We start from the raw sequence: 57,671 nt of genomic DNA on the forward strand, positions 1-57,671 counted from the left end.
AAGCGGAAAGGCTGACGGTGGCGGCGACCATTGTTACTGGCATCTGCTTTTGAAGCAGCTCGGCCCGGTTTGTGAACGTCAGCAGAAACCTGTTCCAGCTCAGTCCAAGGGAAAAGCTCAAAAGCAAAGAGGGGAGAACATACAACATCGACTATCATCTCTTCAGGCATCCGGGATGACAGACGCAATCCATATGCCAACATCGGAAGCGGCAATGTGTGAGGGCAAGCCGACGTGAAGGAATTAAACAATGCCGGTTTGACGGGCGGATTGCTGTTTTGTTCGGCAATTCGCTCGATGATCTCGAACGCGAATGCAGCCTTGCAGATGCAGAGGATAGAAGTGGGGGACAGCGTTGCGATCAATGATCTCAAGCAGATCGCCCGATACCAGGCCCGATACCAGGAAAGGCTGGGCCACCTTGGATCTTTGCTGGCCGGCGGATCGCGGTGGTCCGCCGGGAGAGTATTTGGAGACGGCTACTCGGCCACCTCCAACCGCCCGCGCATATTTGGATGGAAGCGGCAGTAATACTCGATCGCACCCGCCTTGGTTACCACGGTCGAGGCCGACTGATGCGGGGGAATGACGACATCGAATTTCCCGTCGGCAGTAGCCGTATGCGCCATGACGTCCTTGTTGACCCATTTGATCGTGTCGCCGACCCTCGCGTTGACCGCCGCCGGCTTGAATACGAGCTTTTCAATCGTGACCTCAATCGTCGCGGCCTCGGCGGGAAGGACAGATAGCAACAGCCCCAGGCCGGCCACTCCCAGCCGGCCGCCACATGCAATTCGCATAGTTTGGCTTCCCTATTTCAGCATCGCCGCGACATGCTCGGCATGTTGTTCATGGCCTTGGAAAACCTTCAGGCCGGTCTCCAAGAGATCCTTGAGTTCGGCATTCTGAGCCGACGGGATCAACACGGTCTCAAGTGCGCCATTGACCTGCTTGTGATAGGCGACCTCATTTTCGATATAGGCCTTGTCGAATTTAGCCCCTTTCAGTTTTGCCAGCTTATCGCGCTCAGCAGCCGCAGCCTTCGTGAGCTCGCGACTTGTGTTGTTGTCTTCAGGCGTGACCTTTAGCTTCTTCACGAGAGCGAGCGCCTGCTGATTGACGGCTTCATGATCACGCAGCATGTCCTTTGCGAAGTCGACGACCTCCTTATTCTTCGAGATTTTGACGGCCTGCTTGGCGGCCTCGATATCGATCACACCGGCCGTATAGGCGATATGGGCGATCTGCGGATCGGTCGGGGCCGCGCCTGCCGCGTAAGCGGTGGGGCTGAGAAGGCAGATTGCGGCAACGGCCGCGCTCAATCGAACGAACATTTCAGAACTCCTCTTTCCGACGACGAAATATGCGCCGGGTGTGTGTTGGTGACGCTCTTTTGATGCCGCCCAACGCCAAACGTTCCGGAAAAGCTATTCTTCGATGCCAAGTCGTTTCATCACCTTTGTCGTCAGCCGCTCGCAGCGCCATCCGGCAAAGGGAAAGGCGTTGAGGAGTACCGGACCAATTCGGTCGTCGATGTGCTTTCGCAGCAGGTCCCTAGCCCGGTGAAGTCTGGATCGCACCGTCGCGGGCTTGATGCCTAAGAGTTCTGCCGTTTCTTCGACGCTCATGCCTTCGATTACCCTGGCAATGAAAACGAGGCGAAAATTATCCGGCAACTCATCGGTCGCCTCTTCTACGAGCTGCAATATCTGCCTTTGTGCCATCGTCTTTTCCGGATCGTCTGTTGCTACACCGTTTGGAAATGGGACGACGTCAGCGCTTGCCGCATGGGTTGGCAAGGCGATCTCCAGACTGCGCGAAGACCGACGAAGTCGGCCGAGCGCCTCGTTCATGACGATCCGGTACAGCCAAGTGGATAGTGATGATTCCGCCCGAAAACTGCCAATATGCTCAAAGGCACGGACGTAGGCTTCTTGAACAACGTCCTCGGCGATACCGTCGTCGCGCACTATGCCGCGCGCAATGCGAAAAAGACGCTGATTATAGCGGCGCATGATGGTTCGAAACGCCCCAGGATCTCTGTCGGTGGCGCGCTTGATCAGCATGGCCTCACTCGCGCGATCGTCCAAAAGGGGCCGCCCGGCCACTGCCAAAAGAGTTACTGCTTTCATTTTTCATCTCCAATCGTGGATTGGATGTCCGGCCTTGGCAAATGTTCCCGAGGTTCTCAAGATTCCGAGGTTGGCAGACCTTTCACAGTCCTCCGGCGCCACATCGGTTCGAGCCGACGCAGGAATTCATCGGTATCGTACCCCAGTGTCTGTCACGATCACATCCATCGGAATGTCGTGCGCGAGGGGGTGGATGGTGTTGATCTTCTGCGATTCGAAGCCAACGCCGATAATAAGCGGCTTGCGGGCGAGATAAGCGAGAGTCCTGTCGAAATAGCCACCGCCGTAGCCAAGCCGGAAGCAATTGTTATCGAAGCCAACGAGCGGCGCTATAACGACATCGGGGATAGCCTGCCTGCCCTCTGCCGGCACCGGGATATTCCAGATGCCACGTTCCAGCCGCTCTCCTATTTTCCACGATCGGAAGATCAGGGGCGTGTTTTTGGCGATGACCACAGGCAATAGACACGTAGCGCCACGGGCGGTCGCGGTGGCCATCCATCCACGAAGATCGGGCTCTCCCAGAAACGGCCAGAACATGCTGACATGTTGGCCGGCCACATCGGCAATCACGTGATCAAGGTAGGTCGCAATCAAGCGGGTAAATTCCTCACGCTGTGCCGACAGCAAGGATTTCCGCTCATCGATCAATCTTTGACGCTCTGTCTGCCGCCATGCCGGAATGTTTGAGGGGGCAGCCTCGCTGGCCTTAGAGCCGTCGCAGGCTGGATCGGCTTCATGCATCAGGCCGGTCGGCGATGCGAATTCAGAAGGCCTAGCGTCCGCATCGTGCTGATCCGATATGGTCATCTGCATTCCTCAAATCGCGTGTGCGGTCCGCTATCGAAACCTGCTTGAGCTCAGACAATGATTTTTGTATAGAGAACTATATGTGAACTTCATTCTGGAATCGAGATCTTTCCGTTGGACCTTTCGTCGATCGAGATATTCCTCGCGGTTGCCAGCGACCGTAGCGTTACAAAGGCCGCCAAGGCGGTCGGGCGCGTGCCGTCGAATGTGACAACCCGAATCCAACAGCTTGAGGAAGACCTTGGTGTTCCCCTTTTTAGCCGCGACGGCAAGAAGATGACGTTGACGCGGGAAGGCGAAACGTTTCTCGCCTACGCCAACCGGCTGACGGCGCTTGCGCTCGAAGCGCGACAAGCAGTCCGACCCGTTGCGCCATCGGGGACATTGCGTGTGGGCGCGATGGAAAGTACGGCGGCGAGCCGGCTGCCGGCGGCGCTGTCGCAGTTCAACCAAATGTGGCCGGATGTTTCTCTGCGTCTGACGTTGGGGGCGTCCCGCGATCTCGGTCGGGACGTTCTGGCCGGCACTCTGGATTGCGCGTTGATCGCCCGCCCACCCAAGGCGATGCTGGACGAGGAACCGGATTTTGACGCCGAACTCAAGAGGCTCGAGATAGAGCCCGTCTTTGTCGAGGACCTGTTGATTGTGCTGCCGTCCGGCCATCCATCGATCAAATCCGCTGCCGACCTCCGTGTTGGTTCGCTTGCCGCGTTGGAGCCCGGCTGCACCTATCGCAGGATTGCCGAAAACTGGGCGCGAAAATCAAGCGCCCTGCAAACGACCGAACTTGGCTCCTACCACGCGATCCTGGCGAGCGTTGCGACCGGAAACGCGGCTGGAGTGATGCCGAAATCGGTCCTTGATCTTATGCATTGGCCGACGAGCATCCAGACCCATCAACTCGGACCCGTCGATACGCTCCTTGTCTACCGCAAGAACGATTGCCCAAGCGCTTTCAATGCATTCCACGAAGTCCTCAACGCGACAAAGGGCAGAGATCCTCGGCTCGTCACAAACTAGCCGGCGTCCTTTCCGTCCGTTCGCAATAATACCCTCTCATAACCGGTCTTATCATGCATAATCCCTATTCCCGGAACATGGAACCGAGCCATTCGCGCCGCTTGCGGTTGTTTTCTCCGATCCTGGCTGGCGCAACCTTGCGCGAACGATTGATCGCATGCCTTGGCGCCTTGCTTGGCATTGGTCTCACGGGGGTTATCAGCGGCTATCTGTTCGGGCAGGGGCCGCATCTTCCGCTCATCGTCGCGCCAATGGGGGCATCGGCGGTGCTGCTTTTCGCAGTGCCTTCGAGTCCGCTTGCGCAGCCGTGGTCGATCATCGGTGGCAACACGATCTCCGCACTGATGGGCATTGTCGCCGCCTATCTCATTCATGATCCGATCATCGCAATCGGTGTCGGCGTTTCGCTTGCCATCGGCGCGATGTCTTTCACCAGATGCCTCCACCCGCCTGGAGGTGCTGCTGCCTTGACCGCCGTTCTCGGCGGCCCGGTCGTTGCCGGCTGGGGTTTTCTTTTTCCTTTTGTCCCCGTGGCATTGAACTCCTGCATTCTTGTCGGGCTGGGCTTGCTCTTCCACAAGCTTTCCAGGCGCAACTATCCGCATGTCGCCCCTAGACCTGCGGAGAATACTCATCAGACAATCGACTTACCTTCATCTGAACGGGTCGGCTTTCGAGAGGAAGACGTCGATGCGGCTCTCGAAGCGCTTGACGAGACCTTTGACATCGACAGGGCAGACCTCAGCCGCCTGCTGCAGCAGGTCGAACTGCAGGCGACGTTGCGGTCGCACGGAACCATAAGCTGCGCCGACATCATGTCGCGTGACGTGATCGCGGTCGGCGACGACGTCGAACCGGATCACGCAAGGCACTTGCTGCTGAAGCACAATATCCGCACTTTGCCGGTGAAAGACCGCGAAGGCCGGCTAATCGGCACAGTCGGCCTGCGGGAATTGTCGGAGAGTACCAGCACGATCGCGCGCGCCATATCGAAACCCGCAGTCGCTGCCATTTCGGACTCAGCTCTATCACTGCTATCCGTTCTGACGGATGGGCGCACGCATGCGGTTATCGTTGTCGATGCCGATAGCCGGATCCTTGGTCTGATATCGCAGACAGATCTCTTGAGCGCAGTGGCAAGGCTGCTGCTGACCGATCGCGTCGCGGTCCCGGCTGTCGCCTGAGGGGCGGACATGCAGAAGTCGCAATGCCAGTCATGAAAAAGGCCGGGAAGTCCCGACCTTCTTCGCTCAACATCGACAGCTGCCAGTACATCCGTGGTCAGCCGCCGACATTGATCTATGAAGATATGCTACTCTTTAATTGCAAAGAGTCGATTGAAATTGATCGTCAGCTTGATCAAGGCAGGGCTATCCGCTCTACCGTCAATGCAGCCCTCGTCCAAGGTGGATCGGTCGGGCTGCCTTCGAGCTGGCTAATGTCCCCACCACGCCCGCATGTCAGCCGGGGTGCCTTTGAATTGATTTCGGTCGCATAAGCCTATGCCATCGACGGAATGAGGATCTGGTCCGCTCCCCCCATCGGTGTATTGCCATAGCGTCCACTCGCTCCAGTTCGGAGGGACCACCGCCGTGGATGCATATTGCGCAAGCCAAAACCAGCAGGCTCCAAGAACAGGATCGGTTGTTGTGCCGAGGGCCCTTTTGATCGTGTGCCCACTGTAAAAGCCTGGATGGCGGCCAGTCTTCGTTTTGACATGCGTTACGAAGGCTCGCGCTTCTTCCAACGTCATAGACGGGCCGGTCGGATTGTCCTCAAAATCCAGAACCAGGATTGTGTTTTCATCCGGCTGCACGATATCGAGGAAGTGTTGGGCCTGTGAAATCCCGTTCGATCCGGTCCCAAAATGGTATGCCCCAAAAAGCAGCCCTGCCCTTTTGATAGCGTCGCGATTTCGCCTAAACATCGGATCGACATATGCTTCACCCTGCGTAGCCTTGTGAATAACGCCGAGAACGCCAGCCTGCTTCGCCTTGTCGAAGCGTAGCCGATTGCCGTTGTGATGGGAGATATCGATAACACAGTTGGAAGCCATGTTCCCCTCCGTGACATACAAGGAGTGTCCCACTCCTTCGCCACAACCATGATCCGATATGCACGATAAAATTGCAAACCCCTCTTATAGCTACGTCAAAAGGTATTGTGTGCCACTCTTTTACGGAAAAATGGACTATGTCGAACTGTGAATTCTTTGCGCGGCCACACGATGCCCGGAGCCTCCTTCGCCAGGACCTCATTGATCGCGAAGCGCGATTTGGTCCTGATCTCTTCCGCAAGCGCGCTGCGATCAGGGGCTTAAACGCGTCGTCAAAGCCCTTGGATGCGCAAGGTGACTTCAATCAACCCGGCAAACCCGGCGGAACAGCGATATAAATGACGTCATGATTTAGCTTCGAAGTCGTATGGGCCAGTTTGCAGCCCAGCTAATTGTGGAGCGACCGATGACGATCAGCGTTCAATTCCAGTTTCGCAGTGGTTTTTCGTCCCTCGACTTCGACAATTTTCGCTTGTGGGGTAGCTGGGACGGGGAGGGGCGCAGCGCCGAGGAATGGACGTCCGCCAATATGCAAGCTGGCATCGATGCGAACGGATATGAAGTCTTTCGCACGCAGATCGAATTTCCGGACACCGAGGTCGGCACGATGTTCCGGTGGGGAATTGAAGTGGATCGACCGGGCTCTCCCGGGATGTGGGCGATTGCGGCCGAACTCGATGACGAGGCCTCACAGCGTCGCGAGCGCTTCTTCATGCTCCAGCCGGATACATCAACGCAGACCTATCATTTAACCTGGCAGGGTCTGCTTGGCGCAAACCGTATCCGCAGGGGAGACGCGTCCGCCGGCATTCGCTTTTCGGTTTGGGCACCGAACGCCGAAGCGGTTTCGCTTGTTCTGGCCGATCCAACAATCGGATATGTCGCCGATGATGGAACCGGGGCGATCAAGTCCGTCGAAATGCGCAAAACCGGTGATGGAATTTGGGTCGTCCAGACGGGAGACGACGCGTGCCTCACCGATTTCGAGAGCATGGTCGGCACAGCCTATATGTATCATGTCACGAAAGACGACGGCTCTCTGGCATACCGGACCGACATCTGGTCGCTGATGCAAATCGGGGCAGGCGATCTGGACCCGGACGGCGCGCCCTATCATGGAAAACCCGAAGCGCTCGACGGACCACAGAGTTGCTCGGTCGTCTGCGATCCGAGACTGGTCTTGCTTGCATCTGGAGAAGAAGTCACTGCGGACGATTTCTGGGCCGATGAGTTTGTCGCCAACCGGCCGTTGCCGAAACGGATCGAGGATCTGGTAATTTACGAGCTCCATGTCGGTGCGCTGGGTTTCGGAAAGGACGCTCCAGGCACGCTGGACGATGCCATCGCCTTCATCGCGCATCTTGTGGCATTGGGCATCAACGCTGTGGAATTGCTGCCGATCGCTGAGTTCGAGACGCGGGCGAACTGGGGGTACGGTACCTCGCATTTCTTTGCCACCGACCAGGGCGCTGGCGGCACCGACCGGCTCAAGATGTTCGTCAAGGCCTGTCACCAGCAGGGTATCGTTGTCATTCTGGACGTCTGCTACAACCACTTCGACCCGGACGGCGAGCGGGCCGAATGGGCTTACGATTCAAATGATCACACCCGCAATATCTATTATTGGTACGAGGGGAAGCCCAGCGACTACCCTGAGCCGACCGGCGGCTATATCGACAATATTTCCACGGGTTGGGCGCCACGTTTCCACGAAGAGGCGGTGCGCCAGCTGTTCGTTTCAAGCGCTGCGTTCTTTGTCTCCATTTGCCATATAGATGGCTTTCGGCTCGATCAGACGAGTTCCATCCATCAATATCCCGTCCTGCATGCCAACGGACACCCGGCCGGCAGGGCTGCGGCGTTTGGCGTGAAATTCCTGAAACAATGGACCCGCACGATGCGGCTCATCAAGCCGGGCCTGTTTCTCACCGCCGAAGACTATTCCGACTGGCCCGCTATGACGGAGCCGAGCCTAAACGGGGATGGTCTCGGGTTCGATGCGACATGGTATGGGGATTTCCACCACAATCTCATCGAGTACCATGGCGGATCCCAGGCACAGCTCGTCAAATTTGCCGGCTACGGCGATCGTCGGGAACTTGCCCTGTCATCGTTTGCCGGAGCTTTCGATGCGAGTGCCCATTCGAAAGTGGTCTACAATCAATCGCATGATGATTGTGGCAACCGGGAGGGTTCAGCCCGGACGGTAGTCGTGGCGGTCAACTTCGCGCCGTTGGTTGGTGAAACGCGGGTATGGGCTGAGGCTAGGAGCCGCTTTGCCGCCGCGATGACCTTGCTGTCGGCGGGCACGCCCATGTTCTTCATGGGCGAGGAGGTCGGCGCCCAGCAGCCATACCGCTACAATGATTTTCTCGATAACCGGGAGGATATTCTCGGAGAGGCGGCTGGCAGCGGCGCGAGATTGATGGCCTGTTATCGTGACCTGATATCCCTAAGTATCAACGAGGATGCCGTCCGCTCGCACAACATCGCAGTTTCCACCGTCCACAATGCCAATCGCGTCATTGCGTTTCACCGTTGGAATGGCATGGAAGAATTCCTTATCGTCGGCTCGCTCAATGACGCTCCATTCAACCACGGCTATTGGTTGCACAGCGATCGGTTGGGTGACTTTCATTGGCAGGAGATTTTCAATACCGACGCTGCCGAATATGGCGGCTGGAACATCGGGAATGGCGGCAACAGGATGGAAGCCGTAGGAGGTGCGCTCAATGTGGTTCTCCCTGCCTGCGGCGTGCTGGTCTTTCGGAAGTTGTGACAGTCTGAGACCGCGGTGGCCTATATGAGGTTGCTTCTCGGTGGAAGGCAGGCTGACGATTTGGCGCAATATGCTCCGTCGTCGGGGCGCGACGGAGGCGCTAGGCGTCACTGACCATGACTAATGACTTTTGAATTTTAGCACAAGCTGATACTATCGCGCTGCGGGTACTATACGACGAGGCTCAACATGCGGCGCGGCCTGATATCTGGTGTCTGTTTGGCATGGACCGCGTTTTGTGTTCTGGCGGGCTTTGTTGTTGCTGACGAAGATGACATGCTCACAGGTGAACGGCTCGCTGCATTGTTGCGCGCCAGCCGGACCGTCATCTCAAGTCATCAGAAACTGATCAACGATGAATCCCTCGGGAAAAAGGATCTCACCGGTCAACGTGTCGTCAACGAAGCGCTGCAGATCTTTGCGCAGCGCAAGGGCGATTCCGTATCGGATCAAAATTTCAGCCCCTTCGACAAACAATTGTTCGATGCGCAGGTCGCCGCGATAAAGGAAGTTGTCGACGAACATCAAAGCATGATCGATATGAAAGGTGTGGGTTTCAAGGGCTTCATTCCCTCGACCTTCGCCCGGTTGGTCAATGAACGTTTTGAGGAAAAGGTCGGCGATAAGGCAAAGATGAAGGTGACGGCGCCTGAGGAGCTGATCCGCAATCGCAAAGCGCGTCCGGACGACTGGGAGCAGCACGTCATAGAGAGCGATTTTCTGTCTCCCGATTGGCCGAAAGGCAAATCCTTTACCGAGGAGGTGGAGGTGAGCGGTCGCCCGTCTTTTCGCATGCTGATCCCCGAATATTACTCGGCATCCTGCCTGACGTGTCACGGTGGACCCAAAGGCGAGGTCGATGTAACGGGCTACCCGAAGGAGGGTAAAGCTGAAGGCGATTTGGCCGGTGCGATCAGCATTACGCTGTTCAAATGAGTGCCTTTGCCACCATTCCGATGCGGATTGGCCGTTTGACGGATCGAAAGATACCGCTTCGCCTTATCTGTCTTTCGGCCGCGCTTTTGGGCGCGCTGCTGCTCAGCGTCGCCTTCATGGCGCATGATCTGCGTGAAAATCAGCGGCGTGTGGAGGAGGCGAATGCGCGCTTTCATATGTTCGACGATGCCGCCAAGGCGCATCGCCATTTTGGCGAGGTCCGCTATTGGCTGACGGATCTATCGGTCAGCCTGCTGACCCTCTCGGAACGGCGCGCGCAAGAAGCCCGCAAAGCGCTGGAGCAAGATCTGGCCCGCATCAAGGTGTTCGCCCCCGATGAAGCGAACACGATCCTACAGGGTTCGAACGCCTACTATGAAAAGGCAATGGAGGCCGTTGATGCCTATACCAATGACAACAGGGTCATAGGCAACACCCGGCTGGCGGCTGCCAGAAGCTACAGCGACCAAATCGATTCCGTGCTCATGTCGCTCGAACAGCGTCTCGAGAACGAAGCCGATCTGGCGCGCGACGCTGCCGATGCGACGGCGCGCAACACCTATCTGCGCGCACTGATCGCAGCCGGCGTGACGACATTGGCCTGTATTCTGATGACCTGGCTGGTGTTGCGCTCCATCCTGGTGCCGCTCGGCCGGATCGACAGGGCGATGACGCAGTTGACGAGGGGGCAGGAGGATGTCGAACTGCCGCCGGAAGGCAGCGATGAATTCGGAAAACTTTCAAAGACGTTGCGATTGCTGCGTGACAGCCAGGCGGAGCGTCGCGAGCTTGAAGCGGTTGCCGAGCGCCAGCGCAATACGGTGATGACGGCGATCGAGACCATTCCCGACGGCTTCGCGTTCTTCGACGCCGACGACCGGCTGGTTTTGGTCAACCAACGCTATCTTCAACTGTTTCCGGAGACTGCAGATCTCATGACGCCGGGAAGAGCCTTCGAAGACATCATTCGTGCGCAGGCAGAACGCGGCACGACCGATACCGGAAGCGGCGGCATAGAGAGTTGGGTCGCTGAGGCCATGCGGCGTCACCGCGAGCCGCAGGGCATGATCGAGCGGCAATTCGCCAATGGAACATGGCTGCGCATCGCCAAGCGAAAGACGCCGGAGGGCGGCACCGTCGCGGTCTATACCGACATATCGGATTTGAAGAACCGGCAGGAGGAACTGGAGGAGGCAAGGCGTGGCGCTGAGGTCGCCAGCGAAGAAAAGAGCCGTTTCCTCGCCTCCATGAGCCACGAGCTGCGCACGCCTTTGAATGCGATCATCGGTTATAGCGAAATGCTCATCGAGGATGCGAGCGATCTTGGGCAGGCTGGATTCATTGCGGACCTCAATAAGATAATGGGCTCGGGACGCCATCTCCTGGCGCTCATCAACGACGTTCTCGATCTCTCCAAGATCGAGGCGGGCAAGATGGAGCTTTACGTCGAGCGCCTTAGTCTGAAGCAGCTTCTTGCCGACGTTCAAAATACCGTAGCGCCGCTGATCGCCAAGAAAGGCAACCGTCTGATGGTGAGTGCCTCTGTCGAAAAGGACGAGATCGAGACCGACAAGACAAAGTTGCGGCAGAATCTGTTCAATCTTCTCTCGAACGCTGCGAAATTTACCGAGAACGGCAAGATCAAGCTTTCGGTGCGGCGTTACGCGGATGGAGCTGGCGAATGGCTCGAATTTGCCGTCAGTGACAGTGGCATCGGCATGACGAAAGAGCAGCAGCAAAAGCTGTTCCAAGCATTCGTACAGGTGGATTCGTCGACGACGAGGAATTATGGCGGGACCGGCCTCGGCCTGACGATCACGCAACATTTCGTCAAGATGATGGGTGGCGCCATTACCGTCGAGAGCGAATTCGGCAAGGGCTCGACCTTCCGTTTCACCATCCCTGCGATCACCAGAACGGATACCGTCCAGGAAAATGCGCCGCAAAGCGATATGGTCGAAGGCGCGGACGCGCATCCGACAGTTCTCATCATCGATGATGAGGCGAGGGCTCGCAAATTCGTCTCCGACGCCGTTCGTGGAGCAGGCTTTACCGTGATCGAGGCGGCGGGTGGAGAGGAGGGCTTGGCAAAAATCCGTAAATTGCATCCGGACGCAATCGTCCTTGACGTGATCATGCCAGGGCAAGACGGTTGGTCCGTCCTGCGTGAAATCAAGTCGGACAAGGCGATCTGCGATATTCCCGTCATCCTGGCCACGGTGGTTGCGGATCGCGAGATGGGCCTGGCCTTCGGTGCCGTCGACCATCTGATCAAGCCGATCGACCCCCAGCAACTCATCGATACCCTGAATGCAGTCGCTGGCGAAGCGCGCCATGATGTGCTGGTCGTCGACGATGATCCCGCAACCCGCGATCTTTTCCGCAGGGTGCTCGTCCGCGAGGGTTGGCGGGTCCGGGAGGCGGCCGACGGTCGCCATGGTCTTGACCAGCTCGAGGCCGGACGGCCAACGATTATGGTTCTCGACCTGATGATGCCGAATATGGACGGTTTCACGCTGCTTCAGGCGATCAAGGACAGGCAGGACTTGGCAGATATCCCCGTCGTTATCGTCACGTCGAAAGATTTGACGCGCGAGGAGCTGGATTGGCTGGGCGTTCGCGCAAATGAGGTGATCAGAAAAGGAACCAAGGGTCGTGCCGATCTGATCGCGGCTTTAAAGCGGCATCTTCCGCTCAAGGAAGAGGCGTGAGGAGAGGGCTTCGGATGGTCAAGATTCTGCTCGTCGAGGACAATGAGATGAACCGCGATATGCTCTCCCGCCGCTTGGAGAAACGGGGTTACGAAGTTGTCAGCGCCACGGACGGGCTTGCCGGGGTCGAGGCGGCCGTGACAGCAAAGCCGGATTTGGTTCTGATGGATATGAGCCTGCCCGTCATCGACGGCTGGGAAGCAACGAAGCGAATCAAAGGAAATCCCATCACTGCTGGCATACCGGTGATCGCACTTACCGCCCATGCCATGGCCGGCGATCGGGAAAAGGCAATCGAGGCCGGTTGCGACGACTACGACACCAAACCGATTGAACTGCCGGGTCTGCTCGACAAGATCGCCCGTTTGACGGGAGGGTAACGATCGTGGCTCAGTCTCGGGATATCGGGCATCGCATGTATATCGCCAGAATCGCCCAAAATATCGTCGATCCGGCCCAGGCCATTCTGGGCTATCAGGAACTGATCACGGAAGAGGTGCGTGAAGCAGGACCCAGCGATGCTTTGCCGGACCTTGAAAAAATATTGAGCGCCGCGCGGGAGCTGAATGCAATGATCAAGCGGCTTCTCGACGTCGAGACGCCGGAAAGCGGGAGTACTCCCTCGCTCGATAGGCTTTTGCGACACGATCTCAGAACGCCCATGAATGCCATACTCGGCTATTCCGAGATGCTGATCGAGGACTTCGCCGATACCTTGCCGGCGCGTCTGCTGGAGGATGTCTCGAAGGTCATTCGTGAAAGCCGCAATCTGCTTGCGCAGATTGACGAAACACTTGATCGATCGGCCGCCGATGCGGATCAGGACTTTCAGCCCAAATTCGACAACACGATCGCCGCGGATCTTGCCAGGACAATGGCGACCCGTTCTTCGGCCGTCACCGAACGTGCTGGACGTATCCTTATTGTTGACGACACGGCCTCAAATCGCGAGCTCCTGTCCAGGCGCCTGCGCCGTGACGGACACACCGTCGTTGCGGCAAGCTCCGGCGAGGAGGCGCTTCGTATCTTCGACCGGCAGGAATTCGACCTCGTATTGGCCGATGTCCTGATGCCGGACATGAACGGCATAGAGCTTCTCGGCCAGCTTAAATCGGATCGACGCTTTCGCGAGATCCCAGTCGTGATGATTTCCGGGCTGAAGGATGACGATGCCGTCGCCCGCTGTATCGAGGCGGGGGCCGAGGACTACCTGCGTAAGCCGATCAATCCCGTTCTGCTTAAAGCGCGCATTGCCGCGTGCCTCGAGCGTCGTCGCTGGCGAGCGCGCGAAAAACAATATCTGGCGCAGATAGAATTCGAGAAGGAGCGGGCAAACGCGCTACTCCATGCCGTTCTTCCGAAGCAAGTGATAAAGCGGCTTGCAGATGGAGAGGAAGTCATCGCCGATCGTATCGATATGGTGACCATCATTTTCGCCGATATCGTCAACTTCACGGAATTTGCAGCACGAACGCCGGCTGCGGCGCTCGTCCGGAGACTGGGAAATCTGTTTACCCGTTTCGACGAACTTGCTGATCAATATGGCATCGAAAAGATCAAGACGATCGGCGATGCCTATATGGCGGCGGCTGGACTGCCGGACTCGCGCCCGGATCACGCAGTTGCGGGCGTTGCGTTCGCTAGGGCATTGCTGGCCGAAATGTCTGGAGGCGCCGATTATGGATCGGCGCTCACCTTGCGGATCGGCATTCATAGCGGGCCGGTCATCGCCGGCCTAATCGGTCGGAAACGCTTTGTCTATGATATCTGGGGACATACGGTAAACCTCGCCAGTCGTATGGAGTCTTGCGGCGTACCGGGACGAATTCAGATATCGCAATCGACGTTCGATGCACTTGGCGACGGCCGTATGATCGCCCACCGGGAAATCATGGATATTCGCGGCATCGGCAAATGCACGACCTACCTATTGGAATAGTTGCTCATGCCGCCGTGCTCCGTGCCAGCGTCCCGGTATGGGTGATGCTGCAGGGTCCTGCTTACGTGAGCGTTTTTGGCGAACGGCGACGATCCGCTATGTCAAAGTTAATTGGCGAGCCGGATTTTTTGGCTAGGGTCCTCAAAAAGGGAATTCGTGTCACAGGAGGACGGGATGTTTCAGGCATTTCGCGGTGCGAGTCCGCCGCTCTATCCGGAAGACGTTGCGATGATGCAAACGCTGCTGAAAGATTATTGCAAGGATCGGGGTTGTGAGAACACAAGCACGGAAGCGGAGGAGGCGGCCAGAGAACTTGTCCATTGGTTTCAGATTGGGGTGACAAAGCAAAGCCAGTTGCGAGAGTTGCTGCACTCGCGCGCGTGGAGCTAGTCGGGAAAGGACGTATGACGGATATCTTGGCCGACATGTATGATAGTCGCAATCCACGTTTTGAGTATTCTCCCCTGTCTCGGCCGTTTATTGCCAACGGGACAAGCGTGATCGTCGAAATTTTCCGGCCGTTTGGCCAGGAGCACGGATGGAATCTTCAGGTGGTCGACGAGGGACTCGATGTTACGGTGTGGATCGATGTGTTCGACACCGACAGAGAGGCATTTGAACAATTCCTCCTGACGGTGGAGGCTGAAGGTATCGGCTCGTTTGCGGCGATGCCCATCAAACCATTGAACTGAAATGAGATTCAAGACCTCGCCGTTTCCCGAATCAAACGTTGATTGGCCGTTCGTTCAACTGTTCTACGTCTGAAGCGCGGGTTCGCAGACATAGATCCCGGGCTCACACCGCAATGGTCTTGCGGGCAACGATATATGGCTCGAGCATTGCGGCATTGAGCTCTATTCCAAGCCCTGGCCCTTCGGGAACCGAAACCGTACCGTCGGCATTGACCCTAGGCCTGCCGGCCAGTTCCAACAGCGGGTTCGGCCCGACATCGTATTCCAGGTAGGGAAACGGCTGTTGTCCGCCGGCCCTATGGTTTGGCAAAGTCGAGAGCAGATGGAGCGCCGCATGGAAATTGACGGTGCTTCCCCAGACGTGCGGTATCACAGGCCGATTAAACATCTGGGCCAAAGCGACGACCTGGCCGACACCCGTAAGGCCGCCGCAAATGGCGATATCCGGTTGAAGAATGTCCATGCAGCCATCCGCCAAAAACGGCAGGAAACCCGCAGGGTTCATGATCGCTTCGCCTCCGGCAATGGCTGCCTTGATCTGGCGTGCTGCCAACCGGTAGCCCGGCAAGTCGGTCGGGGTCACCGGTTCCTCGATCCAGAGAAGGCGGGCCTCTTCCATCAGGGAGGCTGTGGTGATCGAACGTCGCGGCGTGCATGACTGATTGAAGTCGATCATCAGATCTGCCTCTTTGCCGATCTGCCGACGGGCGGCAAATGCTGCAGCCACATCGTCCGCTGGATTGAAGCCGCTTCGCAGCTTCAATGCGCGAAAACCCTCGCTGAGATAACCGTCGATCTCCCGTTCGAAATCCCGGTATGGGTGGCCGCCCGGCTTGAAGAACGGACCGCTGGCATAGGCGAGAATCTTGTCGCGACGGGCACCGCCGAGAAGACTGGACAACGGTATCTCATAGGCGCGTGCCGTCAGATCGTGCAGGGCCATGTCGACCGCGGAAACAGCGGTCATGATGCCGTCGCCTTCATTGGCCTCGCGCATCGCCTGCCACAGCGCTCGAATATGCCTCGGGTCCCGCCCGATCAAATGGCGAGCGAGCTGCCCTTCGATCATGGCTGCGGCAGTCGCGGGAACAACCCACGCCTCGCCCCATCCGGAAAGCCCGCCAGCGACGATCTCCACCAGAAGCGTTTGCCGATTGGGGAAGAAAATGAGTGCATTTCCGATCGGCTCCTCCAAGGCAGCCGAGAGATGGTAGAGGCGGATTTCCGATATTTTCATGATTGCGTCCTTGCGGAGAGGGCGGCTGAAGCCTTCGCGCGCATCAGGTCCCTCATGCTGTAGCCAAGAATAAAGATCGCAGCCGCCGTGACGGCCATGGCCGCCGCCAGAAAAAGCAGTGCACCCTGGAAGCCGCCGGTCGCGTCGCGGACCCATCCGATAATCGTCGGGCCAAAGAAGCCGCCCGTGCTGCCGACCGAATTGATCAGCGCGATGCCGGCTGCAGCGGCGGTGCCGGTCAGAAGCGTCGAGGGGAAAATCCAGATCGTCGGCGACGCGCCGCCGATACCCGCCGCTCCGATCGTCAAACCAATGACACCCACGAACGGGTTGCCGGCGAAGGCGGCGATCACAAAGCCGACCGCGCTGGCGATAAATGGTCCGGCAGTGTGCCAGACGCGTTCGCCTGTCTTATCCGAATGGCGGCCAACCGCGATCATCGCGATGGCCATGAAGACGAACGGAATCGCCGCCACAAGGCTGGTCTGAATGGTGGAAAGGCCGAATTGCTTGATGAACTGCGGCATCCAGATGGCGATACCCGTGGTACCGATGACCAACCCGACGGCGATCAAGCACATCAGCAAAACCCGTGGATCGACCAGAGCGCGGCCGACAGAGAAATGCTCAACCTTCTCCTGGGCGTCACGCTCGCTGTCCAGGCGTTTTGTCAGCCAGCTGCGCTCCTCTTCGTTGAGAAAGGATGCTGATGCGGGTCTGTCGGGGAGAGCAAAGAAGACGACGAGTCCCATAATGAATGCGGGCAGACCTTCGATCAGGAACATCCATTGCCAGCCGTGAAGGCCCGCCACTCCGTTCAGGTTTTCCAGAATGAGGCCGGATAGGGGAGCTCCAAGGACCGAGGCCAGTGGCACGGCGACATTGAACGACGAGAACATCGAACCACGATAGGCACGCGGAAACCACAAGGTCATGTAGAAGATCATGCCTGGGAAAAAGCCGGCTTCGGCAGCGCCCAACAATATGCGCACGACATAGAAGCTGGCGGGATTCCAGACGAAGGCAGTCAAGGCGGAGAGAATGCCCCAGGTAATGAGGATGCGGGCGATCCAGAGGCGCGCACCGACACGGGCCAACATCAGGTTGCTCGGCAGCTCGCACAAAACGTAGCCCAGAAAGAAGATGCCGGCTCCGAAACCGAAGGCGGAGGCTGAAAAGCCGAGGTCGCCATTCATCGTCAAAGCGGCAAAGCCGATGTTCACGCGGTCCAGAAAGGCGGCCAAATAGCAAAGCATAAGGATCGGCAGGATCCGCCTTGCTGCCTTGCTGATGATATCTGATCTATCCGTCATACTTGTTCCTCCCACAGGTCCATGATGGCCTGTCTCCCTGCCGTTTCTTTAACCAACATTGACATTTTCAATCAAATGAGTTTTTTTAAGATAGTAATATAGGAAATTTAAATGTGCGGATCACGCTAGCTCAGGTCGAAGCTTTCTACTGGACGGTTCAGCTCGGTTCGGCACAGAAAGCTGCGCATCATCTCAATCTCGCTCAGCCAAGCATTTCCCTGCGTTTGAAGGATCTCGGCGAGGCCTTGGGTGTCGAATTGCTGGAGCGGTCAAGTCGCGGCCTGGTGATGACGGCTGAGGGGCGCATGCTGCTGCCCCGCGTCAAATCAATAATGGCGGAGATACAGAGCATCCAGCAGCGGGATTCCGCCCTTGCCGTTGTCGGCGCAATCCGTGTCGGCCTCGCAGAGGGTTTTGCCGTCAATTGCCTGGCGCCCTTGCTGGCGGGCCTGTTGGAGGATCATCCGTCCCTGGAGCCCGAGTGGGTCGTTGCCACGAGCACGACGCTGGAAGCCTCGCTTCTGGACGATAAGATCGACGTTGCCGTTCTGCTCAATCCGCTCGGTCATGAGAAGCTGACGCTCAAGCCGCTTGGCCCCCAGCCGACACATTGGGTGGCGCCGGCTTCCTGGGAGATGGGAAGTGCTGTCGAACCCAAGGATCTCTGGGACAAGCCCATCATTTCGAATCCGCCGCCGTCGGCCATGTACCGGCAGGTCACCCACTGGTTTGCGCTTGCCGGCATCCAGCCGCAGAAGATCAGTATCTGCACGAGTGTGGCGGTCATCCCGGAGCTTGTGGCGGCGGGCTTGGGGGCGGGAATCCTGCCGACCCCGATGGCTCTTCGTTATGTCGCCGAAGGCACGATCCAAATGCTGCCTTCCAGCCCGAAAATCGAAAACGGCCGTCTGTTCCTCGGCTCGCGCGCCGGCGTTGCCGACCAGAAGATCATAGCGGTCGAACGGACGACGAGCCGCGTGCTGAAGAAAATGCGCTATCTGGAAATCGACAACAATAGCTCATCGCCGGACAACGCAATGGCCTGAGCATCTGGTTCGCCGGGATCTCGAGTCGTCTGCCGGAAAAGTTGTTTTTTCTTAAAGAACTCGACGGAGATTTGGCAATTGCAACCGGAGCAATGTTGAGCGGTTGGTGCATACCAACGAACGGGCAGGGCGGTGCGCAAATTTGCCGCCGTAGTGCTCGATGAAGTCCGGCAGGAAGGTGGTTGTCTTTGCAGCGGCTATAAGCCTATGTTGCCTCATCTGTTGTCTCTAGGAATTGTGCCATGGAATATCGTCGTCTCGGAAAATCAGGCCTGAAGGTCAGCGAGTTCTCGTTCGGATCGTGGGTTACGTTCGGCAGACAGGTCGAAGGCAATGATGCGGTAAGTCTAATGGCGCGTGCCTATGACAATGGCATCAATTTCTTTGACAATGCCGAGGGCTACGAGAGCGGAAAGTCCGAAATCGTTATGGGCGAAGCTCTGAAAACCCTCGGCTGGAGCCGCGACAGCTTCATCGTTTCCAGCAAGGTGTTTTGGGGTGGCCAGAAACCAACACAAAGAGGCCTGTCGCGCAAGCATGTTACCGACGCCGCTCATGCTGCCCTCAAGCGCCTGCAGGTAGACTATCTCGATCTTTATTTTTGCCACCGGCCTGACATCGATACGCCGATCGAAGAAACGGTTCGTGCCATGCACGACCTCGTCAGCCAAGGCAAGATCCTCTACTGGGGTACGTCGGAATGGTCGGCTCAGCAATTGACGGAAGCCTATGCAGTGGCCCGTGATCTGCGCATCACGCCTCCGACGATGGAGCAGCCGCAATACAACCTTTTCGAACGCCAGAAGGTCGAAGGCGATTACCTGCCGCTTTACGACCTGATGGGCTTGGGCACCACGATCTGGTCACCGCTTGCATCGGGCGTTCTGACCGGCAAGTACAACAAGGGAGTGCCCAACGACAGCCGCATGAACTTGCCCGGTTATGAATGGCTAAAGGAAAAATGGGCGAGCGAAGGCGGCCGTGCTCAGCTTGCCAAGGTGGCGGAACTGGCTGATCTCGCAGAAGAGATCGGCATTTCGATCACCCATCTCGCCCTGCTCTGGTGCCTTTCCAACCGCAATGTGTCGACGGTAATCCTCGGCGCGTCGCGCATGAGCCAACTTGAGGACAATCTGGCGGCGCTGGCACACAAAGACAAGCTGACCCCTGAGGTATTGGCTCGTATTGATGCCATCGTTGGTAACAAGCCGGCTGCTCCGCAGCGGTTCTGATGGGCAAAGCGTACCGCCGGCGAGCCATGCTTGGTTGGCAAGCGGCTCACCGGCGGGCGGGCTGAAGAGTTGTTGGCAGCCATTTCGCGCTCGCCCCCACCGAACGCGGATGGAACTCAATACTAATTTGCCGCTACTCTTCGAGCGAGAGCCATCACATAGTCATCGGCGATGTCGGCCAAAGTCAAAGCGACCTCCGATTCCTTCCAACCTGCAGCAACAGCCCTTTGCACGAATTCTCGAAATGCCTCTTCAAGCACCTCCTCGCGCTCGATAACTCGATGTGGGTCATTCGCAGCATGTTGAGGGGCGCTGATTTGTATTAACGGACGGGTAGATTGCATTGATACGTCCCCTGAAGGTTGTGTCATTGTCTGTTTGTTCTGCACTGCTTTATGCTTCTTTTCTAAAAGGTTACGCGTGACGTGTCGTTAGCCACGCATCCCGAAAATTGCCGCAGCGTCCATTTCTGCAATTGCTAATCCGAGAAACTCCGCATTGAACGCATGGAGGGCGGTGTCCCTGCGCGGTTGGGAAACTGACCAAGGCTCATCGAAGCGAGCAGCGACGCAATCACCTGCGTCTGATAGCAGCGGGAATTGACGGCGTGTCGGTCGGCGGATCAAACGCCAGTGAGCGGCTTAAAAATCCAACGTCGGCTCGTGCCCCTTCGAGGTTGAAGGTTTTGTCGAGCGCTTTTCTATTCGCTCTGCCGGAAGTTGCGGATTCGGTCGAACAGGACTGCAAGCACGATCGCACCGCCGATGAAGGTGCCCTGCCAGAAGGCGTTGATGCCAAGCAGGCCGAGACTGTTGCGGATCACTTCGATCAGCGCGGCGCCGACCAGCGCGCCGAATGCGGTGCCGACGCCACCGGCAAGATTGGCGCCGCCGATAACGGCTGCGGCAATCACCTGCAGTTCCATCCCCGCGCCGATATTCGTGGTGACGGCGCCGAGCCAACCGGTTTGAACGATGCCGGCGACGCCGGCCGACAAAGCCGAGAGCATATAGACCGCGACCTTGATTGTTCGCACGGGAACGCCGGTCAGCCTCGCGGCATATTCATTGCCACCGATAGCGAAGACGTAACGGCCGAATCTGGTCCAGCGCAGCACGAAGCCGGTCAGGAGCGCCAGCGCGATCATGTAGAGCACGGGGTTCGCAATGCCGAAGAGCCATGCGCCGCCGCCGAGCGCCAGAAGCTTGTCGTGATCCGGTCCGAATTGAAAGACGACAGTGTTATTGGAGGCCACCATCGCCAAGCTGCGGGCGATGGACAGCATTCCCAGCGTGACGACGAATGGCGGAAAGCCGAGATAGGCAATCAGGATGCCATTAAAGGCGCCGATGACGAGCGCCGTGCCAATCGAGGCGACGATGCCTGTCCCGATGCCGTAGCCCGCATGCATGACGACAGCCAGTATCATGCTGCAAAGGCAAAGCACTGAGCCCACCGAAAGATCGATGCCTCCGGTGATGATGACCAGTGTCATGCCGAGCGCGATGATCGCGACGAAGGTGACGTTGCGGGTGATATTATAGAGGTTGGTCGGCGTCGCGAAGGAACTGGTGGCGAAGGACAGGAAAATACCGGCGAGGATGACCGCGATCAGCACCCAGAAGGTCTGGCTGCCGAAAAGCGCCGTCAGCCAACTCCGCTGCTTCTGTGCGATCGTCTGGTCTAGGGTGATTGCCATTGTCGACCTTCCTGCTTTCGATAGCGCGCAGCTTGCAGATCATACCTGTTCGATCGCGCCGGTGATGAGTCCCGTGACTTCCTCGGGCGAACTCGCCGCGATCTGCTTGTCGGCAACTTTCCTGCCGCGTCGCATCACAACCACCCGATCAGCGACGGAAAAGACATCGGGCATGCGGTGGCTGATCAAAATGACGGCGATACCGCGATCACGCAGTTGACGGATCAGGGCCAGCACCTCCGCCACCTGACGAACAGAAATGGCGGCGGTTGGCTCATCCATGAGGACGAGCTTTGCTTCCGCCAGCATGGTGCGAGCGATCGCCACGGCCTGCCGCTGGCCGCCCGACATCTGCTTGACCAAGTCACGCGGGCGCGTCTCGGATTTCAGCTCCTTGAAGATCTGACCGGCGCGCTTGTACATCGACTTGTAGTCGAGAATCCGCAAGGGGCCGATGCCGCGGCGGAGTTCGCGTCCGAGAAAGACGTTTGCTGCAGCCGTCAGATTGTTGCAGAGAGCCAGTTCCTGGTAGACGATTTCGATGCCGCGCTGTCGCGCCTCAATCGGGCGGTGCAGAATGAGATCTTGACCATCCAGGCGCATGGTGCCGTGGCTCGGTCGAAAATTGCCGGCGATCATCTTGACCAGCGTGGATTTGCCGGCGCCGTTATCGCCCATCAGCCCGACGACCTCTCCCGCTTCCAACGAAAACGAAACGTCGTTGACCGCCTGGATGGCGCCAAAATGCTTTGAAATATTGGCGAGTTCGAGAACTGCCACCGGCCTTCTAGCCTCCCAAAGCCGCAGGCTCGCCCCTTCCGAACGTATTCGTTTCGATCTGAGCTGCGATTTCGCTCGCCGGTTTCCTCCTCCGCGAGCATCAACGATATTTACCCAGAACTGCGGGAAACCGTCAATCAATTGTCGCTAATTTAGTGTCGCCGATACAATTATTCGTTTTGTAGTACAATTCCATTGACGCGTGCAGGTGTCTGTATATTAGCTATTGGTGGAGGAAGGCATGCTGATCCTTGTCACTGGGGCAACGGGCAAGGTCGGGCAGTGCTTCATCGCTGGGCTGCTCGACGATCCGAGATTTTCAAAGGCGCGCATACGCGCGCTTTGCCATAATCGCGTGTGTCGTGAAACGGACCGGATCGAGGTCATACGAGGCTCGATCGCCGATCGGGAAACGGTTGCCAAGGCGCTTGCCGGTGTCACTCACGTCGTGCATCTCGCCACATGCAAGGAAACGCCTGCCGACGTCATGGACGTCACGGTCAAGGGACTCTTCTGGCTGCTGGAGGATTTCAGGACGAGCCCCACTGCGCGGCAGTTCATCCTCATCGGCGGCGACGCCGCTATCGGCCATTTCTACTACCGCCACGAGGCGCCCATGACAGAAGCCACGCCGCACCGGGCCTATCCCGGATGCTACGCGCTTTCGAAAGTGCTGGAGGAGGTGATGCTTGAGCAATTCGGTATGCAGTACGGCCTCAACGGCTGCTGCCTGCGCGCACCCTGGATCATGGAAAAGGATGACTTCCGATTCACACTTTCATTCGGCAACGACGTCTTCGGCGGGCCTGACTGGAAAACGCTTGTCCCCCAGGCCGATGCGGAGCGCTATGCCAACGACGGCACGGTTCCGTTGCTACGCGACGCGGACGGGCGGCCGTTGAAGCGCAATTTCGTTCACGTCGAAGACCTTGTCTCGGCGATCCTTTCGGCCATCGACAATCGACGCGCGAAGGGTCAGCTTTTCAACATCTGCATGGATCGTCCGGTCGACTACGGCGAAGTGGCAGCCTATCTCGCCCGCACGCGTGGTCTGCGTTCCATCGATATCGCGAGCCAGTTCCATTCGAATTGGATGGACAATAGCAAGGCCAAGTACCTGCTTAACTGGAGCCCCGTCTACGATCTGAAAATGCTTATCGACTCGGCCTGGGGATACGAGCGTTCGGAGGAGGATCCGCGCATCGTCTGGTATCCGGGTTGATCATGTGGCGGGCAGTGGGGCCCGTCCTTTCAAAGGGAGGAAGCTATGAGGAAGGCATTATTGCTTACAGTCGCGGTACTCGCGCTCACGGCCGGACAAGCCTTGGCGGCCAAGAAACAGCTTGTCATTGTCGTGAAGGGCCTGGACAATCCGTTCTTCGAGGCAATCAATCAGGGTTGCCAGAAGTGGAACAAGGAAAACCCGAATTCCGAATACGAGTGCTTCTACACTGGTCCCGCCTCGACCTCCGATGAGGCCGGCGAGGCGCAGATCGTTCAGGACATGTTGGGCAAGGCCGAAACGGCAGCCATAGCCATATCGCCGTCGAATGCCAAGCTCATCGCCCAGACGCTGAAGACGGCCAATCCGAAGGTCCCGGTCATGACCCTTGATGCAGACCTGGCTGCAGAGGACGCAGCGCTGCGCAAGACCTACCTTGGAACCGACAACTACCTGATGGGTGCGCGCATCGGTGAGTACATCAAGAAGGCCAAGCCGAACGGCGGCAAGATTTGCACGATCGAAGGCAATCCGGGCGCCGACAACATCCTGCGTCGTGCACAGGGTATGCGTGATACGCTCACCGGCCAGAAAGGCCTAACCGCGCTGAAGGGCGAGGGCGGCTGGACGGAAGTCGCAGGTTGCCCGGTCTTCACCAATGATGACGGCGCCAAGGGGGTCCAGGCGATGACCGATATCCTGGCTGCAAATCCCAGCCTCGACGCCTTCGGCATCATGGGTGGCTGGCCGCTGTTCGGCGCGCCGCAGCCCTATCGTGACCTGTTCAAGCCAATGGCCGACAAAATCGGCAAGAACGAGTTCGTGATTGGCGCCGCTGACACGATCGGCGACGAGGTCGCGATTGCCAGGGAAGGCCTGGTGACGGCACTCGTCGGCCAGAGGCCGTTCGAGATGGGCTACAAGGCGCCGACCGTTATGATGGATCTGATCGCCGGAAAGCCGGTCGAAGATCCGGTCTTCACCGGGCTCGACGAATGCACGAAGGATACCGTCGATACCTGCATTCAGAAGTAAAAGCAGCAACCGGAGCATGCCATTTTTGCATGCTCCGGTATCTGGCCATAGCTCCGGGAAACCCCGGTCTCACTATCTGTTGAGCCCCTGGCTCGCCAAAAGTGTTCGATCGAGGCGTCTTCGGAAGCTTCTTTTTTCAGTGTTTGATTTGAGCGGCTTGCGGCTCGCGAGAACAGCCGTGGCGTCCGACACGCTGCTTCCAATTATTCGCTCGAGAGTGGAAAGCAATGTTGTCTTGTCATTATCGAAGTCTCCATGATGTCTTGCATTCGTCGCGGGGCCAGGTGCGATAAGCCACCGAAGGTTCTTCTTATTGAAGAGCTGGCTCAAGGGAGACCGGACGACGTCCCGAGCCAAGCCGAGTAGGGGCACACCACCTCGCTCCGGGATGGTGGGAATGCGTGGGTATTGCTCAAATGCATTGCTGACGAGGTAAAGGAGAGACTTGTGGTAGATGCGGGCACAGTCGTCGTCCTGCTCCGTGGCGTCATCCATCGTGTACAGGTCGAAACTCTGAATGGCTTTCGCGTTGATCGCCGGTCTATAGATGGTCTCGAAGAGCTCCATGGTACAAGCGGGCGCCCATAGGCTGACGCTATCGATCCGCACCTTGTTGGCGGCGAGTTTTTCTACGATGGGGGCCAGGAATATCGAACCCGCGCTGTGCCCGACCATGTGAATCTCGTCAATGGCCTTTTGTTTGGCGAGATCGATCAGATGATCGCTCACGAGTTTGGCAGAGCCTTCGCTATTGGACGAGGCGGCGAGTGCGTTTTCCTTCATCTCGTCCCAGAGGTCTTTTCCTCCGAGATTTCGCGCGACGACCTCAAGGGTATCGTCGAGGCGGTCCAGCATGAAATCCTTCGCATCATCCAGGAAGGCCTCGTCGCGCCGGCTTCCGATGGCATCACCAAGAATGTCTTCGATCGTGTTCCATGCATCCGAACGCCAGATGAAGGAAAGGGGGTAGACTTCGGAGCTAAGGAGGGGTGCCAGATTGCTGGAGACCGTCTGGATTGCTGCATCTTGTCCGACAAGCCCTCCGTGGGCATACAGCAAGACGCGCTTCTTTTTCCAGCTAGCCATCGTTTTCAGCATTCGCTGTTTGACGAGAGATTCGAGTGCCGCCGGCGTCAGCCCATAGGTACCCTTGTCATCGAGAATGCCATTGTTCTTGGAGGTCACGACATAGGGGCGGAGGTCGGCATAGATCTGACTCTCATAACTGCGCGGAGCATCCGACCGCATGTTCGCCGTTGCATTCGGTGACGCGAGGTCCACTGGCGCGCCCAGCGAGGCCACCCAAACATCCGTGCCGTTCGCCAACCAATCCGAGTATGAAAGATTTGCAAGTCCACCCTCGCCCCAGGTCTCACCCCAGCTGTTCTGAATCCAGAACCCTCGGCGATCGTAGCCGACAATCGCGAACGCGTGCCCTCCGATCGAGCCGTCGCGGTATTCGATGAATTTTGTGCCTTTTTTGACCTGCTGCCACCCTTCGTGAACGTTCGCTGTCGCGTAAAGGATTCCTGTCTCGCTAATGGCAGCGTGCATGGAGACCAGGTCTTTGTGATTGACTCGGAAATAGGCTCCCAGGGGCCGTGCCAGCGCGTCGGCAGAACGTTTATCCTCAAGTGTCAGGTCGGGCGCACGTTCGTTCCACAATGAGTAGGCGCACAGTCCATGTTTGAACCAGCCTTTCATGGCCCCTCGCGCGCTTGAGCCGTCATAGTTTTCGCCCGGCCATTCGTCGTAACGCTTCGCCATTGTGTACAGCATCCAGGCGCTGACCTCGTCGGCGTCGGGGCATTTTCCCCGAGCCCGAAGAAGGTAATTTGCAACGGTCGCCAAGCCGAAGCCCGTGCAGGCACCTTCTGTACCTTGATCGAGAACCGGAATTTTCAGGGCTCGGTAGCCCTTCAGATCGGTCTCGGGCAGAACGCGAATGAGAGTTGGAACAAAGATTACATCTCTAAAATCCACGGTATCCGGCAGCGCGTCCAGTTTTCGTGTCACGGCCTTTACTGCTCGCCTCGCCATTTTCGCCCCCTCTTCAAAAAGACAACTTTGATTCCCTGCGCCAGCTATTGATAAAAATCAGGATGTTGCGGTTGGAATCTGCGAGAATTGCGCGAGCTTCCCGATCCCAGTCGGACGGAGCTCGTTCGCCATCCGGAATCCACGCGCATTACCGCGTCCGCGTCGCAAGCGTTCGAAAGAAACGCGCATGGGCGCCATTTCGCGCGCCTCGCGGCACGCCGTTGAGCGGCCGGCGTTTAAAGTCTGTTGGTTAATGCGCTCGTCGGACGGAAAGGATCTGGCTGAACGGATATGGGTCGTCGACACAGATCTTGTTGCCCTGATTGCCCCCGAGTACAAATGGTCTTTCGCCATCCCACGTTACCAGAAACGCCACATGGCCTTTCCAGGAGTTTGGCGCTTCTCGCCAAAACACAACGATATCCCCTTCCCGCCAATCGCCGCGGCTCACGCTGCGTCCCCAATCAAGCCAAGAACGAGCCGCCTTGCTGTCAGTCCCCGCTCCGCCGGCTTGTTCGACGCAATAGTTGACGAAAGATGAGCACCAGGACACCTCATCCGGCATCGCTCCGCCGTGCGTTGTGGAATGGTAGAGCCTGATGCGTGGGTTATCGACACCCGGGGTGGAAATCTCACTGACGCCAAGCGCCTTCTCTCGCTTGGCGATATCATATGCGCTCGATCCGGTACTCCGGATTAAACCATGGCGTGTGGGGAGCGGAACATCCAACGGAATGCCCGGTTCAAGCTCCTCCAAAGATTTGATATGAGGATTAAGGCCGGTCAAAAATTCCCGCGACGTGCCCGTCCTGTCCGCCAGCGACGCAAATGTATCCTCTGGTCCGGTATAGATGGTCGACAAGAATGACTCGTTTGCACCCTTGGCGGCTCTCAATTCATAGTTCTCTGTCTTCGATCGCGCTTTCATGGCGTCCCCTCCAACGTCAAATCTTTCAGATGCATCCAAGAACTAGGCTAGACATACATCGCCACGGCGCAAAGCTCGAACCATTATAGTTCGATGCGCGCAAAGAACATCCTCTTCAAGATCTGAAGCAAGAATGTAATGTGAATGTAGTATTTGCCGCCTTGCCCGGTATTTTTTTAGGCGCTTCTAATATTTTACACCGTAACGCTGAGCACGCAAGAAATTTTCTAAATCGGCATGTTGTTGTGCTTGATGAAACGTAGAATCTCATCCATTGAGCGCGTTTATCCTTCTTCCGATGGACAGTTGTAGCCCGTCTTGTGGGATAGCCAACTTCGGGCAAACACCGCCCATGCCTGTGAGTCCATGGCGAGGAGCAGCCTGCAGATCGTTCAGAGGCTATCCCTAAGGCTGCATTTGTGCGAGAATTTATGGAGAAAGACTTCCGCGGATGTTCCACAGCCGAGGCGCTTGCGTGGCGTATTGTCGATACTGGAACAATACTTCCCAATAGTGCCGGCTGGCCCGCGCTAATGCGATGTCGAATTTTCCCGTGATAGAGTGTGAGTCACAGCCTAAGGTCGCTTTTTTGGGAATAGCCAGCGCAACTTGAATTGCCGTAACGGCATTGATGTGGCCCTGGTCCATCACGTCATTTCAAGTTTTTAAATTTCACAATCACATCATAGCGTTGTTGCGTCTCGAGCCTTCGGAACCGAATCTTAGAATTGCGTCTATTCGTTAAACGCCCTGAAAGACATCTTGTACTAGAACACTCACCTGTCGAATTCTGGGAGTCGTCTGGGATGTGGGAGATAATGAAGGCCGCTTTGATCGTCGTCGTTTGCGCAGCCGTGCCAATAGAAATGGCAGCCGCGCAATCGATCTCGGCAGAGCGGGGATATCAAACTGCTATGAAGCCCGCTGATATAAAAAAGAAAATAGTTAAGAGCAAAAACACGACACCTGCAAAATTTGTAAAGCCAATCTATCTCGGTGCGGCGCCATATATTTGCACACCGAGCGGATTTGGGCACACATCAAGATGCTTTTTAAGATGAGGGGCTTCCCTCATCTCAACGTCATCAGCGCTGGGTTGGATTCGAGACAAGTACAGACATACGAACCCGTATTATCAGCCGCTTAAGTGGGCACATACGCAGTTGGCCTCGTCAACCAGGAAATGCCTTTGCAGGAATAGCCGATCTACTTTTCTCGCTTCAGTTTTGCCCGCATGCGATTGTATCCGGCGGTGGCGTAGTCCCCAGGGCGCAACTTTCGGTATTCATCATCGACGTTGGCCGGCGTTGTTTTGAATGGATACCAATCTCCGTTCGGATCGCGCTTCTGGAATATGACGTTGCCTTTCTTTCGATGGCTGAAACACGTCAATGCTAACGCTTTTCCTGTCTTCGCGTACCATGTGGCCCGGAAACAGAGCCTACCGGGGTCCGTTACAAACCAATGGCCAACGCCGTATGAACCCGTTCCTTCGCCAGACCACGCCCTAAAATCGCGTTGTTTCGCTGCAAAATAGCCGGCGCCGTCCTTCCAGATCCAGGTACGATTATAATAGAGCTGAAACACGCGCTCAGTGGTCAGTGGTACTGACATAGCTGGGGGCTTTGTCATCTTATTTTGTGGAGCGCTGGCGGCAAAAGCAGATGTGCTGATCGCACCAAGGATGCACGATAGTAACAGCGTTCGGAATACAGTCATTGGTTTCCTCCTGTCTGCTGGATGTCCGTCGGCAAATGATTTGCGAGTGATTAGCCCTGGAAGAATTGTCGTTTCTGAGCCGTCTGTTTGCCGATTTGAGCAGCTTGTGGTTGATCTTGCAAGCGCCCGATTTTTGCGACCATGTCCGGTTCCTTTTCCCAGCAGTGGGATTGCGGGCGTCAATCGAACGAAAACGGCTCAGTTGCGAAACGTCACTGACGCCGGGGACGGCGTTGTAATTCGCCGCCAGATTGAACAGATCCATGCCTTATCCATCATAAACGATCTGGTTTTAAATCGTTTGCTGAAAAACACCTTGAGTGGTACAAATGGCTTTCCGAGTGCTGCGAGGAAATATTGCCGGACTCACCACAGAATGGGCATTCCCCACCAGTTCCCGTCGAAAGACAAAATGACGGGCAGCTAAATGCGCACCCGATTTCGCAGGTCGAACGCCGACGTTGGCCGCGGTCATCGGACACTGGTCTTGACGCAAATCCACCTTTGCCGCCGGCCTTGGAACCTCTCCGGTTTTCGACGCGCGATTTGGCATTGAGCGATCAGTTCGCGGCCTGGCAAGCGTATTTGGCGCCTCTCATCGATGTCAGATTGCCGGACGGCGTATCGGCGGAAGCCGGCTTCCCCGCCGATCATACGGCCTGGAATCTTGGCAGCATGCTCGTCGTCCAGCAATCGGTACCCGCACATTCTTACGCGCGTTCGGCGGCCAAGCTGCGGTCAAATTCAATCGATCATTGGCATATCGTGTTGCTGCGCACCGGCCGAAGCTGGACAGAGTTCGATGGTAAGGTATCGGAGGGTGGGCCCGGAAAGGTGGAGCTAAGGTCGCTCGGCCATCCGTTTAGAGGAAGAGCCACTGACACACAAAGTCTTTCCTTTTACATGCCGCGGGAATTGTTTTTGGACACGGCTGTGGTCAACGACATCAAGAATAATATGGTATTTTCCGATACCTACATTAACCTCTTGATCGACTACCTAGGTAGCATCGAGACGAAGCTGACCAGCATGACTGCGCCGGATCTGCCCCGTGTCGTCCAAACAACGCGCGATATGCTGGTGACATGTCTTTCGTCACCGACGGGAAACACTGATCCTGAAAAACCACAAAGTAACTTAGCCCTGATGGAGCGTGTACGCCGCTTCGTCCAGCGCAATTTGAGCTCACAAAATCTCACGCCGGATACAATATGCCGCGAACTCGGGATTTCGCGCACTCGACTTTACCAATTGTTCGAGTCGAGCGGTGGCGTCCTGCATTATATACAAAAGCGCCGCCTTTTTTCAGCACATGTTGCGCTAAGCGACAGCGTTAACCGGCAGCAAATTTTGGAGATCGCCACCGCTGTCGGGTTTACCTCCGCGGCTCACTTCAGCCGAGCGTTCAGCAAGGAATTTGGTTATACGCCTCGCGAAGCTCGAAATATTGCAGCTCCGCCCTTTCTCGCACGGGCAGTTTCACCCGTGCACATGAAAGATAGCTCAAATCCATTTGGCAACTGGCTTAATTCCCTCGGACATTGATGCAGAGCATCTGCAGTCAAGACTTGGCACGCGTAGCCGCGAAAGCGGCTGCGACCGTTAGCTGACCGCGTCGATCATCGAAGCGAGATAACCAGACTTTCCCCGAATAGGACCGTGACCACATGCCGATCCCGAAAATCGCGATCGGCAAGACATGCTGTCGCAAATATGGACGCTACGGCAAGTTTCAGGATTCGCGTCTAACGACAGTTAGAAATTAGGCAAGTATAAAAAAACAATAATAACAACGCCGAATACAACGCTTTGGCCCGGTTTGGCACACCACAAGTGTGCTTTCAACCGGCAAAGAACAGGCAGACTTTGGGGTTAGATCGATGAAAGTCATGCGTCCGATAAACAACCGCATTAGTACTGATACGCTCATTAGCGAGATAGGTGTCATCCGCTCAAAACAACAGGCTCGGCACATTCTAGTCGCCGGCGGCGCTGGTTTTCTTGGGTCGCATCTTTGCGAACGCCTCCTCAAATTGGGGCACACGGTCATCTGCGTTGACAATTTTTCAACGGGACTGGAACGCAATATCAGCCATCTGCGGGACTACCAGCGCTTCAGCGTCATAAGGCACGACGTCGTTGATCCAATCGATATCGAGGTCGATGAGATCTACAATCTCGCTTGCCCGGCATCGCCGCCTCACTACCAGGCCGATCCCGTGCATACGATGAAGACCTCTGTCTTCGGTGCACTCAATTTGCTGGAACTGGCTGCATGCACCGGTGCCCGCATCTTCCAGGCTTCGACGTCGGAAGTATACGGCGACCCTCTTGTGCATCCCCAGGTTGAAGGTTATTGGGGGAATGTGAACCCGTTTGGCCCGCGATCCTGTTACGACGAGGGCAAGCGCAGCGCCGAAACATTGTTCTTTGATTTTCATCAAAGGTACGACGTCGAGATCAAGGTCGCTCGAATCTTCAATACTTACGGCCCCAATATGCGTCCCGACGATGGCCGTGTCGTATCCAACTTCATCGTGCAAGCGCTGAAGGGTCAGGACATAACGATCTACGGCGATGGCTCGCAGACACGCTCGTTCTGCTTTGTCGATGATCTCATCGAAGGTTTTCAGCAGTTGATGGCGACCGAGCCGTCATTCACCGGGCCCGTCAACCTTGGGAATCCGGGCGAGTTCACCATTCTCGAACTCGCCGAGCAGGTGATCAAACTGACCGGCTCGAGCTCGAAGACCATACGTAAGCCGCTGCCGACAGATGATCCGCAGCAGCGCCGCCCCGATATATCGCTTGCACAGCACAAACTGGGCTGGCAGCCCTTGGTGCCTCTATCCACCGGCCTGGAAAGGACGATCTGCTATTTCGATCGCCTCCTGACCCTGGAAGCACATGAATGGGTGGGGACCGCGTGATGCCACAGCGAAAAGTTCTGGTAGCGGGTGGCGCCGGATATATCGGCAGCCACACGGCCAAGCTCCTTCATTCAAACGGTGTTGAGCCTGTTGTCTTTGACAATCTGGTCACCGGACATCGCTCTTCTGTGCGTTGGGGACCATTCGTGTACGGCGACATCCTCGACACCAGCAGCTTGACGCGGACCCTCATCCAATACAAGCCGGATGCGGTCGTGCATTTTGCCGCATCCGCCTATGTCGGAGAGTCCGTCGAAGACCCCGCGAAATATTACAGGAACAACGTCAGCGGCACGCTATCCCTTTTGGACGCCTGCCGTCATGCCGAAATCGACAAAATCATTTTCTCGTCAAGTTGCGCGACCTACGGGACGCCGCAGTCTCTGCCCATTACTGAAACGACCTCGCAGCAACCGATCAATCCATACGGCAGAACGAAGCTCATCGCCGAGCAGATGCTGCAGGATTATGCGACTGCCTATGACCTGAAATATGTTGCGCTGCGGTACTTTAACGCGTGCGGTGCGGATCCGGACGGCGAACTTGGCGAATGGCATGAGCCGGAGACGCATCTCATTCCGAGAGCATTGCTCGCTGCCGGCGGTGCAATCTCGCACCTTTCTGTCTTCGGCGACGACTACGACACCGAAGATGGAACCTGCGTTCGCGACTATATCCACGTGACGGATCTGGCGCGCGCCCATGTTCTGGCACTTCAACACCTCATCAACGGTGGCCGGAACCTCGCAGTCAATCTCGGAACCGGATATGGCTTGTCGATAGGCGAAATCCTGAAGGCCATCGGTCGTGTCACCAGACGCGAAGTACCGGTTGAAATGCGTCCAAGACGAGCCGGCGACCCGCCGGCTCTCTATGCTGATCCGGCCTTCGCGCGCGAGGTGCTTGGCTTCTCGCCCGAATATTCCGACATCGACACCATCATCCGGACTGCGGCTCCCTTTTTTGGCCTGGAGTCACGGGCATGACGGATGTGGCAGACAAAATCGCACCGGATACCACTGAGCCGGCACAGGTCCCGGTTCTCGAAGGTCGCCACCGAAAGGAATATCTTGTCGGTGCTGCGATCTGGCTGGCAATGCTCGTCTATTTCTGGGCCTGGTGGCTGAAGCCAGAGCACTATATCGGGTTTTGGCGCTTCACTCTGGTTACCGCCATACTAGCTTGGGTGACCCTTCTACCGGCCTATTTCATTGCGATATTCTATCGCGCTCAGAAACCCGCCGGACCACTGCGGCTGCCCGCAGGCAGCCGCGTCGCCATGGTCGTGACCAAAGCCCCGTCCGAACCTTTTTCTGTCGTGGCAATGACCTTGGAAGCCATGCTGAAACAAGCGTTTCCGCACGATACATGGCTTGCCGACGAAGATCCGAGCCCAGAGACGTTGAACTGGTGCCAACAGCGTGGCGTCCTCGTTTCAACACGAAAGAACAGGCCGGATTATCACCGGACGACTTGGCCGCGCCGCACGCGATGCAAGGAGGGCAATCTCGCCTTTTTCTACGATCATTATGGCTATGACCGCTACGATTTCGTCGTGCAGCTCGACGCCGATCACGTCCCGGAACCTGGTTATCTCAGCGAAATGCTGCGCCCGTTTGGCGATTCCCGTGTCGGTTACGTCTCAGCACCAAGCGTCTGCGATCGCAACGCGTCGGAAAGCTGGGCTGCGCGCGGGCGGCTTTACGCCGAGGCGAGCATGCATGGTTCCCTCCAGGCCGGCTATAATTACGGGCTCGCTCCTCTTTGCATCGGATCGCACTATGCCGTGCGCACCATCGCCCTCAAGGAAATAGGGGGACTGGGACCGGAACTTGCGGAGGACCATTCGACGACATTGATGATGAATGCGCATGGTTGGCGTGGTGTGCATGCGCTTGATGCTATCGCGCATGGTGACGGCCCTCGCACATTCACGGATCTCATCACCCAGGAGTTTCAGTGGTCGCGCAGCCTTGTCATGCTGCTCCTGCGATACTCGCCGATTTACATTCAGCGCCTGCCCCTGAAATTGAAGTGTCAATTTGTGTTCGCTCAGCTGTGGTATCCGCTTTTTGCATTGTTCATGGCCTTGATGTTCGTCATGCCAATTCTGGCGCTTGTCGGCCATCAGAACTTTGCGGCGGTGACCTATCCCGAATTTGTTGCCCATTTCGCGCCGCTTTCCTTCACCTTGACACTGCTGGCCTATCGCTGGCGAGCCACCGGTTCGTTCCGGCCGTTCGATGCCAAGATCTTGAGCTGGGAGGCAATATTTTTCCTCTTCGCACGTTGGCCCTGGGCATTGGCTGGGACAGTCGCTGCCGTCCGGGACTGGATGACGGACTCCTATGTCGACTTTCGCATCACACCCAAAGGTGCGTCTGAAGTGGATCCGCTGCCTTGGCGAGTCTTGATGCCCTACGGTCTATTGTCATTGGCTTCCGTATTGCCGGTTTTATTTGTCGACAACGCTGTTGAAACGCGGGGTTTCTATATCTTCGGAATTATCAATTCCGTGCTCTACACCCTTCTGTTGCTGATCATCGTCATCCAGCACGCTCGGGAAAATGTCGTCAGGATTCGAGCACGGATGTATCGGCCGGTCATGGCCGCGAGCCTCCTCTGCCTCGTCGCTGCTCCAGGTTTTGCCACCGTTGAACGCGGACCGGAAGGATTGGCGTCTCTGGCGTGGGGTACTGGACGATTGAGACTTTATGAAACGAGGTACGCGGTGGCCGGGGCTGGTCTTGGAAGGCAAGACCTCCAACGGCTGACGTTCAAGCCACATTGGTTGCCCGCCGCGTCGAATATCAACCTTGCACAAGAAGAACCATCAGATCCGATCTTGAGGATCGGAAACGACTAGCAGGCATCTGGTGCCAATGTGTTGTTGACAGGAGGAAAACCCAATGAACAACAAGAAAACCAAGGCAGCAATGGTCGCCCTATTTGCAACTTTAGCGACGACGGGAACAATTTTGGCGGCGAGCATACCGCGCGGAATCCCGGTCGGCGAGGCGGTTCATGCCGGCCAGATTACCGACAAACGGCCGAAGATCGGTCCGGATTCACTCACCTTTGGCGCCTATGATCCTCACGGTGATTTCAGCGACGACCCGAACTCAAAGATCGAGCATCTTTTCCTTCCCTGGGAAGATGTCGATCTGTCAACGCTATCCCTCGCCGACGAGTACGCCCAGAAACGGGGGCGGAAGCTTCTGATTACGATAGAACCGTGGTCCTGGTCGACAGACTGGCGATTGTCTCCCGAGAAGCTGCTCGAAGGCATTCTGGCTGGCAGATACGATAGCAACATGGCTGCGGTCTGCGCCACGGCAGCCACACTGAAGAGTGATGTGACCATCCGCTGGGCGCAAGAGATGGACGAAACCGACAATCAGTTCATCTGGGCGCACTGGCAACCCAGCAGCTACGTCGCTGCCTATCGGCGAATGGTGGACGTGTGCCGCGAACATAATAAGTCGGCGAAATACATGTGGTCGCCCAAGGGCGAGCCCGGTCTTGCCGCATTCTATCCCGGCAATGATGTCGTCGATGTCATTGGCCTTTCGGTGTTCGGCCTGCAAAAGTTCGACAAGGATCATTTTGGCGCGGACCGGACGTTTGCCCAATTGCTCGCGCCCAAATATCGGCTGGTCCAGGGTTTCGCTAAACCCGTCGTTGTGGCTGAACTTGGTTATGAAGGAGACTCCACATACGTTGGCAACTGGGCTGAAAATGCTGCCAAGCGATATCCCGAATTTCCGAATCTGACGGCCGTGGTCTACTTCAACGACAAGGAGCTCTATCCTTGGCCGAAGCCCTATGGGCTGCCGAACTGGCGGGTTGTCAGGGAGGCGACAAACTAAACCGGATACCGCAATTAGCCTCTTCGCAAGTATAATATCGGTGCTGTGACAAGGCCCGGTCCGAAGATAGAAGCTGTCTGGATCGCAGCGCCGCTATCGTGGTCAAAGGCCGAAAGCTTCGTTCAAGGGGGGGCATGAAGCGGGTGCGACGGGGAGCTCGTCGCATCCGTTTCATCGGATTCGATAAACCCGGTTTTCTTTTGCCGGCGACGCCGCGACACAGCGGGCGCTAAGCCGAAATTTTGCATTCAGACATGCGGCCTCTGCGCCTGGGCAATTCTTGTTCGCAATTTATATGTGTGATAGCTTAAATACAGTTTCGCGCTTGCGAACCAGGAATGGTGGGGTGAGGGGTGCGCGATGAATGTTCTCTGGGCTTCCGTTGTCGGTATCGTGTTCGGGTTTTCCGTCGCGTCGGCCGGCCCTTTACATGATGCTGCCAGAGACGGGAACGTCGAGCGCGTGAAACAGCTTCTCAACCAGGGAGCTGACATATCGGAACCGGACAATGCGGGCGAGCCACCCCTGCTGATTGCGTCGCTTGCCGGACATGCTGATGTCGTCGTTCTCCTGTTGGATCGTGGATCCGACATCGAGATTCGCAACAAGGGGGGGCTGACGGCGCTGCATGCGGCAGCCTATGGCGGACATCTAGAGGTCGTGGAGCTGCTTGTCGCCAAGGGCGCTGATGTCAACGACGAAAAGAACTTCTACAGAATGTCGGCGCTGCATGCGGCGGCGGAAGAAGGCCATGCGGACGTGATCGCCTTTCTGCTGACAAAAAAGGCGGACGTCGAAGCAAAGGAAAGGAACGGCTACACGCCGGTGACCCAGGCTGGATGGCGCTCCCATTGGGATGCGGTGAACCTGTTATTGAAAGCGGGCGCCGCCTGTCAGGGAGCCGATCTCGTCGGTCAGTGGCTCTATGACGAATGCACGAAGCGAAAATGAGACTTCATGCAGCGAATGCCGCTTCCCGAAATCGGAGGATTGTCATGTCTGATCATCATCGGAACAAAGGATTCCGGAGTATCGCGGCCATCGGCGCCGTTGCGATGCTACTCTTCGCTCAGCCCGTTCCGGCTGAGGACGTCGTCAACATGGGCTATTTTGGCGATGTTGCGATCAAGGGTTATGACCCCGTCGCCTATTTCACGCAAAACCAGGCGGTGGAGGGATCTCCGCAATATTCCCACCATTGGCTTGGGGCCACCTGGTATTTCGCGAGCGCCGAGCATCGCGACATGTTCATGCGTGATCCGGCCAAATATGCTCCGCAATATGGCGGCTACTGCGCCGACGGCGTTTCCTTCGGGACGGTGACCACCAATGTCGATCCGAAAGCCTGGCGGATCATCGAAGGCAAGCTCTATATAAGCTACGATCCGGGCGCTGCTGAAGGTTTAGAGAAGAACCCGACCAAGGTCGTCGAATCGCAAAAGCATTGGTCCGAAGTCCAGCAAACCCTCATATCGGAGAAAATGCACAAGGATTGGCAGCACACTCCCGCAAATTAAGTGGCTGGTTTCTTTTGTCATTCCTATCCGAAGGCGCGGCGTTTTAGTCAGGGGCCAATCGAAAAGAACTTCAGCGCCTGCGGCGTGACATGCACGTATGCCATGCCCGGCTCTTCTTGAGTTTTATTGCGATACACATATCCGCACACCATGCGATCCAGGAAATAGCCCGGGAATTTCTCGCACAGCCGGTTCCCCTGTATCTCGACCGTGCCAGTGATATTCGTATTGGCGCTGCGATAGGCGGTATTGCCGGCTTTGTCGAAAAACTGGATGAACTGCGTGCCATTCCGGTGTTTGCCGGTCCATGTCTTGTCGCTGACTAGATTGTTCAGCTCTTCGCCGGCAATTTGATCGGCTTCAGCGCCTTCAAATCCGAAGGGCCACTCGGGGATTCCTGCTTTTCGCAGGCTGGCCAGATGGCGGTGGAGGTCATCCTCACGCCAATAGTCATAGAGATAGCTGTAGTAGGTAAGATTGCTTTCCGGGAATAGCTCCAGCAGTTTTGTCTTTTCCTGCAGGCTGCGCGCCTGCTCGTCTTGATCGATGTAGGCCGCAGCCAGAAATTCGCGCGCCGCTTCTGCACTGGGCAAGGCGTCGCGCGCGGCTTCCATCAGGGAAATCGCTCGGTCGTTATCATCTGCGATGTAGAAAACGATTCCGGCAAGCAATTGAAAGCTTGGCGATGGCGAGGGATCGAGCCGCAATGCTTTCTCCATTTCGGTCATCGCCTGTTGATGGCTGCCGGAGTGGGCGAGGATAAGGGCCAGGTTGCCATAGGCTTCCGCATCGCTTGGCTGGGCCTGCACGGCCCGGTTTGCGGAAACCCTTGCTTCCGTCTCGCGGCCGTCGACCAGTTGCAAGAGCGCAAGCACTGTATGTGCCCGCGCATTGTTCGGATCGAGCTTCAACGCCTGTCCGGCTGCGTCATAGGCTATTTTTCGTGCCACCGCGGCCGACCAGAGGATATTGTAGTCGTTGCGCCAGACGTCGACAGCGATGCGCGCGATTCCCGCATGCGCATCGGCAAAGTCCGGATCGAGGTCGATGGCTTTTTGATAGTAGGATAGGGCCTCGCGATAGGTCTCGACGTCGCTGAAGGTGAGACCCGCTTGCTCGGCCCTCATGTAGTAATCGTAGGCTTCGAGATTCTCTGTGGGGATTCGCGCCAGCTGGTTTCGTTCCCCCTCGCTCAGCTTGACGGCAAGAGCCGCAATGATCTTGCCGATGACATCGTCCTGAACGGCGAAGAGGTCGGTATATTGCCGATCATAACGCTCGGCCCAGAGGGAAAGCCCGGTGAGCGCGTCGATCAGCTTGACGTTGATGCGCAATCGCGATCCTGCCCGCTGCAGCGTCCCTTCCAGCACATAGTGGACACCAAGTTCGGCGGCCACGTCCTGTATCTTGCCGCCGGTGTTCTGGACTGCGAAAACGGAATGGCGTGCAATCACGAAAAGGCCTGAGACCTTCGACAATTCGGTGATGAGGTCATCTGTCAAACCCTCGGCAAGGTGATCGTGTTCTGCATCGCCGCTGACATTGATGAAGGGCAAAACGGCAACCGATGGCTTGTCGGGCAGGGGATAGGCGAAGCGCTCGACGCTCGTCGGGCCACGAAGGAACGTCCATGGTTGCCACCAGGCAGTCGCCCCTGCCAACAGAAGGACAATCACTGCCGTCGCTGCGATTGCAATGCGCCGGCGGCCAAGGTTTCTTCGAGCGCGACCCGTCTTGCCCACCGCCGCCGCCGGATCGAGAACGACACGATAGACCCGGACGGGCTCTGCGATGCTTTTGACCTTCTGTTCACCGAGGGAAACGAAACCAACCGGAAGCTTCGATTTCACCTGATCATAGGCCATCCCGGAAATGGCAATTCCACCGGATTCGGCGAGCGACTGCATCCGATCCGCTATGTTGACACCATCGCCGTGGATGTCCTCGCCCTCGACGATGATGTCGCCGAGATTGATGCCGATGCGAAAATCCAGGCGCTGGTCGGTCGGTACATCGGCGTTCCGCTTTGCCTTCTGCTGCTGCACGTCCACCGCGCAACGCAAGGCATCGACCACGCTTTGGAATTCGACCAGCAGGCCGTCGCCCATGGTCTTGACCAGCCGTCCGTGATGTTGCGCGATCGTCGGCTCGAACACATCCTTCAGATCGGCTTGGAAACGCATGCGCGTGCCCTCTTCGTCGATCTGGCTCAAGCGACCATAGGCGACGACATCGGCAATCAGGACGGCTGCAAGACGGCGTTCCATGCACGCTCTTTCTTGGAGAGAACTACCCCATCGATATCTTACAGCAGCCCCATGGCTGACACCATTACAGCGAATGTTCTAGCCCTGCGCCCAGGCGAAAGCCGATCGCCCCGATGTCCCCCATCCAGAAGATCGATCCGCAGACAGATTTTAATACTTTGTCGCGATTCCTCTAATCGAAAAACTATCTCCCTCCTTTTATCATGCGCGATGGTGATCGCCCTGGAAAAGCGCGGTCCAATGCGCCCCATTCCAGCATGAAGTGACTTTCGGAAGACGAAGGCCGAAATATTGGAGCCATCAATGCGCGTAGATTTTTCCAGCCAAGACTATCTCCGCAATCCCGCCGCCGAAATTGCGAAGCTGCGAGCGGCAGGTCCCGTGGTTCAAGTCCATTTCCCGATCGTGGGCAAGGTTTGGACAACGACGACGCAGGAGCTCGCCGATCGGGTCCTGAAAGACAGCGAGACTTTTAGATTGCGTCGCGAAGACGGCCGCGTCGTCGGCCTCCGATGGTGGATGCCGCGCATCGTGCAGACGCTCGCCAACAACATGCTGTCGCAGGATGAGCCAGACCACAAAAGATTGCGTGACATTGTGGACGAAGCTTTTCGCCGCCGTGCCGTCCTCGACATGGAATCGCGCATCTCCGCGATGGCGGAAGAGCTGGCCGACGACCTGTTCGCGACCGGGATGCCAGCCGATTTGATCGATCGTTATGCAAGAAAATTGCCGCTTTCGGTGATTTGCGAACTCCTCGGTTTGCCGCTTGCCGACCGAGCCAAATTCACGTCCTGGGCTCTCGGCTTCACCCGCTTCAAGAGTGCCTTCGGTTTTCTGACTATGATTCCCAATATCCTGGCGATGAGGCGCTACATAGAAGGCCATGTGGATATGGTGCGTGCGAAAGGCGGCCACGGGCTTATCGCTGGGCTCGTGCAAGTCGAAAGGGACGGCGGCAAGATCAGTCGCGATGAAATGGTGGCGATGATCTTCCTGCTTTTGTTTGCGGGACACGAAACCACCACCCATCTGATCAGCGGCTCGGTCTTCGAGCTGCTGAAAAATCCGGATCTGCGCGATTGGCTAAAGGAGGATTGGGACCGAACCAACATGGCTGTCGAGGAATTCCTGCGGTTTGTTGCGCCCGTGCAGTTCACCAAGCCGCGTTTCGTGAGCAAGGACGTCAGACTTGGTGAAGTCGAGATCAAGAAGGGCGAGAGGATTATGCCTATGCTAGCCGCGGCCAATCTCGATCCTGCGGCGAACGAGTGTCCGGAGAAACTCAATCTTTCGAGGAAACCAAATCGCCACGTCGCCTTCGGCACCGGTATTCACTTCTGTCTTGGTCATCAACTGGCGCGGGTCGAAGCAACATGCGCCTTGAAAGCGCTATTTCAACGTTGGCCGGAGCTGGAGCTGGCGATAGACTCTTCCCGGATCAGGTGGCGTGAGCGGCCGGGTCTGAGGGCTATCGAGCTTTTGCCGGTCAGAGCCCGATCGAAGGGCTAGAATAAGCATGAGGCGCTCCGCGTGGCCGGCTGGCAATTACAGCGCAGCCATCGGCGGTGGAAGACGGATCACTCGAAGAAACATTCGATCTGGCCGATGGCGCCGAATTCGGCGGCCAGATGCTGGCCGGGCTTGACCTCAAGGATTGTCGTGCAGGAACCGGTTGTGATGACATCACCGGCCAGAAGCGTGCGTCTATTTTCCGAGAGTTGCTTGGCCAGCCAGACAATCGCTTCAAGAGGATGCCCGAAGATGCAGCTTGCCGAACCGCTGACGGCAGTGCGCTTGAACAAGAATGCATTCACATCGACCGCATTGAGGTTCAGCAAATCCTTTGTGTCGGAAAAGGGTCCGCATATCGTTGCGACATGCAGGCCAAAGTCGGCGGTTGCGGCGATGTCGCCCATGTGAGGAAAGTTCGTTCGGCGGCCAAGCAAGCCGATAGCGGGTTGGCAGCCCAGCACCGCCAGAGCCGCGTTCTCGATGTTGATCTCTTCATCCGCATCGGGAAACTGCCGAAGCATGGTGAATGCAAGCTCGCATTGCGCACCGATCATGCCGGGCGGCAGCCGAAGAACGGATCCGCTGGCGTAAAAAGCATTTGCGGGAATGGCCGAATAGATCGGCTTCCCGATCCCGAGAAACTTTCTGCTGGCTTCGCTTGTGCCGACGATGGAGTAACCGCTACGGCTAAAGCCGAGCACTTCGAGGGCAGCGGTCTGTATCTCAAGAGCCTCGGCCTTCGACGAGATCATGTCCAGCGGAAGGTCGCAGCAGGTTTCCTGCCGGCGGCTCTTTGCCAGGAGCTCTGCGGTGGAATCGATCAGTTCGAAATACATCTTTACCTCCTGAGCCGGCGCCGTTGGCAGGCGAAGGAAAACCACGTTCGCTGCTCTTGCCGGTATTCAGGGAAGGTATTTGGGGATGTGCGGATAAGCGTTCCATTCGACTATGGAAGGTGGGCCATCAAAATCTCATAGGCGAAAACGCCGAAACAGTTGCTTGCGCAATCCAGAGTCTTCGAAGAGATGCCCGAGCCAAAACCATCTAAGGGCTATCCAGCGGTGTTGGCTGTCATCCCCATGTTTGCGTCATCCTTTGAGACGACCCGCTCAATATGCGCGCTTTCACGACCGAAGCAGAATAGGCGGAAATGATCGTCCATCTGCTTCGCCGGTGCCGACAATCGATCAAACTCAATGCACCGGCGGCCCCTTAGCGATCTCATCCCTCGGCTTTGCCTGCATGAGAACCGCCGTAATTCCTATGAAATTCCTATGCAATTTCCAGGCTTCCATAATGGAAATCCTATTTGCTCAGGTATACCTCATGTCCGATGCGAAGGCCGCGCCACGCATGCCAACGATGCGGACCGGCGCCCGCGAAACTTTTGTCTCCACCATCATTTGGCCGCATGCGCTGCTTTAGAGGATTTTCATGAAACCCCAGTCAAAGCCCTTCCTGGTAGAGATCAAATCGTCTCGGCGCGCCAAAAGAACCCACGCGAAGCCAAATTGGCCCGAGATCAAACGGGCTGACTTGGCCGAGAAACAATCCAAGAACGATTCCCACGATGTTGGTCAAAAACTCAAACAAAGCGATGATAGACTGTTCTAGTCCTTGCCTAAGCGAAGATACGGTAGCACCGTCAGACGCCGGCTATCTTGCCAAAATGGGAAGCCGTATCCCATGGTGAGCCGAAATCTGCCGTTTGAATATTTTGTCCTGCGCAATCCGCGGTTTGACGGCGCGATTGTCGGCTATCTTGCAGGCGCACCGATACGCGATGCCGTGATCGATGCCTCCGGCCATAGATATCGATTTGCTGGACTAGCTCGCCGAGACCGTAACGGGCGCCTTGACGTAGAATCGCTTCGGGCCGGTGAATGGATCGTTCTGCCCGACCTTGTGTATCACACGGATTAGACAACGACCTTTGAGGATTGCCGTCAAATCGATGACAGAGTTTTTGGTATGCGGTCAGAACTGTCCTCGCGGGTTCAGACCAGCCTGATCGTGACGTCTATGTTGTCGCGTGTTGCTCTTGAATATGGACAGATATTGTGTGCTTCGTCGATGAGAGCTCTTGCGGTGTCGCGTTCCACACCTGGTAGTGTGATGTCGAGCCGAGTGCTGAGAAAGTAGCCGTCGACCCCGAGGTTCAGATCCACTTCGGCATGGATGCTTATGTCGCCCGGCAGCGCGATGTTTCTCTCGCGAGCCACACGCATGATCGCGCTTTCGAAGCAGGCTGACCAGCCGGCAGCGAACAATTGCTCTGGATTGGTACCGATACGCGCCGACCCGGGCGTCGAAAGTATGATGTCCAGAAGACCGTCGGAGCTGCGTGAAGCACCGTTTTCGCGACCGCCGCGCGTGTTGGTCTTGGCCGTATACACAACCTTTGCAATCTGGCTCATGGCGTATTCTTCTAAGAGTGGGTCTGTCTGTGGGAGGGAGCGAAGCTTTGGTGATCGGCGTCGCGCGATGCGACGCCGATATCATTTGGTCTCGGCCTTGATCAGATGAGGCTCAATGTGACGTCGTATTCACTGCTTACAAAGGCAACTCTTCGCCGGCCTGCTCCCGGACCATGTACTCGGCGTACCAGTCCGGCCAGTTCGCATCGTGCTGACCGCCGTTCCGCTTCTCATGCTCACCATGTGCGGCCGCCGCACGGCGGAGCGCGCTCGCGAGTTCGGTCGCCGAGGTGAATGTCGTGTCGGCATCCACGCGTCCGGGCAATCGTGATGTGATCTCCTGGAACAGCCAGCCATTGCCGTCCGGATCGCTGAACGAGGCGAACGAGCGATAGCTGCGCTGCTCGGAATCCGGACCGCCGACCCGGAGCCGTCCAAACAGGTAGGGTTCGTCCGCGCCCGCGTACTTGCCATCGGCGGGATGGAACACCTCGCTGACCGCGACGCCGCGACCAAGCAGCTCTTCGCGGGCGGCCTTGATGTCCGAGACGATAAGGTACAATCCCTGGGCGGAGCCGGGGGCAGCCGCGGTGACGTTCTTGCCGAAGATGACCGAGCATCCGGAACCCGGCGGCGTGAACTGGATCACGCGGAAATCGTCACCCTCGGCGAAGTCCGCGTCGAGCCTCCAACCCAGGCCGTCGTAAAAGCGCTTGGCGCGATCTACGTCCGAAACGGGGATCACGACGATCTCGAACTTCATGTCGGCCGTCCGCACTCTTGGGGTTTCGATTGCAGCTCCGCTGCTTACTTGAGTATTGCTCATTTTTAGCTCCTCAGATTTGGATGTCCTGTGTGAGTTCATGTGCGGGGACACGGCTCGAATATCCGGGTCTCCGCCTAGGGGAGAACGAGGCGGCAAGCCGCCCTAGAGCGCTGTGCGTTCATCTGAACAGACCAAGGTCGCTCTAATTTATGAATCTAGGGCACCTTGTCCGCTTGCAGATGATCCCACCTGAACGCGGGATGCTCTAGTCGACTCTCCTTGGGTCGCTGATTTGGTGCTCTTTCACGTGGTCCGACATCTACGCTCCGGAAGGCACAATCGCCCGTTATTCGTTGTGAGTTCCTGTTGGCCACTGCTAGCGCTATCGTTTTTCTGAACAAATTCAGATGCATCGGGCAGCAGATCGCTCGACCACAGCGTCCCTATGGTGCGGCGACACCGCTTCGCCTAAACTGCGACCAGGGAACAGGCGGCCTTGAAAGAAGACGCCATGACAACGGAAACAGGTCAGATCAAAGACGGATTGTCGTTTGGTCCTTTTCATCTGATTGCGAGCGAAAGGCTCCTGACAAGAGAGGGCGTCCCCATAGAGTTGGGCGCGCGCGCTCTCGAGATTCTGGTCGTCCTGATTTCCACACCAAATGAAATCGTCAGCAAGAAGGATCTGATGTCGCGGGTTTGGCCCGATGTCATCGTTGAGGAAGGTAGTTTGCGGTTTCACGTAGCCAGACTCCGCAAGGCGCTAGGCGATGGACAGGATGGCGCGCGATACATCACGACTCTTCCCGGGCGGGGCTATTGCTTTGTTGCGCCCGTCTCGCAGCTGAGCAGTCCGCGCGATGGTTCGCTTGTCGTTACCGCCAATTTTTCGCACGCGAACCTTCCAAGCCGCCTGAGCCGAATGGTCGGCCGGGATGATGACGTTCTCAAGCTATCGGCTCAACTGAACGCTTCACGCTTTGTCACCATCGTCGGTGCCGGCGGCGTCGGCAAAACCACCGTCGCGATAGCGGTTGGGCATCACCTGATCGAAGCGTTCTCGGGCGCTGTGCTGTTCGTCGATCTGGGAATGCTCGGCGATCCCGACCTTGTGACGACAGCCGTGGCTTCTATGCTTGGGCTATCGGTCCAATCGAATGATGCAACGCCCAATCTGATCGCCTACCTGCGCAACAGGCGAATTCTCCTGATCCTCGATACTTGCGAGCATCTCGTCGACGCGGTGGCAACCCTGGCTGCAAGCATCATCGATGCATCATCACAGGTCCACATTCTCGCAACCAGCCGCGAAGCGCTTCGAGTTGAGAGCGAACATATCTACCGATTGGATGCGCTTGCCTGTCCGCCGGACGATCCGGGCCTTACGGCCGCGGTTGTCCAGACATTTCCTGCCACGCAGTTGTTTGTGGAGCGCGCTGTGGCAAGTGGTGCGCGTTTGGATGTCAGCGATGCTGAAGCCTTGCTCGTTGCGAGCATCTGCCGAAAGCTTGACGGAGTGGCGCTTGCGATCGAACTGGCTGCCAGACGCGTCGAATCCTATGGACTGCAACAAACCGCTGCACTTCTCGATCAACGTCTGACACTGCTGTGGCTAGGGTCGCGAACCGCGCCACCGCGTCAACAGACCCTGCAAGCCATGCTGGATTGGAGTTTTGGGCTTCTTACCGAACTGGAGCGCGCGGTGCTTCGCAGGCTCGCTATATTCGTTGGTCATTTTACACTCGATGCAGCATTGGAAGTTGTTACAAACGCAGCGCTCGATAGGTCAACCGTTTTTAGCGCCGTGGATAGTCTCGTCGCCAAGTCGATCGTGGCAACGCGTCCTATCGGGGCAATGATGCGCTACCGGCTTCTCGACACCACGCGCGCCTATGTCCTCGAAATTAAAATCGACGATGCCGAGTCCGCCGATTTGGCCGTACGCCATGCTGCCTATTATCGACGATGGCTGGAGCAGACCGGGCTCGAATGGCCAAATTTGGCGACCGGCGAGCAGCGGACTCCTCACTTTGCAGCCATCAACAATGTTCGGGCCGCTTTGGAATGGTGCTTTGGCGACAACGGAAATGCGGTCATCGGCATCGGACTTGCGGTCGCCGCGGCGCCGGTCTTCCTGGCAATGTCTCTGCTGCCGGAATGTCATCGTTGGTCCGAGCGTGCGATTTTCGCCCTCGACGTGGCCGAGCTTGGCGGACTGGACGAGATGCATCTTCAAGCAGCCCTCGGCGTGTCGCTGATGTTCATGCGGGGAGGACGCGATGCTGCGCGCGTAGCCTTGGAGAGAAGCTTTGCGATTGCTGAAGAACGCGGCGATGCGCTCGATCAAGTGCGACTCCTGGGTCCGCTCAATATGTTCCACTTGCGAACCGGTAATTTCACTACCGCCCTCCAATGCGCAAAACGCTGTTCTGCCACGGCGACGACCACCGAGGATTCGGTCGCGATTGCGCTGGCGCACTCCATTTTGGGAATCTCGCTTCACCTCCGTGGCGACCTAGCAGACGCTCGCGCCGAGCTCGAGGCAGCGCTGGATCGTGGACCCCGCGCTCAGCGAACCACAACGATCTATCTTGGTTTCGAAGGAAAAATTCTTGCCAAGGCCATCTTGGCAAGGAATTTGTGGCTACAAGGCCACCCGGATCGAGCCATGGAATGTGCGCGCCAGGCCGTCGAAGAGGCTGCGGCCATGGATCATTCATTGACGCTGGCAATCGCGTTGATCTGGGCGATATCGGTATTCCTGTGGACAGGAGAACTGGAGCACGCCGAGGCATACATAGATATGCTCATTTCCCGTGCCGAATCCCATTCCATGGCCCCTTATCTACTGGTCGGCCGGGGCTTCAAGGGCGAAGTCGCGATCCGCCGCGGCGACGCCGAAGGTGGGGTCGAGAGCCTGCGGAGTTCTCTCCAAAAGCTTCACGCAGCGCCATACGAACTACTCACGACCGAACTTAACCTCTCACTCGCGAGCGGCTTGTCTGCGATCGGTCAGGTCGATGAAGCAGTTGCGCTACTCGACGAGTCACTTGGTCGCGTCGAAGCAAATGGTGACCTTTTGTACGTTCCGGAGTTGCTGCGAATGAAGGGAACCATTCTTCTTCTGCAGTCGGAATTCCATCGCGACGAAGCCGAGGCATGCCTCCTGCAGGCGCTCGAGTTGAGCCATCATCAGGAAGCGCGGGCTTGGGAGTTGCGCACCGCAATCGATGTGGCGACTCTAATGGGCAGTCGAGGCGAAATTGACAGCGCTCGGGAGCTTTTGCAACCGGTGTTCGAACACTTCGTGGAGGGTCTGGATACAGCCGATGTGAAGGTCGCCGAACATCTGTTGGTGACGCTGCGCTAGCTATCGCACGCTCGTATTCCTGTTTATTGGCGCGTCAACCGTTTGCTTAGCCTATACGACCAAGGCGGTGATAGAGGTTCGAATATTTGATTGCTTCACGCTGGCCTTCGACCTCTTGCAGGTAGTGTGCGATCGCCACCCGCAGGAGCTCAAAATCTTCCTGCGAAAAAACGGCACGCGATCGCTGCGGCTGGTTCGGCTTTGTTGCCTCATGATGCTCGGACATTTTCTTCTCCCGTTTTGAAACGAGTGGGCACGCCATCGCCCACCAAGTTATTTGCTATGTTCGGCCGTTTCTTATGCAGCGAATTGATTCATCGTATTGTGTTCGCCGCCCGCCTTCAGTGCGGCCTCGCCGGAGAAATACCCCTTGTGGTCATCTCCGATATCGGAGCCCGCCATGTTCTGGTGCTTCACACACGCGATCCCCTGGCGGATTTCCTTGCGCTGGACGTTTGCGACGTAACCGAGCATGCCTTGGTCGCCAAAATAGTCCTTAGCAAGACTGTCGGTCGAAAGAGCCGCGGTGTGATAGGTCGGCAAGGTGATGAGATGGTGGAAGATGCCGGCGCGCAATGAGGCATCGCGTTGGAATGTCCGGATGTTCTCATCCGCCTCCGTCGCCAGTGGCGTGCCATCATATTCCTCGCTCATGAGCTTCGACCGATCATAGCCGGAAACGTCCTTGCCATCCTTCTTCCAGGCATCAAACACCTGTTGGCGGAAGTTCAGTGTCCAATTGAAAGAGGGAGAGTTGTTGTAAACGAGCTTGGCGCTCGGAATAACCTGGCGAACGCGGTCGACCATGCCGGCAATCTGCTCGATATGGGGCTTTTCCGTTTCGATCCACAGAAGGTCGGCGCCGTTCTGGAGGGCCGTGATACAATCCAGAACGCAGCGGTCGGTACCCGTGCCTTCGCGGAACTGGTAGAGGTTCGAACGCAGCCGCTTCGGTCGAAGGACCTTCGAGCCTCTCGTGATCAGAACCTCGCCGTTTTGGTGCTGACTATCGGCAACTTCCTCACAGTCCAGGAAGGAATTGTACTGATCGCCGATATCGCCTTCCCTAGCGCTGAAAGCGATCTGTTTTGTCAAACCGGCGCCAAGGGAGTCTGTGCGTGCAACGATAATGCCGTCGTCAATGCCGAGTTCGAGAAATGCATAGCGGCAAGCGCGGATCTTGGCGACGAAGTCTTCATGCGGAACCGTGACCTTACCGTCCTGATGGCCGCACTGCTTTTCATCGGAGACCTGGTTTTCGATCTGAAGAGCGCACGCTCCTGCCTCGATCATTTTCTTCGCCAGCAGATAGGTCGCTTCCGCGTTGCCAAAGCCGGCGTCGATATCGGCTATGATCGGAATGATATGCGTCTGATAGTTGTCGACCGCCTGTAGCAGCTGACGATCACGAACGCTGTCGCCCGCTTCACGCGCCCGGTCGATATCCCGGAACATCATGCCGAGTTCTCGTGCGTCAGCCTGACGAAGGAAGGTGTAAAGTTCTTCGATCAGAGCCGGAACGCTGGTTTTCTCGTGCATCGACTGATCCGGAAGCGGCCCGAATTCCGAGCGAAGGGCTGCAATCATCCAGCCCGAGAGGTAAATATAGCGCCGCTCGGTGGAACCGAAGTGCTTCTTCAGCGAAATAACCTTCTGCTGCCCGATAAAGCCATGCCAGCAACCGAGCGACTGCGTGTATTTGCTGGGATCTAGATCATAAGCGGCCATGTCCCTTCGCATGATCGCTGCAGTATACCGGGCAATATCCAAGCCCGTGCGGAAGCGGTTCTGCAGGCGCATGCGGGCGACGGCCTCGGGTGTAATACCCGTCCACATTTCATTTGCTTGAATAAGCTTGAAGGCGTCCTCAACAAAGGTCTGATACGACATCGTTCCTCCACAGGTCACTATGCTGCGACTGCGAAGAGAGCTTAAGCCATCCCGTCGGTCTGGGAAGGCATCGCGATGTCATGTTGTCAAACTTTACAAAGCTACGCTGTAATGTTGTAATATCGGCATGGACAAGCACGGCGTTTACCTCGGACCACGTCTGCGGCGGCTACGTCGCGATCTCGGGCTCACGCAGGCTGACATGGCGGCGGACCTCGAGATTTCCCCCTCCTACATCGCCCTCATGGAGCGCAATCAACGGCCGGTTACAGCAGAAACGCTCTTGCGCTTGGCAAAAGCCTACAAAGTCGATTTCTCCGATTTTGGCGAACAGACAGGCCCCGACCAGATCGCGCGGCTTCAGACAGTCATGCGGGACCCGATCTTTGCGGATATTGACCTCGTGCCCCTGGAAATAGGCGATGTCGTGCACAGCTTTCCCGGCGTTGCCGAAGCCATGCTTCGCCTTTACACGGCTTACAAGGAAGAGCAGTTCGCTCTTGCCGACCAAAGACAGGAAGGTGTCGGGGCTTCGGGAGACCCGGTCGCGGCCGTGCGCAGCTTTCTGTCGGCGCGGCGCAACTGTTTTCCTGTTTTGGATGCCGCCGCGGAAAAGCTGTCGACGAAGGTCGCGGAAGCTGGAGGGCTGCCGGATTATTTTAAGCAGCGCCATCAGCTTCGAGTGAGACGGTTGCCGTCAGAGGTGATGGCGGGCTCTCTCAGGCGGTTGGATTGGCATCGAAAGGACCTTTTGCTCGATGACACTCTGGATGCCGCAAGCCAGAATTTTCAGCTGGCTCAACAGCTCGCCTATCTCGAATTCGATCAGGAGATTCGAAATGTCACGCAAGAGGGGAATTTCGAAACCGAGAGCGCCCGCAGGCTCGCACATCGGGCACTTGCGGCCTACTGTGCCGCCGCGATTATCATGCCTTATGCGGTTTTTGCGAAAGCGGTCGAGACGCGTCACTACGATATCGAGGCACTGTCACGCCAGTTTGGCACGAGCTTCGAGCAGACTGCCCATAGGCTGACGACGCTTCAGAAGCCGGGACATGAGCGAATTCCGTTCTTTTTCATTCGCGTGGATGTCGCCGGCAATGTTTCCAAGAGGCTTAACAGCGGTAACTTCCCGTTTGCCCGCCATGGAGGTGGTTGCCCTCTCTGGAGTGTCCATCAGGTTTTCACAACACCTCGCAAGGTCGCAACCCAGTGGCTGGAATTGCCGGATGGCCAGCGCTTCTTCTCGATTGCACGCACCGTCAGTTCGGGCGGAGGCGCCTTCGGGGCGCCGCGCGTCGAGCGTGCCATTGCCCTCGTTTGCGAAGCGCATCATGCGGAGCGCTTGATTTACAGCCGTCACCCTCCTCAGGCTGCTCCTCCTACGCCAATCGGAATCGCATGCCGGCTCTGCCACCGGCCGACGTGCACGTCACGCTCCGAGCCACCCATCGGTCGTCAGATCCTGCCGGACGATTATCGCCGCACCGAGGCGCCGTTTGGATTTTCAGACTCGTGACGCAGACACCAAGCCTTCAGTTTTTCAAAGAACCGGATTTTGTCTTGCGTCCGATGTCAGGAGGGAAGCAAGGGCGGCCGACGATCATCAACAGGTCAGTCGGTAAGCCGTGCGCATGCCTTCTTAATCGCCCGCTCCAATTCCCGGGGTTCGTATGGCTTTTGCAAAGTGAGTTCGTTGCGAAACTCGCCAGAAACGCCGTCGGCGCCGTACCCGGTGGCAAACACAAATGGTATACCGCGTCGACGTAGAATTTCGGCCACGGGAAACGACTGTTCGCCGCCGAGGTTGACGTCGAGAATTGCGAAATCGATATCCCCGTCATCGGCGAACTGCATCGCCTTGTCGACCCGGGCGATGCATGTCACCACGCGATGTCCCATTTCCGATAGAAGGTCCTCAAGAAGCATCGCAACGAGGAATTCATCCTCGACGATCAGAATCTGCCTCGCCTCCCGTGTGGCCACTTGGTCCTCCTAGTAACTCTTGGCCAGCGGGCAGAGGCGCGATGATCGTGCACTCAAGGCCGGAGGACTGGTATTCAACGCGCACTTCGCCGCTGAGTTCCGCCGCCAGCGCACGCTCGATCAGCCGCGAACCGAAGCCTTTGCGCTTCGGTGTGGCCACCGGCGGTCCGCCGCTCTCTTGCCAATGGAGGACCAGACGGCGGTCCGCACCTCTGCCTTCGATCTGCCACACGACCGCAACCTGGCCGGTCTCCTTAGAGAGAGCGCCATATTTCGCGGCATTCGTGCTGAGTTCGTGTAAGGCCATGGCGATCGCCAGCGCCGCGCTCGGAGAAAGCCGAAGATCAGGCCCCTCGATCCTGAAGCGGTTTTCTCCGCCTCCATGCGGCTTGACGGTATCCCAGATGATTTCGGCCAGATTCGCGCTCTGCCAGCTTTCGCGTGTCAGCACATCATGTGCCGTCGCCAGGTTGATCAGCCGCGAGCCAAATGCCTCTCGCGCCTCGTCCAGCGTCGATGCGTGCCCGAGCGTCTGGGACGCGATGGACTGGATGACGGCCATCGTATTTTTGACGCGGTGATTGAGTTCGTCCATGAGCGTTTTCCGGTGCTCGTCTGCACGGCGGCGCTCGGTCATATCGCGTGCTATCTTGGAGGCACCAACGACATTGCCTGCGGCATCCTTCAACGGGGATATAGTCAACGAAACCCAGACCAGGCTTCCGTCCTTGCGTTGGCGGAGCGTTTCGTAGTGCTGGAGGTGCTCGCCTCGCCGAATCCGGTCGAGGATGTCCATCTCCTCTTCGCGGCGAGCCGGAGGCACCAAGGTCAGGATGGATTTGCCGATTATCTCGTCCGGCTCATAGCCGAACAGCCGCTTTGCTCCCTCGTTCCAACTGACTATGGTGCCGTCGAGGGTCTTGCTAATGATCGCGTCGTCGGAGGATTCGACAATCGCGGCGAGCCGTTCCGCAAGCGCTTCGGCCTGCTTTCGCTCGGTGATGTCCACCAGCATGTTGACTGCACCCGTGACCTTGCCCGAGGCATCGCGCAGCGGGGTTGGATAGGCAAGAAACGGCACCCGGACGCCGTCAGGCCGCTCGGCAATGGCTTCCGCACCCTGTATCTGTCTGTTCTCCTTCAAGGCGACCGCCATCGGGCATTCGTCATGCGGCAATGGTGTACCGTCCACACGATACATGCGCCATGAGCCACACCACTCATCCGTACCCAATTCCGGATTGTGGCCCCACAACTCGGCGGCCGCCGGGTTGTAGTAGGTGATCCGGCCTTCCGCATCCGTCGTATAGACCGCGCCCGGCAACGCCGCGATAAGATCCTTCAGGCGCTGCTCGCTCTCCCGGCCGGCATTCTCTCCCTGCCTGCGTGCGGTTATGTCCTCAATGGCCAGTAGGATCAACTCGTCCCGACCGCCTCCCTGAGAGAGCCTGCGTGCGTTGAGCAGCATGCGGCGCAGTCCGATGCCGCGAAATTCGTGCTCGACTTCATAGTCGGCGACTTCCTGGCTCTTCGACAGCACATCGTCCAGAAGCGTTCGGAGGGCGGGAATATCCCATTGTCCGCTGCCAAGGCCATACAACGGTTGCCCCTCGGTTTCCTTCGCCGTAACCCTGAATAGGTCATAGAAGGCCTGGTTGGCCGACTGGACGCGGAGTTCGGAATCGAGGACAAGCAAGGGCTGTCGCACCGTTCCGACGATAGCCTCAGCATAGATCCTCGCGTCATCGATCGCCTTGGCGGCGCTCCTTCGATCGGTGATGTCGCTGAAGGTGATAACGACGCCCGCTATGCGGTTGTCGCGCGTTCGGTAGGGAAGCATGCGTCGAAGGTACCAGCGTCCCGCATCGTTCTTCACCTCGGCCTCGATGGTGGTAAGTTTCCGCAGCACCGTCTCGGCGTCAGACAGCAAGTTCTCATCTGAGAATTTCCGCGCGAAATGGGCGATCGGTCGACCGATATCCGACGTTACGAGATCGAAAAGCTGCTTCGTCGCCGGCGCGAACCACGCGATTGCCAACTTGTTGTCCAGGAACAGCGTTGCCGTCTCCGACCCCGCCAGCAGATTGTTCAAGTCATTGGTGATCCGTTCCAGCTCCACGATCTTGTGTTGAAGCTGGCCGTTGACAGTGTTCAGCTCCTCGTTAAAGGACTGCAACTCCTCCTTGGAGGTCTCTAGTTCCTCGTTGGTGGACTGAAGTTCCTGGTTCATCGAGGCCGCTTCCTCGCTCGACGCCTTCAACTCCTTGTTGGCGGTTATCAGCACCGAGGCAGGGGCGTAGTGTTCCAGCAATGCCCGTCGAGCGATGTCGGCAGCAGTCACGGATGCAGCTTCCGAAGGTACAGGCGGCGGCTCGCCCGCTGCCCCCGTCCCGACCGATCCGCTGATCGGACGATAGTCGATAAGGTCGTGCCGGGTCGGTCCAATCCGGCGATATATCCGCCATTTTTTAGAAACGGTTTCAAAGAGATCGTCATGCCGACCGATCGTCTCCGCATTGCCAAGAAACAGATGTCCATCCGGCTGAAGGGCGAGGTGGCATTGAGCAATGATGCGCTGCTCAGCCTCCGGCTCCAGATAAATCAGGAAATTGCGGCATGAAATAATGTCGAGCCGCGAAAAGGGCGGATCGCAGAGCAGATTCTGCGCCGCGAACACCACGGTGTCGCGCAACTCCTTGCTGACCTGAAACGAACCGTCAAGTTTTTCGAAGAAGCGTTGCACCCGTTCGGGCGGAAAACCAGCCAGCGCAGCCGCCGGATAGATGCCGTCGCGTGCCCTGCGCAGATTGACCTCCTGCGCGTCCGTGGCGAACACCTTGAGGTCGAAGCGCTTACCGGCGGCTTGCGCGTACTCGGTTATCAGCATGGCGATGGAATATGCTTCCTCTCCCGTGGCGCACGCGGGAACCCAGACCCGAACCGGTGCGCCGCTCTCGCGCTCAGCAACGAGAGGCGCGATTACCAGTTCCGCAAGCGCCTTCCATGCCTCGGGGTCGCGAAAGAACCCGCTAACGCTGATCATTAAATCGCCGACCACAGCCGCGAGCTCTTCCGAATTGGTCCTCAAGTAGTCGAGGTAGTCGGCAATCGTCCCAATATTCCTGAGCCCCATGCGACGATGGATGCGCCGCCTGAGCGTGTTGCGCTTGTAACTGCCGAAATCGTGCCCGTCGCGGGCGCGCACGACCTCCAGAACCTGTTCTATCGTCGCCTCACCCATCGGGGCGGCGGGCTCGCCGTCGGTGGCGGCAGAGACGTAGCCGTGATGGATATAAGCGATCAGGGTCTCGGGCATCTTGTCCGGAGCAAGCACGTGATCTGCAAGACCGGCGGCAATTGCGCTCCTTGGCATGCCGTCGAACTTGGCCGTCTCCGGAGCCTGCACCAGGGTCATGCCACCCTCAGCCCGTATCTCCTTTAATCCTTCCGTGCCGTTGCTTCCTGTCCCGGAAAGCACGATCGCGACCGAACGTTCGCGCTACTCCGTCGCGATCGAAGCAAACAAGACATCGATCGGATGCCGCTGACCACGAGGGGCTGAAGGTCTCGATACTTTCAAGCCGCCCTCCGTGAACTTGAGGTCGGTGTCGGGAGCGATGACATAGACGTAGTCGGGTGCGAGCGCCATTCCGTCCTTGACCTGCGTCACAGGCATCTTGGTATGGCTGCTTAGTATGCGAGCCATTTCGCTTTCGCGTTTCGGATCGAGATGCAGCACCACGACGAAGGCGCAGCCGCTGTTGGCCGGCATGGCATCGAAGAAGCTGCCCAAGGCCTCAATGCCGCCAGCTGAGGCTCCGATGCCGACGACAGGAACAGCTGCGGCAGCGATGGGATCGGCACCAACCATCTCGTTGACGCGCTTTCGCCTCGCGCTTGAGGGGTGCGACGCGAAGTCGTTGCGCATATCCGGTCGTCTCGCCATGGCGCGCCTGCTCAAAGACGCGCGGCCGCGATCATAAAGCGACGACGGTCCGCGCGTTTATCAAACGTGGCACAGATGTCGTCTGATCGCAATGAAAGCACCGATATGTCAGAACCGGCAGCCGAGAACAGACTATAGCCACTTTGGCACATCGACACGTGCGTAGGTCCGAAGTTTCTGGATTAAGGCACTCGGGTCGATATCAACGCATATCGACTGCCGATGCTCTGCTGGTAGAAATTGCGTGTCGACCATATGGTCGATAAAGCCAAGGAAGGCGTCGAAGAAGCCGGCGGAGTTCAGAAGGCCAACGGGTTTGTCGATCTCGGACAGCTGGTTCATGGTCCAGACCTCCATCAACTCTTCGATCGTCCCGATGCCTCCCGGCAGTGCGATGAACGCATCGGAAAGCTCGACCATGCGTTCCTTGCGGCTGCGCAGCGTCAGCACGATTTCGTGTTTCGTCAGACCGGAATGCGATTGCCCGCGCTGATGCAGACTTTCGGTAATCACGCCATGGACGCTGCCGCCAGCCTCCAGGGCGGCATTTGCGACAACGCCCATCAGACCCTTTGTCGTTCCGCCATATACGATCGTTATTCCGGCTTCTCCCAATGCACGGCCGAGCACGCGCGCTCCATCAGCAAACACCTCCGATGCACCGAAATTGGATCCGCAGAAGACGGCAACTGATTTGATTGAACGTGTCGTCATTGAAACCTTCTATCCATGACAGCTATTCGAATTCCTGACGCGCAGCGCCCGTTGGTTGGCATGTCCGCGAGACCGCCGAAAACGATGCAAAACACCGGTTATGGTTGAACGTAACGCGAAGAAAAATGCTCTTCCAGTGCTTGATCTGTCCTGATCCTGTTTTCCGCCACCGCATCCGGACCGGCACCTGTTCCCTGAACGGAGAAGAAGGTCAGATCACGCAGTCCAATGGTGGCTAGGATGGCTTTCAGGTAAGGGGTCAGAAAATCCGGCTGGCGCGCGCGCTCCCCGGAAAATCGTCCGCCTGAGGATATGGCGACAAAGACTGGACGGTCACGGAGCGTTCCGATTTTTCCCGCCGGGGTGATCATGAAGGTCCGGCGAGCGCGGACGACATGATCGATCCAGGCCTTCAGCGCGGAGGGGACCGTGAGGTTATGCATCGGCGTCCCGATGACCACAAAGGCTGCAGCCTCCAGTTCCCGTATGAGCTCTTCCGACTGGGCCATGGAGCCGTCCCGGGATACGTCTGCGGACGAGGCTTGGGAAATCGCGTAGGCCTCATCGACATGCGCTATCGCGCCGTTGCCGATCACCCGATTAATCACGATCGCCTCCGGCTCCTTCTTTAGCAGAAAGCTGATGATAGTCTGGGAGAGCCTGTAGCTCTCGGCCGCTTGCCCGCGAGGGCTGCAGCTCACATGCAGGATTTTCTTCATCTACCTTTTCCAGATTCTGTCCAATTACTGTTGCCCGCGCCCGGGCCATGATGTCAGCGGCACTGAGCGCGATGCTGATTTGAAGCGTGGAAGTGGCAGTCGTTCTACACATCCGATGGCCCATCTCCAAGGTCCATGAATGGAACTTGCAGCTGAGCCATGATGGCGCTGGACATGCTGAGACACGGTTGTCGGCGCGCGCGAAGCGTGTTGAAAGCAACGCTGGAACAGCGATGGCATCGACTTGAAGGAGGCGTTACCCAGGAGCATTATGGCATAATGCTCCGTATATCCGCTTGAAAGGTTGACTAGTCCATGACCGGTGCGAAGCCTGACACGCTCCTGCCTTTAGATCCAGCCGCCGCCACCCCCTTTTACCGGCAGATCTACGATCGGTTCCGCGGCGCCATTGCCAGCGGCGTGTTGAAGCCGGGAGACC

General features: G+C 57.3%; 48 protein-coding genes and 1 pseudogene (2 of these 49 running past the window's edge). 24 read left to right on the forward strand and 25 right to left on the reverse strand.

Annotation, left to right across the window (positions count from 1 at the left end; all coding sequences use genetic code 11):
* The 5 genes from FHT86_RS14460 to FHT86_RS14480 form a co-directional block, all read right to left on the reverse strand.
* Window positions 1-148, reverse strand: the beginning of a protein-coding gene (locus FHT86_RS14460; RefSeq protein ID WP_133707492.1) for a hypothetical protein. It extends 167 nt beyond the left edge of the window; only the first 148 of its 315 coding nucleotides appear in the window; it begins with the start codon at window positions 146-148; the stop codon falls past the left edge of the window.
* 331 nt (window positions 149-479) lie between these two features.
* Window positions 480-800 carry a cupredoxin domain-containing protein gene (locus tag FHT86_RS14465; protein WP_133707493.1) on the reverse strand — a complete coding sequence of 107 codons (321 nt, stop codon included), beginning with the start codon at window positions 798-800 and terminating at the stop codon, window positions 480-482.
* 12 nt (window positions 801-812) lie between these two features.
* Window positions 813-1,334 (reverse strand): DUF4142 domain-containing protein, encoded by a 522-nt coding sequence (locus FHT86_RS14470; RefSeq protein WP_133707494.1) that lies wholly within the window; start codon window positions 1,332-1,334, stop codon window positions 813-815.
* Window positions 1,335-1,427: 93 nt separating this feature from the next.
* Window positions 1,428-2,066 (reverse strand): RNA polymerase sigma factor, encoded by a 639-nt coding sequence (locus tag FHT86_RS14475; RefSeq protein WP_246779510.1) that lies wholly within the window; start codon window positions 2,064-2,066, stop codon window positions 1,428-1,430.
* 192 nt (window positions 2,067-2,258) lie between these two features.
* A complete protein-coding gene (locus tag FHT86_RS14480; protein ID WP_133707496.1) occupies window positions 2,259-2,942 on the reverse strand; it encodes a 5-formyltetrahydrofolate cyclo-ligase in 684 nt (227 codons plus the stop codon).
* Window positions 2,943-3,056: 114 nt separating this feature from the next.
* Between FHT86_RS14480 and FHT86_RS14485 the strand changes: the two genes are divergently transcribed.
* Together FHT86_RS14485 and FHT86_RS14490 are read left to right on the forward strand one after the other, a co-directional pair.
* Window positions 3,057-3,962 carry a LysR substrate-binding domain-containing protein gene (locus FHT86_RS14485; protein WP_133707497.1) on the forward strand — a complete coding sequence of 302 codons (906 nt, stop codon included), beginning with the start codon at window positions 3,057-3,059 and terminating at the stop codon, window positions 3,960-3,962.
* Between the two features lie 53 nt (window positions 3,963-4,015).
* Entirely contained in the window at window positions 4,016-5,146 is a 1,131-nt protein-coding gene (locus FHT86_RS14490) for an HPP family protein (protein WP_133707498.1), read from the forward strand.
* 251 nt (window positions 5,147-5,397) lie between these two features.
* On the opposite strand, the gene FHT86_RS14495 is transcribed toward FHT86_RS14490, so the two are convergent.
* A complete protein-coding gene (locus tag FHT86_RS14495) occupies window positions 5,398-6,018 on the reverse strand; it encodes a glycoside hydrolase family 25 protein (protein WP_133707499.1) in 621 nt (206 codons plus the stop codon).
* Window positions 6,019-6,424: 406 nt separating this feature from the next.
* On the opposite strand from FHT86_RS14495, the gene FHT86_RS14500 reads away from it, so the two are divergent.
* The 7 genes from FHT86_RS14500 to FHT86_RS14530 all read left to right on the forward strand — a co-directional run bounded on the left by FHT86_RS14500 (window position 6,425) and on the right by FHT86_RS14530 (window position 15,075).
* Complete coding sequence (locus tag FHT86_RS14500) at window positions 6,425-8,797, forward strand: alpha-amylase family glycosyl hydrolase (RefSeq protein ID WP_133707500.1); 2,373 nt, start codon at window positions 6,425-6,427, stop codon at window positions 8,795-8,797.
* A 189-nt stretch (window positions 8,798-8,986) separates the two neighbouring features.
* Window positions 8,987-9,733 (forward strand): DUF3365 domain-containing protein, encoded by a 747-nt coding sequence (locus FHT86_RS14505; protein WP_133707501.1) that lies wholly within the window; start codon window positions 8,987-8,989, stop codon window positions 9,731-9,733.
* A gap of 35 nt (window positions 9,734-9,768) precedes the next feature.
* Window positions 9,769-12,444, forward strand: coding sequence for a response regulator (locus FHT86_RS14510; RefSeq protein ID WP_183868804.1), 2,676 nt, complete (start codon window positions 9,769-9,771; stop codon window positions 12,442-12,444).
* A gap of 14 nt (window positions 12,445-12,458) precedes the next feature.
* A complete protein-coding gene (locus tag FHT86_RS14515) occupies window positions 12,459-12,824 on the forward strand; it encodes a response regulator (RefSeq protein ID WP_133707503.1) in 366 nt (121 codons plus the stop codon).
* Between the two features lie 35 nt (window positions 12,825-12,859).
* On the forward strand, window positions 12,860-14,383 hold the full coding sequence (locus FHT86_RS14520) for an adenylate/guanylate cyclase domain-containing protein (protein WP_133707504.1): 1,524 nt from the start codon (window positions 12,860-12,862) through the stop codon (window positions 14,381-14,383).
* A 174-nt stretch (window positions 14,384-14,557) separates the two neighbouring features.
* Entirely contained in the window at window positions 14,558-14,773 is a 216-nt protein-coding gene (locus FHT86_RS14525; protein ID WP_133707505.1) for a hypothetical protein, read from the forward strand.
* 14 nt (window positions 14,774-14,787) lie between these two features.
* The gene (locus FHT86_RS14530; protein WP_246779512.1) at window positions 14,788-15,075 is read left to right on the forward strand and encodes a hypothetical protein; all 288 of its coding nucleotides are present in this window, start codon (window positions 14,788-14,790) and stop codon (window positions 15,073-15,075) included.
* A 103-nt stretch (window positions 15,076-15,178) separates the two neighbouring features.
* Here the strand turns inward: FHT86_RS14530 and FHT86_RS14535 are convergent, their stop codons facing one another.
* Together FHT86_RS14535 and FHT86_RS14540 are read right to left on the reverse strand one after the other, a co-directional pair.
* Complete coding sequence (locus FHT86_RS14535; RefSeq protein ID WP_133707506.1) at window positions 15,179-16,312, reverse strand: mandelate racemase/muconate lactonizing enzyme family protein; 1,134 nt, start codon at window positions 16,310-16,312, stop codon at window positions 15,179-15,181.
* The gene (locus FHT86_RS14540) at window positions 16,309-17,625 is read right to left on the reverse strand and encodes an MFS transporter (RefSeq protein ID WP_133707507.1); all 1,317 of its coding nucleotides are present in this window, start codon (window positions 17,623-17,625) and stop codon (window positions 16,309-16,311) included. Before FHT86_RS14540 ends, FHT86_RS14535 begins: the two co-directional genes overlap by 4 nt.
* A 113-nt stretch (window positions 17,626-17,738) precedes the next feature.
* Here FHT86_RS14540 and FHT86_RS14545 point away from each other — a divergent pair, with 113 nt between their 5' ends.
* Together FHT86_RS14545 and FHT86_RS14550 are read left to right on the forward strand one after the other, a co-directional pair.
* A complete protein-coding gene (locus tag FHT86_RS14545; RefSeq protein WP_133707508.1) occupies window positions 17,739-18,671 on the forward strand; it encodes a LysR family transcriptional regulator in 933 nt (310 codons plus the stop codon).
* A gap of 242 nt (window positions 18,672-18,913) precedes the next feature.
* Entirely contained in the window at window positions 18,914-19,903 is a 990-nt protein-coding gene (locus tag FHT86_RS14550; RefSeq protein ID WP_133707509.1) for an aldo/keto reductase, read from the forward strand.
* Between the two features lie 122 nt (window positions 19,904-20,025).
* Here FHT86_RS14550 and FHT86_RS14555 read toward each other — a convergent pair whose 3' ends face one another.
* From FHT86_RS14555 to FHT86_RS14565, 3 genes are all read right to left on the reverse strand, one after another.
* Window positions 20,026-20,247, reverse strand: a complete 222-nt coding sequence (locus tag FHT86_RS14555) for a hypothetical protein (RefSeq protein ID WP_133707510.1) — start codon at window positions 20,245-20,247, stop codon at window positions 20,026-20,028.
* 356 nt (window positions 20,248-20,603) lie between these two features.
* Window positions 20,604-21,602 carry an ABC transporter permease gene (locus tag FHT86_RS14560; RefSeq protein ID WP_133707511.1) on the reverse strand — a complete coding sequence of 333 codons (999 nt, stop codon included), beginning with the start codon at window positions 21,600-21,602 and terminating at the stop codon, window positions 20,604-20,606.
* A 39-nt stretch (window positions 21,603-21,641) separates the two neighbouring features.
* The gene (locus FHT86_RS14565; protein WP_409527596.1) at window positions 21,642-22,430 is read right to left on the reverse strand and encodes an ATP-binding cassette domain-containing protein; all 789 of its coding nucleotides are present in this window, start codon (window positions 22,428-22,430) and stop codon (window positions 21,642-21,644) included.
* Between the two features lie 193 nt (window positions 22,431-22,623).
* Between FHT86_RS14565 and FHT86_RS14570 the strand changes: the two genes are divergently transcribed.
* Together FHT86_RS14570 and FHT86_RS14575 are read left to right on the forward strand one after the other, a co-directional pair.
* Entirely contained in the window at window positions 22,624-23,604 is a 981-nt protein-coding gene (locus FHT86_RS14570) for an NAD-dependent epimerase/dehydratase family protein (RefSeq protein WP_133707512.1), read from the forward strand.
* Between the two features lie 45 nt (window positions 23,605-23,649).
* Complete coding sequence (locus tag FHT86_RS14575; protein WP_133707513.1) at window positions 23,650-24,639, forward strand: substrate-binding domain-containing protein; 990 nt, start codon at window positions 23,650-23,652, stop codon at window positions 24,637-24,639.
* 72 nt (window positions 24,640-24,711) lie between these two features.
* On the opposite strand, the gene FHT86_RS14580 is transcribed toward FHT86_RS14575, so the two are convergent.
* The 3 genes from FHT86_RS14580 to FHT86_RS14590 all read right to left on the reverse strand — a co-directional run bounded on the left by FHT86_RS14580 (window position 24,712) and on the right by FHT86_RS14590 (window position 29,326).
* Window positions 24,712-26,655: a C1 family peptidase gene (locus FHT86_RS14580; protein ID WP_312862338.1), complete on the reverse strand. Its 1,944-nt coding sequence runs from the start codon at window positions 26,653-26,655 to the stop codon at window positions 24,712-24,714.
* 274 nt (window positions 26,656-26,929) lie between these two features.
* Window positions 26,930-27,607, reverse strand: a complete 678-nt coding sequence (locus tag FHT86_RS14585) for a TIGR02594 family protein (protein WP_133707515.1) — start codon at window positions 27,605-27,607, stop codon at window positions 26,930-26,932.
* 1,206 nt (window positions 27,608-28,813) lie between these two features.
* Window positions 28,814-29,326: a DUF995 domain-containing protein gene (locus FHT86_RS14590; protein WP_133707517.1), complete on the reverse strand. Its 513-nt coding sequence runs from the start codon at window positions 29,324-29,326 to the stop codon at window positions 28,814-28,816.
* Between the two features lie 438 nt (window positions 29,327-29,764).
* On the opposite strand from FHT86_RS14590, the gene FHT86_RS14595 reads away from it, so the two are divergent.
* From FHT86_RS14595 to FHT86_RS14625, 7 genes are all read left to right on the forward strand, one after another.
* Window positions 29,765-30,871 (forward strand): helix-turn-helix domain-containing protein, encoded by a 1,107-nt coding sequence (locus tag FHT86_RS14595; RefSeq protein ID WP_133707871.1) that lies wholly within the window; start codon window positions 29,765-29,767, stop codon window positions 30,869-30,871.
* Between the two features lie 335 nt (window positions 30,872-31,206).
* Window positions 31,207-32,256, forward strand: a complete 1,050-nt coding sequence (locus tag FHT86_RS14600; RefSeq protein WP_409527589.1) for a UDP-glucuronic acid decarboxylase family protein — start codon at window positions 31,207-31,209, stop codon at window positions 32,254-32,256.
* On the forward strand, window positions 32,256-33,242 hold the full coding sequence (galE, locus tag FHT86_RS14605) for a UDP-glucose 4-epimerase GalE (protein ID WP_133707518.1): 987 nt from the start codon (window positions 32,256-32,258) through the stop codon (window positions 33,240-33,242). The genes FHT86_RS14600 and galE overlap by 1 nt, the downstream gene beginning before the upstream one ends.
* A complete protein-coding gene (locus tag FHT86_RS14610) occupies window positions 33,239-35,122 on the forward strand; it encodes a glycosyltransferase family 2 protein (protein ID WP_133707519.1) in 1,884 nt (627 codons plus the stop codon). The genes galE and FHT86_RS14610 overlap by 4 nt, the downstream gene beginning before the upstream one ends.
* Before the next feature lie 43 nt (window positions 35,123-35,165).
* Entirely contained in the window at window positions 35,166-36,125 is a 960-nt protein-coding gene (locus FHT86_RS14615; RefSeq protein ID WP_133707520.1) for a glycoside hydrolase family 26 protein, read from the forward strand.
* 360 nt (window positions 36,126-36,485) lie between these two features.
* Window positions 36,486-37,076, forward strand: coding sequence for an ankyrin repeat domain-containing protein (locus FHT86_RS14620; RefSeq protein ID WP_133707521.1), 591 nt, complete (start codon window positions 36,486-36,488; stop codon window positions 37,074-37,076).
* A 44-nt stretch (window positions 37,077-37,120) separates the two neighbouring features.
* A complete protein-coding gene (locus FHT86_RS14625; RefSeq protein WP_133707522.1) occupies window positions 37,121-37,642 on the forward strand; it encodes a YHS domain-containing (seleno)protein in 522 nt (173 codons plus the stop codon).
* A 47-nt stretch (window positions 37,643-37,689) separates the two neighbouring features.
* Here the strand turns inward: FHT86_RS14625 and FHT86_RS14630 are convergent, their stop codons facing one another.
* Entirely contained in the window at window positions 37,690-39,909 is a 2,220-nt protein-coding gene (locus FHT86_RS14630; protein ID WP_133707523.1) for an adenylate/guanylate cyclase domain-containing protein, read from the reverse strand.
* A gap of 303 nt (window positions 39,910-40,212) precedes the next feature.
* Between FHT86_RS14630 and FHT86_RS14635 the strand changes: the two genes are divergently transcribed.
* Window positions 40,213-41,421, forward strand: a complete 1,209-nt coding sequence (locus FHT86_RS14635; protein ID WP_133707524.1) for a cytochrome P450 — start codon at window positions 40,213-40,215, stop codon at window positions 41,419-41,421.
* Window positions 41,422-41,489: 68 nt separating this feature from the next.
* Here the strand turns inward: FHT86_RS14635 and FHT86_RS14640 are convergent, their stop codons facing one another.
* The 3 genes from FHT86_RS14640 to FHT86_RS14650 form a co-directional block, all read right to left on the reverse strand.
* Window positions 41,490-42,260, reverse strand: coding sequence for a 2-keto-4-pentenoate hydratase (locus FHT86_RS14640; RefSeq protein WP_133707525.1), 771 nt, complete (start codon window positions 42,258-42,260; stop codon window positions 41,490-41,492).
* 1,161 nt (window positions 42,261-43,421) lie between these two features.
* Window positions 43,422-43,841 carry an organic hydroperoxide resistance protein gene (locus FHT86_RS14645; RefSeq protein WP_133707527.1) on the reverse strand — a complete coding sequence of 140 codons (420 nt, stop codon included), beginning with the start codon at window positions 43,839-43,841 and terminating at the stop codon, window positions 43,422-43,424.
* Between the two features lie 136 nt (window positions 43,842-43,977).
* Window positions 43,978-44,667, reverse strand: coding sequence for a VOC family protein (locus tag FHT86_RS14650; protein ID WP_133707528.1), 690 nt, complete (start codon window positions 44,665-44,667; stop codon window positions 43,978-43,980).
* Window positions 44,668-45,118: 451 nt separating this feature from the next.
* Between FHT86_RS14650 and FHT86_RS14655 the strand changes: the two genes are divergently transcribed.
* Window positions 45,119-47,977: an ATP-binding protein gene (locus FHT86_RS14655; protein WP_133707873.1), complete on the forward strand. Its 2,859-nt coding sequence runs from the start codon at window positions 45,119-45,121 to the stop codon at window positions 47,975-47,977.
* 46 nt (window positions 47,978-48,023) lie between these two features.
* Here the strand turns inward: FHT86_RS14655 and FHT86_RS14660 are convergent, their stop codons facing one another.
* Window positions 48,024-48,203, reverse strand: a complete 180-nt coding sequence (locus tag FHT86_RS14660; protein ID WP_133707529.1) for a hypothetical protein — start codon at window positions 48,201-48,203, stop codon at window positions 48,024-48,026.
* 71 nt (window positions 48,204-48,274) lie between these two features.
* Window positions 48,275-49,867, reverse strand: coding sequence for an isocitrate lyase (locus FHT86_RS14665; protein ID WP_133707530.1), 1,593 nt, complete (start codon window positions 49,865-49,867; stop codon window positions 48,275-48,277).
* Window positions 49,868-49,994: 127 nt separating this feature from the next.
* On the opposite strand from FHT86_RS14665, the gene FHT86_RS14670 reads away from it, so the two are divergent.
* A complete protein-coding gene (locus FHT86_RS14670; RefSeq protein ID WP_133707531.1) occupies window positions 49,995-51,386 on the forward strand; it encodes a short-chain fatty acyl-CoA regulator family protein in 1,392 nt (463 codons plus the stop codon).
* Between the two features lie 95 nt (window positions 51,387-51,481).
* Here the strand turns inward: FHT86_RS14670 and FHT86_RS14675 are convergent, their stop codons facing one another.
* From FHT86_RS14675 to FHT86_RS14695, 5 genes and pseudogenes are all read right to left on the reverse strand, one after another.
* The gene (locus tag FHT86_RS14675) at window positions 51,482-51,853 is read right to left on the reverse strand and encodes a response regulator (RefSeq protein ID WP_133707532.1); all 372 of its coding nucleotides are present in this window, start codon (window positions 51,851-51,853) and stop codon (window positions 51,482-51,484) included.
* Window positions 51,810-55,169, reverse strand: a complete 3,360-nt coding sequence (locus FHT86_RS14680) for a PAS domain S-box protein (RefSeq protein WP_312862366.1) — start codon at window positions 55,167-55,169, stop codon at window positions 51,810-51,812. Before FHT86_RS14680 ends, FHT86_RS14675 begins: the two co-directional genes overlap by 44 nt.
* Window positions 55,167-55,799 (reverse strand): annotated as a pseudogene (locus FHT86_RS38045) (chemotaxis protein CheB); the annotation flags it as partial. The pseudogene FHT86_RS38045 and the gene FHT86_RS14680, both read right to left, overlap by 3 nt.
* Before the next feature lie 132 nt (window positions 55,800-55,931).
* Window positions 55,932-56,513: a TIGR00730 family Rossman fold protein gene (locus tag FHT86_RS14690; RefSeq protein ID WP_133707535.1), complete on the reverse strand. Its 582-nt coding sequence runs from the start codon at window positions 56,511-56,513 to the stop codon at window positions 55,932-55,934.
* Between the two features lie 98 nt (window positions 56,514-56,611).
* Window positions 56,612-57,232, reverse strand: coding sequence for an FMN-dependent NADH-azoreductase (locus FHT86_RS14695; protein ID WP_133707536.1), 621 nt, complete (start codon window positions 57,230-57,232; stop codon window positions 56,612-56,614).
* 315 nt (window positions 57,233-57,547) lie between these two features.
* Between FHT86_RS14695 and FHT86_RS14700 the strand changes: the two genes are divergently transcribed.
* Window positions 57,548-57,671: the 5' end (the start) of a PLP-dependent aminotransferase family protein gene (locus tag FHT86_RS14700; RefSeq protein ID WP_133707537.1), read on the forward strand. The gene runs 1,298 nt beyond the window's last position; 124 of the gene's 1,422 nt are visible here — the first part of the coding sequence; it begins with the start codon at window positions 57,548-57,550; the stop codon falls past the right edge of the window.

The sequence above is a fragment of the Rhizobium sp. BK313 genome (genome assembly GCF_014193655.1).
GTDB lineage: Bacteria > Pseudomonadota > Alphaproteobacteria > Rhizobiales > Rhizobiaceae > Rhizobium.

Excerpts from the sequence above, each read along its gene's own strand:
- FHT86_RS14465 (WP_133707493.1), bottom strand. The coding sequence starts at position 800 with ATGCGAATTGCATGTGGCGGCCGGCTGGGAGTGGCCGGCCTGGGGCTG.
- FHT86_RS14470 (WP_133707494.1), bottom strand. The coding sequence starts at position 1,334 with ATGTTCGTTCGATTGAGCGCGGCCGTTGCCGCAATCTGCCTTCTCAGC.
- FHT86_RS14475 (WP_246779510.1), bottom strand. The coding sequence starts at position 2,066 with ATGCTGATCAAGCGCGCCACCGACAGAGATCCTGGGGCGTTTCGAACC.
- FHT86_RS14480 (WP_133707496.1), bottom strand. The coding sequence starts at position 2,942 with ATGACCATATCGGATCAGCACGATGCGGACGCTAGGCCTTCTGAATTC.
- FHT86_RS14490 (WP_133707498.1), top strand. The coding sequence starts at position 4,016 with ATGCATAATCCCTATTCCCGGAACATGGAACCGAGCCATTCGCGCCGC.
- FHT86_RS14495 (WP_133707499.1), bottom strand. The coding sequence starts at position 6,018 with ATGGCTTCCAACTGTGTTATCGATATCTCCCATCACAACGGCAATCGG.
- FHT86_RS14500 (WP_133707500.1), top strand. The coding sequence starts at position 6,425 with ATGACGATCAGCGTTCAATTCCAGTTTCGCAGTGGTTTTTCGTCCCTC.
- FHT86_RS14505 (WP_133707501.1), top strand. The coding sequence starts at position 8,987 with ATGCGGCGCGGCCTGATATCTGGTGTCTGTTTGGCATGGACCGCGTTT.
- FHT86_RS14515 (WP_133707503.1), top strand. The coding sequence starts at position 12,459 with ATGGTCAAGATTCTGCTCGTCGAGGACAATGAGATGAACCGCGATATG.
- FHT86_RS14520 (WP_133707504.1), top strand. The coding sequence starts at position 12,860 with ATGTATATCGCCAGAATCGCCCAAAATATCGTCGATCCGGCCCAGGCC.
- FHT86_RS14525 (WP_133707505.1), top strand. The coding sequence starts at position 14,558 with ATGTTTCAGGCATTTCGCGGTGCGAGTCCGCCGCTCTATCCGGAAGAC.
- FHT86_RS14530 (WP_246779512.1), top strand. The coding sequence starts at position 14,788 with ATGACGGATATCTTGGCCGACATGTATGATAGTCGCAATCCACGTTTT.
- FHT86_RS14535 (WP_133707506.1), bottom strand. The coding sequence starts at position 16,312 with ATGAAAATATCGGAAATCCGCCTCTACCATCTCTCGGCTGCCTTGGAG.
- FHT86_RS14540 (WP_133707507.1), bottom strand. The coding sequence starts at position 17,625 with ATGACGGATAGATCAGATATCATCAGCAAGGCAGCAAGGCGGATCCTG.
- FHT86_RS14550 (WP_133707509.1), top strand. The coding sequence starts at position 18,914 with ATGGAATATCGTCGTCTCGGAAAATCAGGCCTGAAGGTCAGCGAGTTC.
- FHT86_RS14555 (WP_133707510.1), bottom strand. The coding sequence starts at position 20,247 with ATGCAATCTACCCGTCCGTTAATACAAATCAGCGCCCCTCAACATGCT.
- FHT86_RS14560 (WP_133707511.1), bottom strand. The coding sequence starts at position 21,602 with ATGGCAATCACCCTAGACCAGACGATCGCACAGAAGCAGCGGAGTTGG.
- FHT86_RS14570 (WP_133707512.1), top strand. The coding sequence starts at position 22,624 with ATGCTGATCCTTGTCACTGGGGCAACGGGCAAGGTCGGGCAGTGCTTC.
- FHT86_RS14575 (WP_133707513.1), top strand. The coding sequence starts at position 23,650 with ATGAGGAAGGCATTATTGCTTACAGTCGCGGTACTCGCGCTCACGGCC.
- FHT86_RS14585 (WP_133707515.1), bottom strand. The coding sequence starts at position 27,607 with ATGAAAGCGCGATCGAAGACAGAGAACTATGAATTGAGAGCCGCCAAG.
- FHT86_RS14590 (WP_133707517.1), bottom strand. The coding sequence starts at position 29,326 with ATGACTGTATTCCGAACGCTGTTACTATCGTGCATCCTTGGTGCGATC.
- FHT86_RS14600 (WP_409527589.1), top strand. The coding sequence starts at position 31,207 with ATGAAAGTCATGCGTCCGATAAACAACCGCATTAGTACTGATACGCTC.
- galE (WP_133707518.1), top strand. The coding sequence starts at position 32,256 with ATGCCACAGCGAAAAGTTCTGGTAGCGGGTGGCGCCGGATATATCGGC.
- FHT86_RS14610 (WP_133707519.1), top strand. The coding sequence starts at position 33,239 with ATGACGGATGTGGCAGACAAAATCGCACCGGATACCACTGAGCCGGCA.
- FHT86_RS14615 (WP_133707520.1), top strand. The coding sequence starts at position 35,166 with ATGAACAACAAGAAAACCAAGGCAGCAATGGTCGCCCTATTTGCAACT.
- FHT86_RS14620 (WP_133707521.1), top strand. The coding sequence starts at position 36,486 with ATGAATGTTCTCTGGGCTTCCGTTGTCGGTATCGTGTTCGGGTTTTCC.
- FHT86_RS14625 (WP_133707522.1), top strand. The coding sequence starts at position 37,121 with ATGTCTGATCATCATCGGAACAAAGGATTCCGGAGTATCGCGGCCATC.
- FHT86_RS14630 (WP_133707523.1), bottom strand. The coding sequence starts at position 39,909 with ATGGAACGCCGTCTTGCAGCCGTCCTGATTGCCGATGTCGTCGCCTAT.
- FHT86_RS14635 (WP_133707524.1), top strand. The coding sequence starts at position 40,213 with ATGCGCGTAGATTTTTCCAGCCAAGACTATCTCCGCAATCCCGCCGCC.
- FHT86_RS14640 (WP_133707525.1), bottom strand. The coding sequence starts at position 42,260 with ATGTATTTCGAACTGATCGATTCCACCGCAGAGCTCCTGGCAAAGAGC.
- FHT86_RS14645 (WP_133707527.1), bottom strand. The coding sequence starts at position 43,841 with ATGAGCCAGATTGCAAAGGTTGTGTATACGGCCAAGACCAACACGCGC.
- FHT86_RS14650 (WP_133707528.1), bottom strand. The coding sequence starts at position 44,667 with ATGAGCAATACTCAAGTAAGCAGCGGAGCTGCAATCGAAACCCCAAGA.
- FHT86_RS14655 (WP_133707873.1), top strand. The coding sequence starts at position 45,119 with ATGACAACGGAAACAGGTCAGATCAAAGACGGATTGTCGTTTGGTCCT.
- FHT86_RS14660 (WP_133707529.1), bottom strand. The coding sequence starts at position 48,203 with ATGTCCGAGCATCATGAGGCAACAAAGCCGAACCAGCCGCAGCGATCG.
- FHT86_RS14665 (WP_133707530.1), bottom strand. The coding sequence starts at position 49,867 with ATGTCGTATCAGACCTTTGTTGAGGACGCCTTCAAGCTTATTCAAGCA.
- FHT86_RS14670 (WP_133707531.1), top strand. The coding sequence starts at position 49,995 with ATGGACAAGCACGGCGTTTACCTCGGACCACGTCTGCGGCGGCTACGT.
- FHT86_RS14680 (WP_312862366.1), bottom strand. The coding sequence starts at position 55,169 with ATGCCCGAGACCCTGATCGCTTATATCCATCACGGCTACGTCTCTGCC.
- FHT86_RS14690 (WP_133707535.1), bottom strand. The coding sequence starts at position 56,513 with ATGACGACACGTTCAATCAAATCAGTTGCCGTCTTCTGCGGATCCAAT.
- FHT86_RS14695 (WP_133707536.1), bottom strand. The coding sequence starts at position 57,232 with ATGAAGAAAATCCTGCATGTGAGCTGCAGCCCTCGCGGGCAAGCGGCC.